49 protein-coding genes, 1 pseudogene and 1 riboswitch (2 of these 51 only partly in view) are annotated in these 57,435 nt (G+C 63.8%); of the genes and pseudogenes, 33 read left to right on the forward strand and 17 right to left on the reverse strand.

From position 1 onward, the window contains the following. A protein-coding gene (locus ACVWYF_RS11065; RefSeq protein ID WP_457067823.1) for a PAS domain S-box protein crosses the window boundary here: on the forward strand, positions 1-548 show its 3' end. 2,884 nt of this gene lie to the left of the window's left edge; 548 of the gene's 3,432 nt are visible here — the last part of the coding sequence; its start codon lies beyond the left edge, outside the window; its stop codon occupies positions 546-548. A gap of 141 nt (positions 549-689) precedes the next feature. On the opposite strand, the gene ACVWYF_RS11070 is transcribed toward ACVWYF_RS11065, so the two are convergent. The 5 genes from ACVWYF_RS11070 to ACVWYF_RS11090 all read right to left on the reverse strand — a co-directional run bounded on the left by ACVWYF_RS11070 (position 690) and on the right by ACVWYF_RS11090 (position 5,273). Then, on the reverse strand, positions 690-2,843 hold the full coding sequence (locus ACVWYF_RS11070) for an FUSC family membrane protein (protein ID WP_457067826.1): 2,154 nt from the start codon (positions 2,841-2,843) through the stop codon (positions 690-692). A gap of 143 nt (positions 2,844-2,986) precedes the next feature. After that, on the reverse strand, positions 2,987-3,220 hold the full coding sequence (locus ACVWYF_RS11075) for a hypothetical protein (RefSeq protein WP_457067829.1): 234 nt from the start codon (positions 3,218-3,220) through the stop codon (positions 2,987-2,989). A gap of 86 nt (positions 3,221-3,306) precedes the next feature. After that, complete coding sequence (locus ACVWYF_RS11080; protein ID WP_457067832.1) at positions 3,307-3,738, reverse strand: hypothetical protein; 432 nt, start codon at positions 3,736-3,738, stop codon at positions 3,307-3,309. A 104-nt stretch (positions 3,739-3,842) separates the two neighbouring features. Further along, entirely contained in the window at positions 3,843-4,805 is a 963-nt protein-coding gene (locus tag ACVWYF_RS11085; RefSeq protein ID WP_457067835.1) for a bestrophin family protein, read from the reverse strand. Positions 4,806-4,862: 57 nt separating this feature from the next. After that, positions 4,863-5,273: a RidA family protein gene (locus ACVWYF_RS11090; protein WP_457067838.1), complete on the reverse strand. Its 411-nt coding sequence runs from the start codon at positions 5,271-5,273 to the stop codon at positions 4,863-4,865. 184 nt (positions 5,274-5,457) lie between these two features. Between ACVWYF_RS11090 and ACVWYF_RS11095 the strand changes: the two genes are divergently transcribed. From ACVWYF_RS11095 to ACVWYF_RS11105, 3 genes are all read left to right on the forward strand, one after another. Further along, on the forward strand, positions 5,458-6,273 hold the full coding sequence (locus ACVWYF_RS11095) for an energy transducer TonB (protein ID WP_457067840.1): 816 nt from the start codon (positions 5,458-5,460) through the stop codon (positions 6,271-6,273). A 252-nt stretch (positions 6,274-6,525) separates the two neighbouring features. Beyond that, positions 6,526-8,019 (forward strand): DNA integrity scanning protein DisA nucleotide-binding domain protein, encoded by a 1,494-nt coding sequence (locus ACVWYF_RS11100; protein ID WP_457067843.1) that lies wholly within the window; start codon positions 6,526-6,528, stop codon positions 8,017-8,019. An 84-nt stretch (positions 8,020-8,103) separates the two neighbouring features. Next, positions 8,104-8,415: a hypothetical protein gene (locus ACVWYF_RS11105; protein ID WP_457067846.1), complete on the forward strand. Its 312-nt coding sequence runs from the start codon at positions 8,104-8,106 to the stop codon at positions 8,413-8,415. 9 nt (positions 8,416-8,424) lie between these two features. On the opposite strand, the gene ACVWYF_RS11110 is transcribed toward ACVWYF_RS11105, so the two are convergent. The 5 genes from ACVWYF_RS11110 to ACVWYF_RS11130 all read right to left on the reverse strand — a co-directional run bounded on the left by ACVWYF_RS11110 (position 8,425) and on the right by ACVWYF_RS11130 (position 12,380). After that, positions 8,425-8,922 carry a PaaI family thioesterase gene (locus ACVWYF_RS11110; RefSeq protein WP_457067849.1) on the reverse strand — a complete coding sequence of 166 codons (498 nt, stop codon included), beginning with the start codon at positions 8,920-8,922 and terminating at the stop codon, positions 8,425-8,427. A 67-nt stretch (positions 8,923-8,989) separates the two neighbouring features. Continuing rightward, positions 8,990-9,511, reverse strand: coding sequence for a PPC domain-containing DNA-binding protein (locus tag ACVWYF_RS11115; protein WP_457067852.1), 522 nt, complete (start codon positions 9,509-9,511; stop codon positions 8,990-8,992). Between the two features lie 96 nt (positions 9,512-9,607). Continuing rightward, complete coding sequence (locus tag ACVWYF_RS11120) at positions 9,608-10,894, reverse strand: hypothetical protein (protein ID WP_457067854.1); 1,287 nt, start codon at positions 10,892-10,894, stop codon at positions 9,608-9,610. After that, positions 10,891-11,670, reverse strand: coding sequence for a hypothetical protein (locus ACVWYF_RS11125; RefSeq protein ID WP_457067856.1), 780 nt, complete (start codon positions 11,668-11,670; stop codon positions 10,891-10,893). The genes ACVWYF_RS11120 and ACVWYF_RS11125 overlap by 4 nt, the downstream gene beginning before the upstream one ends. A 131-nt stretch (positions 11,671-11,801) precedes the next feature. After that, positions 11,802-12,380, reverse strand: coding sequence for an RNA polymerase sigma factor (locus tag ACVWYF_RS11130; protein WP_457067859.1), 579 nt, complete (start codon positions 12,378-12,380; stop codon positions 11,802-11,804). A gap of 206 nt (positions 12,381-12,586) precedes the next feature. Then, positions 12,587-12,675, forward strand: a riboswitch (SAM riboswitch). Positions 12,676-12,946: 271 nt separating this feature from the next. Here ACVWYF_RS11130 and ACVWYF_RS11135 point away from each other — a divergent pair. The 10 genes from ACVWYF_RS11135 (at position 12,947) to ACVWYF_RS11180 (ending at position 23,513) form a co-directional block, all read left to right on the forward strand. Next, positions 12,947-13,705 carry a phosphoadenylyl-sulfate reductase gene (locus ACVWYF_RS11135; protein ID WP_457067861.1) on the forward strand — a complete coding sequence of 253 codons (759 nt, stop codon included), beginning with the start codon at positions 12,947-12,949 and terminating at the stop codon, positions 13,703-13,705. A gap of 132 nt (positions 13,706-13,837) precedes the next feature. Further along, positions 13,838-14,758, forward strand: coding sequence for a sulfate adenylyltransferase subunit CysD (cysD, locus tag ACVWYF_RS11140; RefSeq protein WP_457067864.1), 921 nt, complete (start codon positions 13,838-13,840; stop codon positions 14,756-14,758). A gap of 156 nt (positions 14,759-14,914) precedes the next feature. Beyond that, positions 14,915-16,207 (forward strand): sulfate adenylyltransferase subunit 1, encoded by a 1,293-nt coding sequence (locus ACVWYF_RS11145; protein WP_457067866.1) that lies wholly within the window; start codon positions 14,915-14,917, stop codon positions 16,205-16,207. 15 nt (positions 16,208-16,222) lie between these two features. Continuing rightward, the gene (gene cobA, locus ACVWYF_RS11150; RefSeq protein ID WP_457067868.1) at positions 16,223-17,035 is read left to right on the forward strand and encodes a uroporphyrinogen-III C-methyltransferase; all 813 of its coding nucleotides are present in this window, start codon (positions 16,223-16,225) and stop codon (positions 17,033-17,035) included. Positions 17,036-17,085: 50 nt separating this feature from the next. Beyond that, positions 17,086-18,906, forward strand: a complete 1,821-nt coding sequence (locus tag ACVWYF_RS11155; RefSeq protein ID WP_457067871.1) for an assimilatory sulfite reductase (NADPH) flavoprotein subunit — start codon at positions 17,086-17,088, stop codon at positions 18,904-18,906. A 28-nt stretch (positions 18,907-18,934) separates the two neighbouring features. Continuing rightward, positions 18,935-19,621, forward strand: a complete 687-nt coding sequence (locus ACVWYF_RS11160) for a DUF2490 domain-containing protein (RefSeq protein ID WP_457067873.1) — start codon at positions 18,935-18,937, stop codon at positions 19,619-19,621. A gap of 92 nt (positions 19,622-19,713) precedes the next feature. Continuing rightward, positions 19,714-21,417, forward strand: coding sequence for an NADPH-dependent assimilatory sulfite reductase hemoprotein subunit (locus tag ACVWYF_RS11165; RefSeq protein WP_457067876.1), 1,704 nt, complete (start codon positions 19,714-19,716; stop codon positions 21,415-21,417). Between the two features lie 20 nt (positions 21,418-21,437). Continuing rightward, entirely contained in the window at positions 21,438-22,967 is a 1,530-nt protein-coding gene (locus ACVWYF_RS11170; RefSeq protein WP_457067879.1) for a TSUP family transporter, read from the forward strand. 52 nt (positions 22,968-23,019) lie between these two features. Further along, the gene (locus ACVWYF_RS11175) at positions 23,020-23,223 is read left to right on the forward strand and encodes a hypothetical protein (protein ID WP_457067881.1); all 204 of its coding nucleotides are present in this window, start codon (positions 23,020-23,022) and stop codon (positions 23,221-23,223) included. Further along, positions 23,223-23,513 (forward strand): type II toxin-antitoxin system RelE/ParE family toxin, encoded by a 291-nt coding sequence (locus ACVWYF_RS11180; RefSeq protein WP_457067883.1) that lies wholly within the window; start codon positions 23,223-23,225, stop codon positions 23,511-23,513. The genes ACVWYF_RS11175 and ACVWYF_RS11180 overlap by 1 nt, the downstream gene beginning before the upstream one ends. Positions 23,514-23,583: 70 nt before the next feature. On the opposite strand, the pseudogene ACVWYF_RS11185 reads toward ACVWYF_RS11180, so the two are convergent. Beyond that, positions 23,584-23,739, reverse strand: a pseudogene (locus ACVWYF_RS11185) (aldehyde dehydrogenase family protein); the annotation flags it as partial. Between the two features lie 50 nt (positions 23,740-23,789). On the opposite strand from ACVWYF_RS11185, the gene ACVWYF_RS11190 reads away from it, so the two are divergent. The 13 genes from ACVWYF_RS11190 to amaB all read left to right on the forward strand — a co-directional run bounded on the left by ACVWYF_RS11190 (position 23,790) and on the right by amaB (position 42,561). Beyond that, entirely contained in the window at positions 23,790-24,065 is a 276-nt protein-coding gene (locus tag ACVWYF_RS11190; RefSeq protein ID WP_457067885.1) for a T9SS type A sorting domain-containing protein, read from the forward strand. A 72-nt stretch (positions 24,066-24,137) separates the two neighbouring features. Next, complete coding sequence (locus ACVWYF_RS11195; protein ID WP_457067887.1) at positions 24,138-24,347, forward strand: hypothetical protein; 210 nt, start codon at positions 24,138-24,140, stop codon at positions 24,345-24,347. A gap of 128 nt (positions 24,348-24,475) precedes the next feature. Continuing rightward, entirely contained in the window at positions 24,476-25,084 is a 609-nt protein-coding gene (locus ACVWYF_RS11200) for a hypothetical protein (protein ID WP_457067890.1), read from the forward strand. Between the two features lie 146 nt (positions 25,085-25,230). Next, complete coding sequence (locus ACVWYF_RS11205) at positions 25,231-26,964, forward strand: T9SS type A sorting domain-containing protein (RefSeq protein ID WP_457067892.1); 1,734 nt, start codon at positions 25,231-25,233, stop codon at positions 26,962-26,964. A gap of 54 nt (positions 26,965-27,018) precedes the next feature. After that, a complete protein-coding gene (locus ACVWYF_RS11210; RefSeq protein ID WP_457067895.1) occupies positions 27,019-33,189 on the forward strand; it encodes a T9SS type A sorting domain-containing protein in 6,171 nt (2,056 codons plus the stop codon). A 27-nt stretch (positions 33,190-33,216) separates the two neighbouring features. Further along, a complete protein-coding gene (deoC, locus tag ACVWYF_RS11215) occupies positions 33,217-33,885 on the forward strand; it encodes a deoxyribose-phosphate aldolase (RefSeq protein ID WP_457067897.1) in 669 nt (222 codons plus the stop codon). Between the two features lies 1 nt (position 33,886). Next, a complete protein-coding gene (locus tag ACVWYF_RS11220) occupies positions 33,887-34,420 on the forward strand; it encodes a hypothetical protein (RefSeq protein WP_457067900.1) in 534 nt (177 codons plus the stop codon). Positions 34,421-34,596: 176 nt separating this feature from the next. Continuing rightward, the gene (locus ACVWYF_RS11225; protein ID WP_457067902.1) at positions 34,597-35,796 is read left to right on the forward strand and encodes a M20 metallopeptidase family protein; all 1,200 of its coding nucleotides are present in this window, start codon (positions 34,597-34,599) and stop codon (positions 35,794-35,796) included. A 108-nt stretch (positions 35,797-35,904) separates the two neighbouring features. Then, on the forward strand, positions 35,905-36,729 hold the full coding sequence (locus ACVWYF_RS11230; RefSeq protein WP_457067904.1) for a hypothetical protein: 825 nt from the start codon (positions 35,905-35,907) through the stop codon (positions 36,727-36,729). Between the two features lie 271 nt (positions 36,730-37,000). Further along, a complete protein-coding gene (locus ACVWYF_RS11235; RefSeq protein ID WP_457067906.1) occupies positions 37,001-37,522 on the forward strand; it encodes an Hsp20/alpha crystallin family protein in 522 nt (173 codons plus the stop codon). Between the two features lie 242 nt (positions 37,523-37,764). Beyond that, positions 37,765-39,267, forward strand: coding sequence for a S1C family serine protease (locus ACVWYF_RS11240; RefSeq protein ID WP_457067909.1), 1,503 nt, complete (start codon positions 37,765-37,767; stop codon positions 39,265-39,267). A gap of 319 nt (positions 39,268-39,586) precedes the next feature. Further along, on the forward strand, positions 39,587-40,771 hold the full coding sequence (locus ACVWYF_RS11245; RefSeq protein WP_457067911.1) for an AAA family ATPase: 1,185 nt from the start codon (positions 39,587-39,589) through the stop codon (positions 40,769-40,771). Positions 40,772-40,956: 185 nt separating this feature from the next. Beyond that, the gene (amaB, locus tag ACVWYF_RS11250; RefSeq protein WP_457067913.1) at positions 40,957-42,561 is read left to right on the forward strand and encodes an L-piperidine-6-carboxylate dehydrogenase; all 1,605 of its coding nucleotides are present in this window, start codon (positions 40,957-40,959) and stop codon (positions 42,559-42,561) included. A 562-nt stretch (positions 42,562-43,123) separates the two neighbouring features. Here amaB and secA read toward each other — a convergent pair. The 4 genes from secA to ACVWYF_RS11270 all read right to left on the reverse strand — a co-directional run bounded on the left by secA (position 43,124) and on the right by ACVWYF_RS11270 (position 50,013). Beyond that, entirely contained in the window at positions 43,124-46,534 is a 3,411-nt protein-coding gene (secA, locus tag ACVWYF_RS11255; RefSeq protein ID WP_457067915.1) for a preprotein translocase subunit SecA, read from the reverse strand. Positions 46,535-46,764: 230 nt separating this feature from the next. Continuing rightward, complete coding sequence (gene glf, locus ACVWYF_RS11260) at positions 46,765-47,943, reverse strand: UDP-galactopyranose mutase (RefSeq protein WP_457067917.1); 1,179 nt, start codon at positions 47,941-47,943, stop codon at positions 46,765-46,767. An 88-nt stretch (positions 47,944-48,031) separates the two neighbouring features. Continuing rightward, a complete protein-coding gene (locus ACVWYF_RS11265; protein WP_457067919.1) occupies positions 48,032-49,333 on the reverse strand; it encodes a glycosyltransferase family 1 protein in 1,302 nt (433 codons plus the stop codon). Positions 49,334-49,509: 176 nt separating this feature from the next. Then, complete coding sequence (locus tag ACVWYF_RS11270; protein WP_457067921.1) at positions 49,510-50,013, reverse strand: GNAT family N-acetyltransferase; 504 nt, start codon at positions 50,011-50,013, stop codon at positions 49,510-49,512. A gap of 180 nt (positions 50,014-50,193) precedes the next feature. Here ACVWYF_RS11270 and ACVWYF_RS11275 point away from each other — a divergent pair, with 180 nt between their 5' ends. The 3 genes from ACVWYF_RS11275 (at position 50,194) to ACVWYF_RS11285 (ending at position 51,910) form a co-directional block, all read left to right on the forward strand. Then, entirely contained in the window at positions 50,194-50,646 is a 453-nt protein-coding gene (locus ACVWYF_RS11275) for a MarR family winged helix-turn-helix transcriptional regulator (protein ID WP_457067923.1), read from the forward strand. 44 nt (positions 50,647-50,690) lie between these two features. After that, the gene (locus ACVWYF_RS11280; RefSeq protein ID WP_457067925.1) at positions 50,691-51,125 is read left to right on the forward strand and encodes an organic hydroperoxide resistance protein; all 435 of its coding nucleotides are present in this window, start codon (positions 50,691-50,693) and stop codon (positions 51,123-51,125) included. 104 nt (positions 51,126-51,229) lie between these two features. Then, a complete protein-coding gene (locus ACVWYF_RS11285; protein ID WP_457067927.1) occupies positions 51,230-51,910 on the forward strand; it encodes a type 1 glutamine amidotransferase domain-containing protein in 681 nt (226 codons plus the stop codon). Positions 51,911-51,986: 76 nt separating this feature from the next. Here ACVWYF_RS11285 and dapF read toward each other — a convergent pair whose 3' ends face one another. Further along, the gene (gene dapF / locus ACVWYF_RS11290) at positions 51,987-52,784 is read right to left on the reverse strand and encodes a diaminopimelate epimerase (protein WP_457067929.1); all 798 of its coding nucleotides are present in this window, start codon (positions 52,782-52,784) and stop codon (positions 51,987-51,989) included. A gap of 115 nt (positions 52,785-52,899) precedes the next feature. Further along, the gene (locus ACVWYF_RS11295) at positions 52,900-54,735 is read right to left on the reverse strand and encodes a peptidoglycan D,D-transpeptidase FtsI family protein (RefSeq protein WP_457067932.1); all 1,836 of its coding nucleotides are present in this window, start codon (positions 54,733-54,735) and stop codon (positions 52,900-52,902) included. A 162-nt stretch (positions 54,736-54,897) separates the two neighbouring features. Here ACVWYF_RS11295 and ACVWYF_RS11300 point away from each other — a divergent pair, with 162 nt between their 5' ends. The 3 genes from ACVWYF_RS11300 to ACVWYF_RS11310 all read left to right on the forward strand — a co-directional run. Beyond that, positions 54,898-55,782, forward strand: a complete 885-nt coding sequence (locus ACVWYF_RS11300) for a class I SAM-dependent methyltransferase (RefSeq protein ID WP_457067934.1) — start codon at positions 54,898-54,900, stop codon at positions 55,780-55,782. Positions 55,783-55,871: 89 nt separating this feature from the next. After that, the gene (locus ACVWYF_RS11305) at positions 55,872-56,825 is read left to right on the forward strand and encodes a Ppx/GppA phosphatase family protein (protein WP_457067936.1); all 954 of its coding nucleotides are present in this window, start codon (positions 55,872-55,874) and stop codon (positions 56,823-56,825) included. 99 nt (positions 56,826-56,924) lie between these two features. Continuing rightward, positions 56,925-57,435, forward strand: the 5' end (the start) of a protein-coding gene (locus tag ACVWYF_RS11310) for an Ldh family oxidoreductase (RefSeq protein WP_457067939.1). It continues 554 nt past the right edge of the window; only the first 511 of its 1,065 coding nucleotides appear in the window; the start codon lies at positions 56,925-56,927; its stop codon lies beyond the right edge, outside the window.

Genomic DNA, 57,435 nt, shown 5'->3' on the forward strand with positions numbered 1-57,435 from the left:
TGAACGACTACATCTCGAAGCCCATCGACGACAAGCTGCTCTACAGCAAAATCATCAAGTACCTGAAAAGCTCGGGCTACAACAAGCTGGCCCTCCTCCCGGGCCAGACGGAAGCGGAAGCCGAGCCGCAGCCGCTGGCCACCTGCGTCAATTTCGACTACCTGCGCCGCATCACCAAGAGCGATGCCCGCATGGCCGAGATGATTTACTTGTACCTCCAGGAGATTCCGCCGCTGGTGCAAACCATGAAAAAGGCCATCGCGGAGAACGAGTGGTCCGCCCTGAAATCGGCCACGCACTCCATCATCCCCACCTTCGCCACGATGGGCATCAACCCCGAGTTCGAAGACAACGCCAAAGACCTGCAAGCGCTGGCCGGCATCCTCCTCGCCGATGAAATCGGGGCCGAAGCCACCGCTGACAACCTGGCCAAAATACACAGCCTGTTTGCCAAGATTGAAGCCGTGTGCGAGCTGGCCGCCGGGGAGCTGGAAGAGAAGCTCCAGCGGCTCTCGCAAACGCTGCACCCGGCCCGGATAAAGGGCTAGCCGGCATCGGCGTGCGCGGCGTGCGGACGCGGGCGGCCTACCTGGGCGGCAGCGTAAGCATTGAAGAGCTAGCGGTGGGCACACAGGTACGGGTGCGCCTGCCGGGTTGAATTGCTGTAGGGGCGAAGCATCGCTTCGCCCCTACCCCGCCAGCACCTCCGTCACCTTGCCAATATCGCCGCTCACCTTTTGCAGAAACGTCAGCTGCTCCAGCAGCAGCTTGTCGTCGGCGGCGGCTACGGATATGCCGGGCTCGGGCGCGGCCAGCTCCACGGCGGGCGGGGCGGCGGCGGGCGCGATGCGGGCCAGACTCTTGCTGAGGGCCGCCACGGCGCTGGTGAGGGCGCGGCGGCTATCGGGCGGGAAGGGCGGCACGGCGGGCGCGGCCTCGCGCAGGGTGCCGGTGAGGGCCGCGATGTTGGAGGAAAGAATGTGGTTCAGCACCACGAATTCGTGGGTTTCGGTGGGGCGGTGCTGCTTGCTTTTGGGCTCGGTGAGCATGCGCTGGAAAGCCGCCGCGAGATTGGCCCCGCTCACGTACACGTTTTTGCGCAGCAGGCGGTACTCGTTGGCCGTGAGGGGGCGGCCGGCGAGGCGGTCGGCCAGCTGGCGCAGGTAGGCCAGGTTGGCGCGCAGGGCGGCGGCCATGTAGTCGGTCAATTGCTCCGATTCCCAGCGCGGAAACAGGAAATAGCCGGCCGCGAAGGCAATGGCGCAGCCCATGAGCGTATCGGTAATGCGCTCCTGCGCCACCCCCAGGTAGCTCAGCCCCAGAAACCGGAACATGATGAGCAGGTACGCCGTCAGAAATACCACCGTGACCAGATACACGGTGCGCTGGAAGCTGTACGCAACCACCATAAACCCCACCAGAATGGCAAACCGGGCCTCAGGCCACGGCACCGCCCACAGCACCAGCCCGCCCAGCGCCCCACCCGCCAGCGTGCCGATGATGCGCTCGGTGTTGCGCTGCCGCGTGAGGCTGAACCCGGGCTTGAGCATGATGGTCACCGTCATCAGAATCCAGTAGTTGTGCTGGCCGTGCCACAGGGTTTCGGCCACGACGTAGGCCACCAAGCAGGCCACCGTCATGCGGACCGCGTGGCGGAACACGGCCGATTTTAGCGTAAGATTCTGGCCCAAAGCACGCAGCTCGATTTCCTGGCGGGCCACAAATTGGGTGTGCTCAGCGGCGCGGCTGGCGGCGGGCGCGGCAGCCGACAGGGCTTCATCAAAATAGCGCCGGATATTGCCCACCCGCCGGATGATATCGCGCAGGTTCACCAGTATTTTCTTCAACACCAAGGTATTGCCGCCGCCCGCTGCCGTGGCTTCCAGGGCGCTGATGCGGGCTTGCAGGCGGTCCCACTCGGCGGTGAGCACGGGGCCGGTGCCGGGGTGCGCGTGGTTGGTCTGGATGGCCACGCCGAGGTGGTCCAACTCCGTAGCAACGTGCCGGATGAGCCGGGCCACCTCGTCCAGAATGCCAGTGTGGCCGAAAGTTTCGCGCACGGCCGAGTAGTCGTAGTAGCCCACCGTGATGCGCTCGTACAAATCCACTGTTTCCACGAAGGTGAGCACCAGGCGGCGGCCGGTGCTGGTGGTTTCGTTCACAATCTGGCGGGTGCGGAAGATGAGGTCACGCACGGCCTCCTGCTTCTCGTTCACCACCACCTGCTGGGCCACCAGCTGGCGGTAGTCATCTTCCAGGGCGGTGGCGGGGTTGTAGAACTTGGCTTTGAGGTCCAGAAATCGCGCCAGGGCGTGAATGCACTCGCCCAGCGCCTGCTGGGCCGGGCGGTAGGGCCGCACCTGGTAGGCCAGCAGGGCCAGCCCCGCATACCAGAGGCCGCCCAGCAGCAGCAGGCCGGCATGAAACGGGGCATCGGCCAGCGCGGGCGGGTGGGCCAGCAGCAGCACCATGTTGAGCAGGGCGGCGGTGCCCACGGCCCCGGCCCGTGCGCCCCACACCAGCAGCATGGTCAGCCCGAAGCTCAGCACCCCGATTTCAAAAGCCAGCGTCCAGACGTTGAGGGCGGCCATGCTCGTGAGCAGGGCCGTGAGGCCCACCAGCACCAGGGCGGCCAGCATGCCGTTGCGGCGGTGCGCCAGGGGGCCAGGCGTGTCGGTCACGCTCACGCACACGGCCCCGGTCGAAATGCTCAGCCCCTCGGCAAAGTGCCCCCACTGCCCCAACAGCACCGCCGGCAGCAAAATGGACACCGTGACGCGCACCCCATCGGAGAAGTTCTGGCCGGAAAAAAAGTAGCGGAGGCGGCGCGTCTGGTAGTTCATGCAGCGAGGGCGGGTGATGCGACCAATAACGCGAAGAATGCCCAAATGGGTTAGCCAACTGTAGCGCGGACTCTGTAGTCCGCAGCTCCGAACGATGCCCGAACAGTCTTAACGGCGCGGAGTCGCGGACTACAGAGTCCGCGCTACAGCTGCTTCAGCGTCGGGCGTTGGTCCTCATCGTACGCCGTCGAATCGCCGTCGTCATACACGGCGCTCTCCAGGTCGTCGACGCAGGTTTCGAGCTCGGCCACTTCGTCTTCCTTCTCGGCCAGCTGCTGGCGCAGGCGGGCCAACTCGTGGGTTTGCTGCTGCTGCACGGCTTCGAGGCGGGCCAGGCGCTGCTGGTCGGCCTGGCAGGCGGGTAACGCGAGGGCCAATGCGAATAGCCACAAGCAGCCAATAAGGCGGGGGCAGATGGGCCTCTTGGTTTTCATACCCCCAAAACTACGCACGTCACGCACAGTCACTCCCGGCCAGTGGTCCGAATTATTGGCAACAAGGCGAAGCTGCTAATATCTGCCGGGTCGCCGTCAACATAGGCGAACACCTCCAAAAAATGCAGCAGGCCGCCCTTGATAAACAGCACGCTACCAGCCCCGTGCGAGAGTTCGGGCGCTTCGATATCATTGCCGTTACGAAAGCGAAACCCATCTTCCCGCACGATGACGAAAGGACTACCAACTGACACGACAAGCGTAGTAAAGAACCCGCACCCACTGTACTCCCGCTGCACCACCCGGCAGTCCCGTATCTGCTCGGTAAGGGCAGCATCCTGATAATAATCGACAATGCCCTGAAGCAGCGCTGCTTCTAATGGATTGGGTGTTTCGGCGGGGTCGTATTGAACGGAATTCTGGCGCAGGGCAACATTATTTTCAAACGGCCGCGCCCTCACCTAGTCCGATTCGCGCAAGCCGTACCAAATGTAAATGAAGCCGTGAGGCGCTACCGAATTTCTTCAGTTGCACCGCTGGCTTTGCGCCGCCGGTCGCCCGCATTTTAATACAGCACGTCGTTCACCGCCTCCACCTTGGGCGGCAGCGCGGTTTCTTCGAGCAGCTCGCGCAGGTCGATTTCGATGCTGCGGCAAATGGCGGACATTGGCACGTCGTAGATGTCGTTTTCGAAGGGGTTTTCGCTGGTGTGGCCCACCACTTCAATCACGTTGAACACCCACGACACGAGCACCGAAAACGGCACCATCAGCCAGACGTGGTACTGGCCCAGGGCCTGGCGGCTGTCGAATTCCTCCACCAAACCCAGTGGCAGAATGGCCGCGAACACCCACACAAATACGAAGCTGAAATAGGCAAATTGGCGCGGAAACGGCGTGTTCTTAATACGTTCGCAGCCGCCCTGCGCGTTCAGCAGGTCCTGAATGGTCTGCATCAGGGCCACTTGGCGGAACTCGGTGAGGAGGCCGCGCTTGTAGAGTTCGCGCAGCTCCACGCTTTGGCGGCGCAGCAGGTGGGTGGGCGGGTTGCTGAGGTTTTTGGCTTGCTCGGCCTCGGCCGGGGGCAGGAAGGGCGCTACTTCGGTGTCCCAGAGTTCGGCGGTCTGGCGGCGCAGATGCAGGCGCAGGGCGTTGCACCAGGCAATCTGGCGGTAGAGCAGCCGGCGGTGTAGCTCGGTGAGGAAGCGCGGGTCGGGGCCGACGCCATCGGGCACGGCCTGCACGAAATCGAAGGTGCGGATGGCCCACACCCGGCTCGTGTTCACGATGCTGCCCCACAGCTGCCGCCCCTCCCAGAACCGGTCGTAGGAGCCGTTGCTCTTGAAGCCGATGTAGAAGGCCACGGCCGTACCGAGCAGCGCCACGGGCTGCCACGGAATGTCGAGCACATGCACGTTGAGCGGCCCGTAGAGCAGGCAAATCAGCGTGTTGTAAACGAGAAAGATGAGCAGGCTGCGGCGCGTGAGCTGCCACACTACTCCGATGCGGAGGTTTTTGCGAACGTACATTAAGGGCAATAACCGCTAAAATTCCCAGCGTGTTACGCCCGAAGCATTAAATCCCCATTAATTCGGCAGCGCGGCCATGCACTTGAGCTCGATGGCGATAGGCGTGGGCAGGCAGTTTATTTCGAGGGTGGTGCGGCAGGGCTGGGCCGTAGCGAAGTACTCGGCGTAGAGGCGGTTGTAGGTGGGGAAGTCGTCCTTCATGTTGGTCAGAAACACGGTCACGTCCACCAAATCGTCCCACGCGGCCCCGGCTTCTTCCAGAATGTAGCGCACGTTCTGGAACACGGCGCGGCACTGGCTTTCAAAATCATAGCTCAGGATGTTGCCGTCGCCGTCCAGCTCCACGCCGGGAATGGCCTTCTGGCCGCGTTGGCGCGGCCCCACGCCGGACAGAAACAGCAGGTTGCCCACGCGGCGGGTGTAGGGGTAGGCGCCCACGGGCTCGGGGGCGCGGCTTTCGGTGCTCATGGCAATAACGGCGTCAGGGGGTACAGTATTTCGCTTCAAAGTACGTCATGGAGGAGGGAAGGCGAAACCAGACGGGGCGCGGGCTGCCGTTCTTTGCAAAGCGCGCCGGCACTATTTCGGCAGGCATAGCCTTTGCGCTTCACGCTGCTTTTTCATTTCTCCCTCCCCTTCCCCTGTTCTACGCATGAAATCTCCGATGCTCCTGCTGCTTGGCGGCCTTAGTTTCTTCAGTCTCACCACGCACGCGCAGAAGCGCAAGATGCCTCCCAAGCCCACGGCTAACACCGTGTACGACTCGGTGCAGCAGCCCGCCGTACCCCTGGGCGGCACCGAGCGCTACGCCCAGTTCCTGGCGTCGCACCAGAAATACCCCGCCGCCGCCATGCAAAAAGGCATTCAGGGCACCGTGAAGGTGAGCTTCGTGGTGGAGAAAACCGGCACCGTGAACGAGGTGAAGGTCGAAACGCCCGTGGCCCCCGAACTCGATGCCGAAGCCATCCGCCTCATCAAAAGTGGCCCGCAGTGGACCCCCGCCAAGCACCGCAACCAAGTGGTGCGCCAGCGTGTGGTGGTGCCGGTGTCGTTCGTAATGTCGCCGGGCAGCACCGTCACAGTGGGCGGGCCGGCCAAGGAGCGCGCCATCACCACCTCCGCCGCCGACATCGCCGCCTCGGCCAACCCCGACCGCCCCGCCATAGTGGCCCCCGACCGCCCCACCCAGCCCGTGGGCGGCAACCAGGCTTTTTTCGATTGGATTGAGAAAAACCAGCAGTACCCCGCCCTTGCCCGTCAGCGTAAGATTGAGGGCAAGGTCATGGTCGAATTCCTGGTGCAACAGGATGGCAGCTTGACCGATGCCCGCGTCATCAAGAAGATGGGCTCGGGGCTGGATGAGGAGGCGCTGCGCCTCATTAAGGCCGCCCCGAAATGGGAGCCGGCCATGTTTCAGGGCAAGCCGATGAAGCAAAAGATGGTGTTGCCGGTTCTGTTCCAGCTGTAAGTTCAGTTGAACGATAAACTCCCCTCCTTTTTTAAGGAGGGGATGTTCGAGCTAATGGCTCGGACGGGGGTGGTGCAGCCGTTGAACGACGTATGAGCGCCCCGGCCGCCCATCGTTCACACGTCGTTCAACGACTGCACCACCCCAGTGTCCGCTTCGCGGCCACGTCCCCTCCTTAAAAGAGGAGTGGAGTTTTTTCGCCTTGCCCCTCCCCCGCCCATGCTCTCCGCCTGCTCCTTATCTGCATCCAAGTTGCCTGCTGTCATCGCCCCGCCCGCTCAAATATGGCCCTACCAGGTGCGCTACCGCGAGGGTGCCCAGGCCCTGGCCCAGGACTTGTTCGATGCCCTCGATGACGACCTCAAACCCTTCGTACTGCTGCTGGCCCTGCCCGCCGATGACAGCCTGCCCGCCCGCTGCCTCGAACCCATCGACACCGGCTTGCCGCCCGAAGCGTTTTCCGACGTGGTGGCGCGGGGCCGCGTGCGCCAGCTCACCACGCCCTGGCCCTTCCCCGACCGCGACGACGTGACGGCCGCCGCCATCCGGCGCAAGCACCAGGGCATCGGCATCCGGGACGCGGTGCAGGAAACCCTCAATGCCCTTGACGGGCAGGGCCACTACCAGCACTTTGCCGGCTGGCCGGTGGAAATAAACGGCTATTTCGTGACCACGGTACTGCGCCTGCTACGCAAGCCGTTGCGGGCCTATCCGTCGTTGCAGCCCGCCCGCTACTACACCGATGGCAAGCCGCTGGCCCCGTCGCTGCTGCTGGCGGCCATGTACCGCTTCAACGAGGAAGGCGTGAAAGCCCTGAGCGAGCCCGAGCCGGGGGCCAGCATCTTCGTGCGGCCCCGCGAGAGCGAGGAGCTGCTGCGCGCCGCCGGCAAAACCTTCCTCGACACGCCCGCCCAAGCCCTGGGTCTCGACCCGGCCACCACCAAGCTGTTTGCCACCTGCAACACCATCAGCAGCCTGCGCTACGAGGGAGCCGAGGGCGTGGGCAAGCTGCTGCTGGCCCGGCGCGGCCACCCCAACATCGAGGAAGTATTCGCCCTCACCTGCCCCACCGAGCTCACCGACTACCGCGCCGTACGCAAGCTACTGGAGATGGCCACGCCCGACGTGCATCTGCTAGCCGACGGCGAAAACGTGTACGCCCTGGGCAAGCAAGTGGGCCATTACGATGCCGTGCGCGAGGATTTATTCGTCATCAGCTTCGTGACGCACTATGCCTGGGAGTTGCAGCACGCCGGCCAGGTTCTCATGCGTTCGCACTATGGCCTGCCCGGCCTGCCGCGCACGCGCCTCAGCCGCACGGCCTTCCGCAAGTCGCTCAAGCGCACCTTCGCCCTCACCGACTCAATCAAAGTGGAACGCCTCTGGGACGTGGTGCTCGAAGCAAGCCGCCAGAAGCACGGCACGCTCCTCGTCATTACTACCGAGGCCCTGGCCGAAGCCGACCGCCTCAAGCTGCAATGCACCCTCATCGAGCCCGTGCCGCTCACGCCGCTCATCACGCGCCTCGTCACCAGCATCGACGGGGCCGTGCTGCTCGACCCCGAGGGCTACTGCTACTCCATCGGGGTCATTCTGGACGGCCGTGCCTCCGGCCGGGGCGACGGCGCCCGCGGGGCCCGCTACAACTCGGCCCTGCGCTACATCGAAAGCTCCGATTATCCCTGCATCGCCATCGTGGTGAGCGAGGACGGCATGGTGGACGTGATTTCGTCGGTGCGGGAGTAAAGCGCCGTTGGTCATTTAAACTGACCGACCCGCGAACTTCTTTTGCAGTTCCTGGCTTAAATTCGAGTCATTAATTCCTTTCGCATGACTGCCGACGACCGCCTCAACCAACTCGAACCCATAATTGCCGAAGCAATCACGATTCTGGACCGCCACACCAATCAGCTTAAACAGTTGACGGTTGCCACGGGTCAAATAATAACTGCCGTTACGCAGCAGGGAGAATCCATCAGTTTTCTACTGCGTGAGCAACTGAAAATGAAAGGCGACATCGTGGAAATGAAAGGCGACATCGTGGAAATGAAGGGTAGCATTGATGGCATAAAAGGGCAGCAGGATGGCATGAACGGCAAACTGGACCAGATACTCCAACTGCTCCAGAAGTCTGGCCAATAGCCGCCGACCTTACTTCTTCGCCCGAAACGACCAGGTCAGCTTGAATACCGCTACCACATCGCCGGCCTCGTCCACGCCGGTGCTGGTGCAGACCACGGTGCGGCCTTCGCCGGTGGCGCGGCTCTCGGCCACGGCTTGGGCGATGAGCGGGCCATCGGGGCAGGTGAAGGCGATGAGGCCCACGGCTTTCTTCGTGAAGTCACCCTGAATGCTCGTCACCAGCATCGAAACCGGCCCGCCTGCCTGCACCTGCATCATGCCCTGAATGCCGCTGGCGAATTCCCCGGCCATAGCCAGGCAGGCGAAATACAGGCTCCGAAACGGGTTCTGGGTAAGGAATTTGTAGCGAATGGTGACCGTGGCCGCCTCCGGCGTGAGCTGCGTGAGGCGCAGGCCCGCCAGCCACGCCATGGGCAGCTTGCGCATCATGAAGAGCCGCAACTTCAGCGGGTTCAGGACCTGGCGGCGGAAGGCGGCAGCTTGCGGGGTATCGGTGGCAGTGGTCATAAGGCGAAGGTACGTTTGAGCGCGCGGCCGGCGAAAAGCCGGCAGCCGGCCCACTCAGCCGGCTCTTCTATTGCTTGCGCGCTTTACTCTTTTCATCGGCCGCGCTCGGTGCGGGGCCGGGAGCCGGACGCACCACCAGTTCCTGATAGCCAAAGGTGTCGTCCTTCTCGCGCCGGAACTCCAGCTGCGGCAGCTCGCCCAGCACGATTTCAGCCGTGGTGTACACCCGGCAGCCATCCAGCAAGTGCCCGCCGATGGTGCGGCCCGTACTGTCCGAAACGGCCAGATGCAGGTGCGAGTCGTTGGTGGAAAGCGTCCCGACCAGCGATACAATCTCGAAATGCCCTTTGTAAACCGTGGGTCCTTCCTGATTGGCCAGCCGTAGCGTGGCCACTGTGAGGCTGCCCACGCAGGTAATCATGGTGCCGGCCAGGAGGTGGTTTTGCTGCGCGAAGGCCGTGAGCTGCTGGCGCAGGTCGTCGCCGGGGCGCAGGCGCAGAGCGTAGGTTTTCAGGGCGGAGTGTTGGGCGGCGGGCACGGGGGCCGGGGTTTGGGCCAGCGCGGAAGTGGCCAGCAGGGAGAGGAGCATGAATCGAAGCACGCGACCAAGATACTGTATCGTGAACTCTGCGAGTCCGCGCGTTGGAACGGCTTACACGCGGACTCGCAGAGTCCACGATACATACTACTTGCTGAACCGCACCGTACCGTAGCGCACTTTGATGTTCACGTTGCCGGCTCCCCGCGCCGGGGCGGCGGCCCCGAAAGTACCCAGCACGTCGCTGGTTTGCGGGCCGTTTTCCTGCGAGAGCACCCGCACCAGGTTTTTATCGACCAGTAGCTGGCCTTGCTCGGTACTTACGTCGAAGCGGAAGGCCGGGGCCTCGGCAAAGCCCAGCCGGATGGTACTAAAACCGCCGTCGAGGTTCACCTGGCGGAAATTGGCCCCCATGTCGCGCACCACAAAATCGGGGCAGTAGCGCAGGGCCATGTCGAGGGCTTCGTCCAGTTTGTCGATGGTGAAGCGCGAGTAGCCTGATGAGCCGCGCAGGTTGCGCACCGTGCCCAGGGCCACGTCGCCGTACTTGCTATGCACGGTCAGGTCCTGCACGGTACCAATGTCCACGTCGGAATAGTTGTTGCGTAGGTCCACCGTCGTGCCCGTGTCGAGGCGCAGCTGGGCGTAGCTGGCGTCGATGCTGGCGCGGCCGGCGAAGGCAATGCGGCAGTCGCCGTTGCCGATGCGGATGAGGTTGCGCGGGCCTTCGAGGCGGGCGGTGCGCAGGGTGCCGTATTCCACGGCCAGCTCGGTGGGGCCGCTCACATCGCCAGCCAGGGTCACTTCGCCAAAGCTGTTGTAGATTTTCAGGGCCGTGGTGCGGGGCAGCCACACGGTGTAGTTCACCTCGTAGCGGCAGCCGCCGGCCCGGCCGCGCAATGCGGGGCCAAACTGCGTGCTCACGGCCACGCCCCCGGTTTTGGCGTCGTAGTCGAGCCACTGCACGCCCAATGCGTCAAGAATCTGGCGGGCACCAGCGTCACTTTCCGAGCGTGCCACCAATTCGGCATCCACCTTGATTTCCTTCTTATTCCAAGTATTGATTTGCACCCGGCCGTAGCGCGTATCGAGCGAAAACGGGCGCCCATTTTTCGCCACCGCGTAGCTGCGCAGCAGGTGGCGGCGCTGCTCCACTTGCAGGCTGGCGCTGCCCTGGCCGTCGGTTTGGTCCACCAACGGGTTCTGCTGGGGTTGGGGCTGGGGCTGCTGCTCAGGTTCCGGCTCCAGGCCAAACAGGGCGGCTTCGGCCCGGCGGGCTTCGGGGGTGATAATGTTGATGGCCACGCCGTGGCCCACGATAACCCAGCGGTTCGGGCGGTCCTGCGCCTGCGCACTACGCGGGCTCAACAGGCCCAGCAGCCCGCCGCACAGCGCCAACACCCGGCTTACCCGGAAAACCAGGGGCTGGTTCATTCGGCCTGGCGCCGGCTATCGGCCAGCACGTAAGAACTGTTGTTGGGGGCCGCCTGGGCCGTGTTGCCCAGGTTCAGCTGGCGGTCCAGAATGTCGAGGCGGATTTGCAGGTTGCGGTTCATGGCCGTGAGCACGGCGTCGGGCTGCGGGTGGTGCAGCAGCTGCTGTTTCAGTTCGCGGTAGCTGGAATCGAGCGACACCAACTCGTGCTGCCAGTCGGCGTTCATGGCGGCCATGCCGGGGCCGCTGAGCTGGCTCAGTTCGGTTTGGCGGCGGGCCAGTTGGTTGGTGTAGTAGGCTTCCATGCCGCGCACGGCGCGCACCAGCTGGCTGTCGGCCCCGGTGGTGTGCTCAGCGGCGGTGAGGGACAGCGGGTTGCCACCCTGGTACAAGGCCGCGTCGGTGTCGGTGGCGGGGCTGCTGAGCGTGGCGGCGGGCGCAACCGCCACGGCCGTTTCGGGCGCGGCGCGGTTGGCTTTCCAGGCTTCGCTGGCCCCGGCGGCGAACACGAGCAGGGCCAAAGCTGCCGCTACGCCGTAGCGCTGAAACCAGCTGGCGCGAGTTGCGGGCTGGGCCACCGGCGCAACTGCAGCCACCGGCGCAGCAAAAGGCATTTCCGAAACTTCGGCCAGGCGCATGGCCGGCGTTTGGGGCGCGGCGGCATTGAGCTGTTCCTCCAACGCGGCCCAAAGGTCGGGGCGCGGCTCGTGGGTGTCGAAATCGGCACGGTGCCGCTCGACGAAGGTTTCAAGGGAATTATTTTTCTTGGTATCCATGAATGAGTAGCAGACGCACGGTTCGTCCAGGTTCAGGGCGGGCCACGGGGCTATACGAAAACCGCGGCCGGGCGAAAAAGGATGAAGGGTAGTTGAGGGGTTAAATGACTAGTGATAACAGATAAAAAAACTTAGCTAAGGCCACGCTGGGCGGCTAATTCGCGCAGCCGAACCCGCGCCCGGCTGTACTGCGATTTGGAAGTAGATTCGGAAATACCCAGGATGCCGGCGATTTCGAGGTGGTCGTAGCCTTCCAATAAGTACAGGCTGAGCACCACGCGGTAGCCGTCGGGCAGCTCCTGAATGCAGCGGCGCAGCACGTCGGCACGGTAGTGCATGTCGGCTTCGTCTTCGGGCGAGTGGGCGGCGGCTTCGGCGGGCTCGTCGTGGTGCTGCTCGCCCAGCGGCACCAGCGCCAGCCGCCGCTGTCGCAGGCAGTTGATACTTTTGTTCACCACAATCCGCTTCAGCCAAGCCCCGAACGACGAGTCGCCCTTGTAGCCGCTCAGCTCCCGAAAAGCGCTCAGGAATGATTCCTGGAGCACATCTTCAGCCTCGGCATAGTCGCCGGTGATGCGCAGAGCTGCGTTGAACATGGCCTTGGAGTAGCGCCGGTAAATCTCGGCCTGGGCCTGGCGGTCGTTGAGGCGGCAGCGCTCCACCAACGGGGCGTTGATGTCGACGTAGGCGGAGTGGGCTAGGGCTTCCATGCAGAAAACGAGGTATTAGAAGTGCTTAAGCAACCCATAGACCAAGCGCAGGGTTCAGGGGTTGCACGGCAAATTACGCGGCGAAAGCACGGCCGCCAAACCTTTGGCGAAGTGAGCAGTTTCAATCTGCGCGAAACAAAATTTTGGCATTTCGCATTTTCGTCCTTTACATTTGTCCCAGCAACCCTCGTTTGGGGCGCTACCCATTTTTATACAGAGGCGCGGAGAGACAGGCTCGACGAAACGCCGGCAACCCCCACCCGTTGGAACGGTGCCAAGTCCTGAAATATAAAAAACTGCCGTGAGCACATTCCGCAACCACCGCCCGCAACCCGTCCCCTTCGCCGCCCCGCGCCGAATGTGCTGTTGCATGGGCTGTCCCCTGGCCGTTATGCTGGGGGCGATTGCTGGTTGTTGAGCTAGGGCTTTTCTTCCGGCGGCTGCTGCGGCGGCCACCCCGCTATCCCTTTTGTGGTGATTGATGCACTGCGCGACGCGTAGCGGGTTTTTACAGCCTTCGCGGCTCATTTTGGTTTTTTCTACGGAGAAAAACTCCCCGTTCCATCATGGCATTACCCCTTGAGAGCCAGGTCGCTGACCTGCGTCGCTACCTGCCCGAGTGCTCGGTGCCGGAAACCCTGGCCCTGCTGGCCGACCACTTCGCCGGCCGCGTCTCGTTTTCCACCTCCTTCGGCCTGGAAGACCAGATTATCACCCACTTCATCTTCGAAAACGACCTACCCATCCGGGTTTTCACCCTCGATACGGGCCGCAATTTCCAGGAGACTTACTCGACCTGGAACAAGACCCTGCTGCGCTACGGCAAGACCATCGAAGTCTTCGCGCCGCAAACTGCCGCGCTCGAAGAATTGGTCGCTCAAAAAGGCCCCAACAGCTTTTACGAGAGCATTGCGAACCGGAAGGAGTGCTGCAATATCCGTAAGGTGGAGCCGCTGAGCCGCGCTCTGGCCGGCCAGCAGGTATGGGTGACGGGCATCCGCGCCGAGCAGTCGGCGAACCGCCAGACCATGCACCCCGCCGAGTGGGACGCCGGCCACGGGCTCATCAAAGTACACCCGCTCTTCGACTGGACCTGGACCGAGTGCGAAGCCTTCGCGCAGGCCCACGGCATCCCGGTTAACCCGCTGCACAACAAAGGCTTCGTGAGCATTGGCTGCGCGCCCTGCACCCGGGCCATTGCGCCGGGCGAGGACTTCCGCGCCGGCCGCTGGTGGTGGGAAGATGCCGTCGCCAAGGAGTGCGGCCTGCACGCCACCGCCGCCCACCAGGGCCTCGACCCGGTGGTGGAGCGAATGCCGGGCTAGGCCCGAATTCCTGCGCTAGCGGCCGGGCCGCTGGCGCTACTTTCTTCCCCAAAGGCACCCCTCGCGGGCCTTATCCCACCCTCCTTCTTCCGGTTTTTCAATTTCGCCCGATTTTTCGGGCCTCGGCTTCCTATGTCATTATCAAACCCTGTTTATCTCGATTACCTCGACCGTTTAGAGGCCGAAGCCATTCACATTCTGCGCGAAGTGGCCGGTCAGTTCGAGCGGCCCGCGCTGCTGTTCTCGGGCGGCAAAGACTCGATTGCCCTCACGCGACTGGCCGAAAAGGCCTTTCGGCCGGGCCGGTTTCCGTTTCCGCTGGTGCATATCGATACCGGCCACAACTTCGAGGAAATCATCAATTACCGCGACGAGCTGGCCGCTACTTTGGGCGAAAAGCTGATTGTGCGCCGGGTGGAGGACACCATCCGGGAGCGCGGCCTGCACGAGCCGGGCGGCAAGTACCCCAGCCGCAACCCCCTGCAAACCTACACCTTGCTCGATGTGATTGAGGAATTTGAGTTCGATGCCTGCATTGGCGGGGCGCGGCGCGACGAGGAAAAGGCCCGGGCCAAGGAGCGCATCTTCTCGGTTCGCGACGACTTTGGCCAGTGGGACCCCAAGCGCCAGCGCCCGGAGCTGTGGAACATTTACAACGGCCGCATCCAGAAGGGCGAAAACGTGCGTGTGTTCCCCATCTCGAACTGGACCGAACTGGACGTGTGGAACTACATCCAGCGCGAAAACATCAAGCTGCCAGAGATTTACTTCGCCCACGAACGCCAGTGCGTGGTGCTGCCCAGCGGCCAGTTCCTGGGCTTCAGCGAGCACCTGAACCTGGACGAAACCGACGAAATCGTGAACCGCCGCGTGCGCTTCCGCACCGTGGGCGACTCGACCTGCACGGCCGCCGTGGAAAGCGATGCTGCCTCCGTCGACGACATTATTCAGGACCTGCTGCTGGCCAAAGTGAGCGAGCGCGGCGCGACCCGGCTCGATGACAACCTCTCCGAAACGGGGATGGAGGACCGCAAGCGGAACGGGTATTTCTAGGCAAATAATCCCGGCTGGCCGTCATGCTGAGCGTAGTCTAAGCATCTCTACCGCAACACTAAATCAATCGAAATAAAGGAATAACTGCTGCACGCGAGATGCTTCGGCTACGCTCAGCATGACGTTCTGAAAACAATCATTACCCCATTACAAAAAATGGACCTTCTCCGATTTATTACTTGCGGCAGCGTCGACGATGGTAAAAGTACGCTCATCGGCCGCTTGCTGTACGACAGCGACTCCGTATCCCTCGACGTGCTGGCCACCTTGGAAAAGCGCCGTGCCAGCACCGGCGGCGACGTCGATTTGGCGCTGCTCACCGATGGCCTCAAGGCCGAGCGCGAGCAGGGCATCACCATTGATGTGGCGCATAAATACTTCACCACGCCGCGCCGCAAGTTCATCATTACCGACGCGCCGGGCCACGTCCAATACACCCGCAACATGGTAACCGGCGCGAGCAATGCCGACCTGGCCATTGTGCTTGTGGATGCGCGCCAGGGCGTGATTGAGCAGACTCGGCGGCATACGCTACTGGCCTCGCTGCTGGGCATTCAGCACTTCGTGCTGGCCGTGAACAAGATGGATTTGGTGGGCCACGAGGAAGTGATTTTCCAGAAAATTGTGGCCGATTACCAGGTTATTGCCGCGCAGCTGAAACTACCCAGCGTGGTTGCCATTCCGCTGAGCGCGCTCAATGGCGACAACGTGGTGCGCCGCTCCGATTTCCTGCCTTGGTACCACGGCCCCAGCCTGCTGGAACATCTGGAAAGCGTGCCCGCTGCCATTGATGTTAACCCAAATGAGCCACGCTTCCAGGTGCAGTATGTGATTCGGCCCCAAACCGAAGAGCTGCCCGACTACCGGGGCTACGCTGGCCGGATTCAGAGCGGCACCTACCGGCCCGGCGACCGGGTCCGCATCTGGCCCTCGGGGCTGGAAACGGTGATTGAGGCCATTGAGGTGAACCAGCGGGAAGTGGCCACGGCCAGTGCCCCGCAGGGAGTAGTGCTGCGCCTGCGCGACGATGTGGACGTGAGCCGGGGCGCGACCATTGTGCCCACCAGCGCCCACCCGGCCGTGGTGCGCGAACTGGAAGCCACCCTCTGCTGGATGGATGAGCGGCCCCTGCGCGCCGGCCGCAAGCTGCTGGTGCAGCACCACGCGGCCACGGTGAAGGCGGTCGTGACCACCATCCTGCAAAAGACCAACATCGAAACCTTCGAGAGCCAGGGCACCGACGAGGCCCGGCTCAACGACATCGTGCGGGTGCGCCTGAAAACTGCCCTCTCGCTGGTGGTAGACGAGTACCGCCAGAACCGCGTGACCGGAGCCTTCATCCTAGTGGATGAGCAAACCGGGGCCACGCTCGCCGCCGGCCTCATCGCCGCCACCGACCCGGAATATTTCACCGAGGAAGTGCCCGCCGAAGCGGTGTTTTCCATCTAGTATTTGACCTGTAATATGGCTGATTCCCCTCTTTTCATCCCCCGCCTGACCGTGGTGGGCGCGGGCCCCGGCGACCCGGACCTGCTGACGCTGAAAGGTGCGAAAGCCCTGGCCGCGGCCGATGTCGTGCTGTACGACGCGCTGGCCAATGATGCCCTGTTGGCGCACGTCCGGCCCGGCGTGCCGCTAATTTTTGTGGGCAAACGCAGTGGTTTCAAAGCCTACACGCAGGAAGGCATCAATGAACTGATTGTGCAGCAGGCCTACCGTTATGGCCATGTGGTGCGCCTGAAGGGCGGCGACCCGTTCGTGTTCGGCCGGGGGCGCGAGGAAATGCTGCATGCCGAAGCCCACGGGCTGGCCACGGACTACGTGCCGGGCATCAGCAGCGCGGTGGCAGCGGCGGGCAGCATGGGCATTCCGGCCACGCACCGGGGCCTGAGCGAAGGCTTCCGGGTGCTCACGGCCACCACGGCCGACGAGCGGCTCTCGACCGCCCTCCTCGAAGCGGCTCAGACGCCCGGCGTTACCACGATTATCCTGATGGGCATGAGCCGGCTGGCGGAAATCGCGGCGCTATTTGCCCGCTACGGCGGGGCCGGGGTACCGGCCGCCGTCATCCAGAATGGCACGCTGCCCAGCGCCCGCGTGGTGACCGGCACGGTGGCCGATATCGCCGGGCGCGCCAGCAGTGCGGGCCTGGGTGCGCCGGCCGTGATAGTGCTGGGCGAAGTGGTGCGGCTGATGAAGCAGCCCGCAACGGTGGCAGCAGCAGAGGTGGCAGTTGAGCTGCTACCGGAGCTGCTGGCTTACGCGAAAGTGGCTTAGCAATCAATTTGAGCCGATTACCTCCCTCCTACCTGCATTCCGACTCGATTATGCCAACGCTCCCCATCCTCTCGCCCGCGCTCGATGAAGCGCAGCTCCAGCAGCTCACCGCCAACCTGTCGGCCAACCAGCTGCTGTGGCTGAGTGGCTACTTCTACGGCCAGGCCACCGGTGGCACGCAAGCCGTGGCAGCTCCGGCGGTGGCTTCGCCAGCCGCTGCTCCCGACGCTCAGAAGCTGACGATTCTCTACGGCTCGCACACCGGCAATGGCAAGAAAATCGCGCAGCAGGCAGCCGAGTCGGCCCGGCAGCGCGGCCTTGCGCCCGAGGTGCGCGACATGAACGACTACCCCACGCGGCAGCTAGCGCAGGAGCAGAATCTGCTCATCGTCGTGAGTACGCACGGCGAGGGCGAGCCGCCCATCGCGGCCGAGGAGCTGCACCAGTTCCTCAGCGGCAGCCGGGCACCGAAGCTGCCGAAGCTGCGTTTCGCCGTGCTGGCGCTGGGCGATACGAGCTACCTGCACTTCTGCCAGACCGGCAAGGAGTTCGACCAGCGCCTGGCTGACCTGGGCGGCACCCGTCTGCTCGACCGCGTGGATGCGGACGTGGACTATCAAAGCGCCGCCAGCCAGTGGATTGAAGCGGCTTTGGAGAAAATAGCCGGCACTGCTGGCAGCAACCCCGAAACTCCAGTTGCAGCCGGAGCATCGGTAGCAGCCGTTTCACCCCAGCCAACCGAAGCAACCGCCACCACTTTCACCCGCGAAAACCCCTGGCCGGCGCGGGTGCTGGAAAGCATCCAGCTGAACGGGCGCGGCTCGCATAAGGAAACGTACCACCTGGAGCTGGATTTGGCCGGCTCGGGCCTGCGCTTTGCGCCGGGCGATGCGCTGGCCGTGCGCCCCCGCAACCACGACCCGCTGGTGGAGGAAGTGCTCCGCGCCGCCCGGCTTTCCGACTCGGCCCCGGTGCAATTGGGGGCCGAAAGCCTGCCGCTGGCCGCCGCTCTGGCCAACCGGCGCGAGCTCACGGTGCTCACCCGCGACGTGCTGGAACGCTACGCCGCCCTGGCCCCGCACGCCGAACTGCACGGCCTGCTGGCCGACACCGCGCGCCTCCAGCCCTACCTCTACGGCCGCGACGTGGCCGATTTGCTCACCGATTTCCCCACCGACCAGCTCACGGCCCAACTGCTGGCCGACACGCTGCGCCCGCTGCCCAGCCGCGCCTATTCCATCGCCAGCAGCCTGCTGGCCCACCCCGACGAAGTACACCTGACTGTGGGCGCGGTGCGCTACGAGGCCCACGGCCGCCGCAAGCAGGGCGTGTGCTCGTCCTTCCTGGCCGACCGCGTGGCGGTGGGCGACGAGGTGCGCGTGTTCGTGGAGCACAACGAGTATTTCAAGCTGCCCCAAAACCCGGCCACCGACATCATCATGGTGGGGGCGGGCACGGGCATCGCGCCATTCCGCGCCTTCGTGCATGAGCGGGTGGAGCTGGGCGCTACCGGCCGCAGCTGGCTGCTGTTCGGCAACCCGCACTTCACCACCGATTTCCTGTATCAGGCCGAGTGGCAGCAGCAGCTTAAAAAAGGGGGGCTTTCGAAGCTCGACGTGGCTTTCTCCCGCGACCAGGCCGAGAAAATCTACGTGCAGGACCGGCTGCTGGAGAACAGCTGCGACGTGTTCGGCTGGCTCGAAAACGGCGCGCAGCTCTACGTGTGCGGCGACAAAAACCGCCTGGGCGGGGCCGTGCTGGCGGCGCTGGTGCAGGTGGTGCAGCGGGAAGCCGGCCTCTCGGCCGAGGACGCGGCGGCCTACGTGAAAAACCTGCGCAAGCAGCGCCGCTACCTGGAGGACGTGTACTAGCCATTTGCCCCCAAGCCTACCACCGCCGATGAAATACCTGCTCCTCCCGTTGCTGCTGCTCCCCTGCCTTGCCCCGGCCCAGACGGTGCGCCAGCCGGGCTATTGGGGCCGGCTGTACCTGCGCACGCACTTCGGCCCGCGCCTGACGCTGCACAGCGAAGTCGACGAACGGCGCTTTGCCTGGCCCGGCGGGCAGTGGCAGCTCATCACTCACCAGCACCTGCACTACCGCTTTTCGCCGACCTGGGATGCCGCGCTGGGCAGCACGTTTTCGTGGCAGCCGCAAAAGGGCATCAGCGTGCCCGAACGGCGGGTTTTCGAGGAAATCACGGCGACCCTGCCCCTGCCCGGCCCCCTGCGCCTCATGCCCCGCCTGCGGGTAGAGCAGCGCTGGCTGGGCCAGCTGGCCGGCCCCGAGCTGGCCGAAACCTGGCAGTACCGCCTCCGCTACCGGGGCCGCCTGCAACTGGACTACCAACTGAACAATGCCTGGAAATTCCGCACCTCCAATGAGCTGATGCTCAACTCCAACAGCTTCGACCAGAACCGCCTCTACGCCGGGGCCGAGCGGCAGTTGGGGGCCGGTTTCGCGGCCGAGCTGGGCTACCTCTTCATCTGGCAGCAGCGCCCGGCCAACGCCGGCTACTACGCCCGCGACGTGCTGCGCCTCACGCTATTCAAGGATTTTAACCGGCCCACTGCCCGCCCGAACTAACGTTTTTCATCCCAGTTTCCCCCAACGCCGCGCCGCCTTGGCTCTCCCCTCCTTTTCGGAGAGGGGCCGGGGATGCCCCCCCCACCAGAACAATGTCCAAAGCCCCCAACCTCTCCGAAGTCGAGCACGTCAAAAACGCCAGTCGCCACCTGCGCGGCACCATCGTCGCGAGCCTGCGCAACCGCCTCACCGGCGCGCTGAACCCCGACGATACCCACCTCATCAAGTTCCACGGCTCGTACCAGCAGACCGACCGCGACCGCGATTCCGAGCGCAAGCGCCAGAAGCTGGAGCCGCTGTTTTCCTTCATGATTCGGGTGCGGGTGCCGGGCGGCGTGGCCTCATCCGCCCAGTGGCAGCGCATGGATGCCCTGGCCGATGCCTACGGCAATGGCACGCTCAAGCTCACCACCCGCCAGACCTTCCAGCTGCACGGCGTGCTGAAACGTGACCTGCGCCCCACCATCCAAGGCTTCAACGACTCCTTGCTGGACAGCATCGCCGGCTGCGGCGACGTGAACCGCAACGTGATGTGCAACGTGAACCCGCACGAGTCGCCGGTGCATGGCGAAGTACAGGCCCTGGCCGCCGAAATAAGCGCCCACCTCACGCCCCGCACCACGGCCTACCACGAAATCTGGCTCGATGGTGAGCTGCAAAACACCACCGAAGCCACTGACGACGCCGAGCCGATTTACGGCCAAACCTACCTGCCGCGCAAGTTCAAAATTGCCCTGGCGCTGCCGCCCTACAACGATTCCGACATTTTCTCGAATGACATCGGCCTCATCGCCATCGAGGAAAACGGGGTGCTGCTGGGCTTCAACGTGGCCGTGGGCGGCGGCCTGGGCATGACCTTCAATCAGCCCGAAACCTACCCGCGCCTGGCCGACCTCATCGGCTTCGTGCCCACCGAAAACGTGGTGGACGTGTGCGAGAAAATCGTGACCATCCAGCGCGACTGGGGCAACCGCGAAAACCGCAAGCTCTCCCGCCTCAAGTATACCATCGACCGCGTGGGCCTGTCCGCCTTCGTGGCCGAGCTGCACCAGCGCCTGGGCTACACGCTGGCCGAAACCCGCCCCTACCAGTTCCACAGCTCCAGCGACGCCTTCGGCTGGACCGGCAATGCCGACGGCCCTTCGCACTTGGTTTTGTTTGTGGAAGGCGGCCGCGTGCTCGACCGGCCCGGCTATGGCCTCAAGTCGGCGCTGCGCGAAATCAGCGCCTTCCACACCGGCGAATTCCGCCTCACCGGTAACCAGAACCTGATTCTGGCCAACATCGAGCCCGCCCACCGCGCCCGCGTGCAGGCCATCCTCGAAGCCCACGGTGCCGGGCCGAAGGCTGAGCAGCTCACCGCGCTGCGCCGCAACGCCCTGGCCTGCGTGGCCCTGCCCACCTGCTCGCAGGCCTTCGCCGAAGCCGAGCGGTATCTGCCGCAGCTTCTCGATAAGCTCGATGCAGTAATCCGCGCCCACGGCCTGGCCGAAGCGGGTATTCTCATTCGAATGACGGGCTGCCCTAACGGGTGCGCCCGGCCCTATCTGGGCGAAATTGCGCTGGTGGGCAAAGCCCCCGGCCGCTACAACCTCTACCTCGGGGCCAACCACGCCGGCGAGCGCCTCAACAAGCTTTACCGCGAAATGCTGGACGAGGATGGCATTCTGCGCGAGCTCGCGCCCCTGCTGGCCGCCTACGCCGCCGAGCGCCAGGCCGGCGAAGGCTTTGGTGACTTTGTGGTGCGGACCGGTGTTGTGAAAGCCACTCAGTACGGGTTGGACTTTCACGCCTAATTCTATTATCTTTCTGAGCTATGGATTCCAATTTCCCGAACCAGACCGGCCCGGCCGTGGCTAGCCTCCCGCCGGAAGCCAACCCACCACTCCCCGCTAACAACCTGTTTCCCATCTTCCTGAAGCTGGAAAACATGCGCGTGCTGCTGGTGGGCGGCGGCAACGTGGGCCTGGAAAAACTGGGAGCCATCCTGCGCAACAGCCCCGCCACGGCCGTGACGGTGGTAGCCCCGCACATCCGGCCCGAACTGCGCGAGCTGGCCGCCCGCCACTCCCGCGTGCAGCTGCACGAGCGCCCCTACCAGGACGCCGACCTCGACGGCAAGGACATCCTCTTTCTGGCCACCGACGACGTGGCGCTGCACCGCTACATCGGCGCGGCGGCGGCGGCCCGCCAGCTCCTCACCAACGTGGCCGACACGCCCGAGCTGTGTGACTTCTACCTGTCGTCGGTGCTGCAAAAGGGGGACTTGAAAATCGCCATTTCCACCAATGGCAAGTCGCCCACCATCGGCAAGCGCCTGCGCGAGGTGCTGGCCGAAGCGCTGCCCGCCGAGCTATCCAACGTGCTGAGCCAGATGACGGTTATTCGCAGCCGTTTGCAAGGCGATTTTGCCCACAAGGTGAAGTCGCTGAACGCCGTGACGGCCGAGCTGGCCCACGGCCCCGCCTACGAAACGCCCGCCACCATCTATTGGCGGCGCGTGGCCACGGGCGCGCTCATCACCTTCGCGGGGTTCATTGTCCTCAACATCCTCTCCTATTACGTCACCCCGGCGCAGGCGTGGCAGCTGGTGCGCTCGTCGGGCACGTTCTATACCTTCGTGGCCGTGGGCTTCCTGGCCCAGATGGTGGACGGCATGCTGGGCATGGGCTACGGCGTAGTGTCGGCCATCAGCCTGATGTCGCTGGGGCTGAGCCCGGTATCCGTGAGTGCCAGCATCCACACGGCCGAGGTATTTGCTAGCGGCGCGTCGGGCTACAACCACTACCGGTTTGGCAACGTGAATAAGCGCCTGTTTCGGGTGCTGCTGCTGCCGGGCATCGCGGGCTCCGTCAGCGGCGCGCTGCTGCTGGCGCATTTCGGCGAAACCTATGCCGGCTACCTGAAGCCCTTTCTGGCGGTGTACCTGCTCTTTCTGGGCCTGCGCATCATTGCCAAAGCCTTCCGCAAAGCTTCGCAAAAGCGCAAAAAAGTAAAGAATGCCGGCTGGCTGGCCGGGGCCGGGGGCTTTCTCGACTCGTTTGGCGGGGGCGGCTGGGGGCCGCTGGTCACCAGCACGCTCATTGCCAACGGGCGCACGCCACAATACGTCATCGGCACGGTGAGCCTGGTCGAATTCTTCGTGACGTTTGCCAGCGCGTTCACGTTTTTCACCATCCTGGGCATCTCGCACTGGCAGATTGTGCTGGGCCTCATCGTGGGGGGCGTGGCGGCCGCGCCCATTGCCGCCCGGCTGGCCGGCCGCCTGCCCACCCGCTGGATGTTCGTGGGCGTGGGCCTGATGGTCATTGTCTGGAGCCTGTGGGCGCTGCGCAAGCTGCTGTAGATACTCTGCTACTCTTTCCGTAAATTGCTATTCTATATACACCATCGTCGCCATGACCAAAGAACAAGTCATCACCTCGCTCCAGGATTTGCCCGACTCCTTCGAGTTGGAAGACCTCTTCGAACGCCTGTCGCTCATCAAGCGCATCGAAGAAGGACTGCGGCAGGCTGACAATGGCGAAACTGTTTCAGAATCCGAAGCACGAGCCTATCTGGGCCGATGGTCGGCCGGAATACCCGCCGACCGGGTGCGCTAATGCTGCTACATTTCACCACTCGTTTTCTGCACGAAGCCGATGAGCAGGCCGAGTACCTGGCCCAATATTCCGCTACCCGGGCTGCCCTACTCATCGATAGCCTCTTCCGCCAACTGGAGCTATTAAAGCCACACCCTCGGCTGGGCCGCATGGTACCCGAATTAGGTGTCGATAACATTTGGGAATTACTATTCCGCCAGTATCGACTTATCTACCGCATTACCTCCGCCGACCGGATTGATATTCTGGCCCTACAAACCGGGCAACGCCCTTTACAGTTGCCGCTATAGCCAACAAGAAGGCCCTGCCGAATACATCGGCGGGGCTTCTTTTCGTTTCCAGCGCAAGCTGAAGCATGCGCTACACATCGAACCTGATACCCTGTGCCAGTGGCAGTTCAGTGGAATAAATGATGGTGTTGGTCTGAAGGCGCATATATACCTTCCAAGCGTCGGAGCCGGATTCGCGGCCGCCGCCGGTTTCCTTCTCGCCGCCGAACGCGCCGCCGATTTCGGCCCGGCGGGCCCGGCCTTGGCCGCACCTGCCGGGAACAGGCCGGCCCACCCGTGGACAAAGGGCCGGGTGGAGCTCCCAAACCGCACCATCAAAGAAGCCCCAACTCCGCCCACGGCCGTGCCACCATCCAGTTGCCAGCCATCCCCGGGGCCACCGCCACGGCCACGCTCACCGTGCTCGATGCGCTGGGCCGCCCGGTGCCTACCCTCATCATGCCCACCAATTCGAAAGCCGCGCTGGACCTTACCGGCCTCGCGCCCGGCCTCTACGCCGTACGGGTGCAGGCCGGCGGCATCAGCGTCACGCGCCGCCTGGTGGTAGAATAACGGAAAGGAACCCCTTTGGCCTTGTCCGCCATCGGAAAAACGCGGTCCGCAAGCCCGGACCGCGTTTTTCCGATGGCGGACAAGCTGTTTTCAGCGCAAACGGGCGGGTTTGCCATCCCGAATCGCAGGGTTCCGATGGCGGGAAAGCGGCTGGCCGGGCAAATGCGCTGGTCGGCCATCCCGGACAAGCGCTTTCGGAGGGGAAACAGTTCGTTGCCGATGGCGAATAGCGGAGCCGGGATGGCCGACCAGCCGTTTTGGTGGGACGGCCGGCACTGGTAATGGGGGGGGTGATTTTCGGGGTAGTGGCGGCGCTGGTTGCCGTGAGTAAAATCGCCGGTTTCGCCGCAGTTGGGCGGGTATCTACTTTTGATGCTCAACCCCCTATCACCCTTTTACCCCCCATCCCCATGCGCAAACCCAAACTCATCGAAGACTACACCTACCTGCTCTACGAGGCCGTGTCGCCCCTTGCCCACGCCGTCGTGCGCCAGACCACGGCCAGCCCGTTCCTCGACAAAGGGGCCGACTTGGTGAAGCCCCTCACCGACGCCGTGGCCCTGCTCGATGCCGCCGTGGCCGCCACCGACTGCCCCACGCCCGCCCAAACGGCCCAGCGCGACCTGCTGCGCACCGCCACCATCACCGAGCTGGGCCGCCTGGCCAAACGCCTGAACCTGGAATACTCCGCCAACGAGCCTGCCCTGCGCACGGCCGGCCGCACCCTCGTGGGCACCGCCACCGACGTGGCCATGGACTTCGAGCTGTTGGACGGCACCCCGCCCGGCTGCCTGCTGCTCAAGTTCAGGCGGCCCACCGGCACCATCCAGAACCTGGTGCGCTACGCCACCGACGCCAAGCCGCCGGAAGACAACTGGCTGGTGGCCGTGGGCGGCGGCCGCGAGCGCCAGCTCGGGCCGTTCGAGTCGGGCACCCGGGTGTTCGTGAAGGCCGCCGGCCTGGTGGGCTCCACCACCGAGCCGCAGTATTCGGCCATTAAAAGCCGCATTGTGCAGTAGCCCACCCCGGCTGCCGCTTGCGAATGCCCCGGCCGGTTGGCCGAGGCATTTTGGCGTTTGGGCGTGTGGGCGAGCACAGTATCTTTACCCACTTAGCTGCCCCGGCCGGGGGGCACATCCGCTTTCCTTCCTTTTCCCTTTCCTTGATGAGCAACATCTTTACCATGATGAAGCGCGGCCGGACTACCCTGATGGCGATGGGTGTTTTATTGGCCGCCGCCCATGCGCGGGCGCAGGCCCCGGCCTGGCAGTCGGCCTTCAGCGTGGCCACGGCCGCCACCTCCCGCTCCGAAGTGAGTGCCACCGTGGCCGATGCCGCCGGCAACGTGTACGTGCTGGGCAACTACGGCGGTACCCTGCAGGTGGGCAGCACCACCCTCACCAGTGGCCTGGGCGACAATACCTTCGTGGCCAAGTGGAGTAGTACCAGCCGCACCTTCGTGTGGGCGCAGCAGCTGGGCGGCTCCGAAGACGACATCGGACAGGCCATTGCTCTGAATGGCAACAGTGTGTACATCAGCGGCTTTTTTCGTAGCCCCACCACACTGGTCGGCAGCACGGTGCTCACCAATGCCGGCTCGAACAACTCCTCCGACGCCTTTGTGGCCAAACTAACGGATGCGGGCACATCGGCGGCGTTTGTCTGGGCGCAGCGGCTGGGCGGCCCCGATTCGGAGGCCGTGAATGGGCTGGCGGTGGCCGGCAGCAGCGTGTACATGGCCGGCAGTTTTCAAAGCGCGACCCTGGCCGTGGGCAGCAGCAGCCTCACTAGCGCCGGTGTCGGCGATGCCTACGTGGCCCGGCTGACCGATGCCGGTGCTACGGCCAGCTTTACCGGTGCTATCCGGGCCGGCGGGCCAGGCTTCGACGAAGCCGTGGGCTTGGCCGTGAGCGGCAGCAGCCTGTACCTGGTGGGCAATTTTGAGCAGACGGCCACCTTTGGCACCACCAGCCTGAGTGTGGGCGCGGCCGGCTACCCCGATGCGTTTGTGACCCGCCTGACCGATACCGGCAGCAGCCTGCGCTTCGACTGGGCCGTGCGCGGCGGCAGCACCGAGAGCACTTTCGGGCGGGCCGTGGCCGTGCAGGGCAACAGCGTGTACGTGGTGGGCGAGTTCACCGGCTCTTCGGCCACGTTTGGGAGTACCACGCTGGTGAACGCGGGGGACAGCACCGGCAACGACGCCTTCGTGGCCAAGCTCACCGACGCGGGCACCAGCGCGGCCTTTGGGTGGGCTCAGCGGGCGGGCGGCGCGTTTTTTGATGACGCCACGGCCGTGGCCGTGCGGGGCAGCAGCGTGTACGTGGCCGGGCATTTTTCCAGCGCCACGGCGGGCTTCGGTGCCACCACCCTCGTCAACCCCAGCCCGGTATCAACCTACGAGGTGTACGTAGCCCGCCTGCGCGACGCCGGGGCCACCAGCACCTTCGAGTGGGCGCAGGCCGGCGGCAGCCCCGACAGTGACTATTGCCGGGCCGTGGCCCTGGGCGGCACCACCGTCTACGTGGCCGGCTCGGTGCGGATGCCGGCCAGATTTGGCAGCCAGGCCATTGCGCCCGTCACAGCCGGCTTCAACAGTAGCACGGCTTTCATCGCCACGCTGCTGGATGCCACCGGCCTGCCCACCGCCAAAGCCACGCCCCTGGCCGGCCTGAGCCTGCTGCCCAACCCCGCCCACGGCACGGCCACCGTGCAGCTGCCGGCCGGCTTCGGCACGGCCACCCTCACCGTGCTCGATGCCCTGGGTCGCGCCGTGCGCCGCCTAACCACCGCCGAAACCCGCGCCGAACTGGACCTCACCGGTCTCGCGGCCGGCCTCTATGCTGTGCGGGTGCAGGCCGCCGGCCGCGCCACCACCCGGCGGCTGGTGGTGGAGTAGAGCCGGCCAACGGGCGCTTCGCTCATGCAATTCCTTTCCTTTTTCCTGATATTCATGAATCTTTATACCCTGCTTACGGCCGCTACCGGCCGGTTGCTGCTGGCCCTGTTGCTCCTCGCCACCGGCGCGGCCCATGCCCAGGCCCCCGCCTGGCAAACGGCGCTGGTGCTCTCCGACGCCGCCAGCATTACAGCCACGGCGGCCGGCCCCACCGGCGACGTGTACGTGACGGGCGTTTTCTCCAACGTGCTCCACCTGGGCACCATCACGCTCAGCAGCGCGGGTGGCACCGATGCCTTCGTGGCCCGGTGGAGTGCCGCCAGCGGCCGCTTTGCATGGGCGGTGCGGGGCGGGAGCACGGGCAACGAGTCGGCGGCGGGCATCGCGGTGCAGGGCAGCGCAGTATACATCACGGGCTCGTTCACGGCGCTGGCCACCTTTGGGAGTACGGTCTTGTCCAGCATCGGCAACGACAACGTGTACGTAGCCAAGCTCACCGACGCGGGCACCAGTGCCAGCTTTGCGTGGGCGGTGGCCGGCGGCAGTGCCGCCGGCGATTACACCGCCGGCATTGCCGTAAGTGGCACCAGCGTGTACGTGGCGGGAGTTTTCGGCGACAATACGGCGGTTTTCGGTCCTGCCACCATCACCAAAGCCGTAACGGGCAGCAATGGCGGCGACGTATTCGTGGCCAAGCTCACCGATGCGGGCACCACTGGCAGCTTTGTGTGGGCGCAGGCCGGCGGGGGCAACCAGGACGACCGCATTAACGACGTGGCCGCCACCAGCAGCGGGGTGTACGTGGTGGGCACCTTCACCAGCCCGGAGGTGCGCTTCGGCAGCACCCAACTGGTGCAATCGGGCAACTCGACGGCCTTCGTGGCCAAGCTCACCGACGCGGGCACCAGCGGCAGCTTTGCCTGGGCCCGGCAGTCGGGCGGGGATAACGTGGAAGGCCAGGCCCTGGCCGTGAGCGGCTCCGACGTGTACGTGGCCGGCAACGTGAACGGGCCGGCCACGTTCGGCAGCGTACGTCTGGTGCCCACCGGCAGCTACTCCGTGTTTGTGGCCAAGCTCACCGATGCGGGCAGCACGGCCAGCTACGTGTGGGCCGAAGTGGCCGCCACCACCGATGCCAGCGTGAGTGCCCTGGCCGTGAGCGGCAGCAGCGTGTACCTGGCCGGCCGCATGGGCCCGGCCACCAGCTTCGGCAGCATTGCCCTGACCTCGGCGGGCGATGCCGACCTGTTCGTCACCAAGCTCACCGATGCTGGCCCCAACGCCAGCACGGAATGGGCCCAGCGGGCCGGCGGGGCTGGCCCCGACGTCGCCTACACCCTGGCCGTGTCGGGCACCACCGTGTACGTGGGCGGCATTGCGGGGCCACCCATCAACTTCGGCGGGGCCTATTTTGATGGGGCTTATGGCTCGCAAACTGCCTTTCTGGCCTCGCTGAACGACCTGCCGCAGTTGCCGGTACTGGCCGGCATCAGCCCCCGTAGCGGCACCATCGGCAACGCCGTTACCCTGAGTGGCACCCGCCTGGCGGGCATCACGGCCGTCACATTTGCCGGGGCCGCCCCCGTCACTACCGGCCTAATGGTGAACGGGGACGGCACCCAGGTTTCGGGAGTGGTGGTGCCCGGCGGGGCCACCAGCGGCCTCGTCACGGTGACCACGCCCGGCGGCACCAGCGCGGGCTTGCCGTTTGCGGTGGCCACCACGGCGGTGGCCCCAGGCACTTGGCAGGCCTCCACCGTGGCCGTGGGCGCGGCCGAGATAAACGCCACCGCCACCGATGCCAGCGGCAACGTGTTTGTGACCGGCACCTTCCAGAACACCGCCACCTTTGGGAGCACCACGCTCACCAGCGCGGGCAGCTTCGATGTGTTTGTGGCCAAGTGGAGCCCAGCCACCCAGGACTACGTGTGGGCGCAGCGCGCCGGCGGGACCGATAATGACCAGGCCCGGGGCCTGGCCGTGGGCAGCGGGGGCATCTACCTCACGGGGTGGTTTGCCAGCGGCACGGCGGCCTTCGGCAGCACCACGCTGGCCAATGCCAACCCCGCCGGGGGCCTTGCCAACGACGATATGTACGTGGCCAAACTGGCGGATGCCGGCGCTACAGGCGCGTTTGTGTGGGCCCTGCGGGCGGGCGGGGCCTTCGGCGACTATGCCTACGCGGTGGCCGTGAGCGGCAGCAGCGTCTACATCGGGGGCGACCTGGACAGCCGGACGGCGGCTTTCGGCGCGCTCACCCTCACCAACCCCGGCACGCCGGGCAACGTCAATGGCTTCGTGGCCCGGCTGGCCGATGCCGGCCCCAGCGCCAGCTTTCAGTGGGTGTACCCCGTGGGCGGGGTAACCACCGTGCGCGCCGTGGCCGGGGCCGGGGCCAGCGTGTACGTGGCCGGGGCATTCACTTTCCCCACCACCATCGGCACCACTGCGCTCACGCCCTCCGGCAGCAGCACCACCTTCGATATGTACGTGGCCAAGCTCGCTGATGCCGGCCCCAGCGCAGCCTTCCAATGGGCGGCGGCAGGCGGCGGCGTGGGGGCCGACGAAGCCACCACCCTGGCCGTGAACGGCACCAACGTGTACGTGGGCGGCATTTTCCAAAGCACCACGGCCTTCTTCGGCAATGCCAGCATTGGCAACCGCAGCCGGGAATATCACCCCTTCGTGGTCAAGCTTACCGACGCGGGCAACAGCAGCAGCTTTGTGTGGGCGCAGGAGGCTGGAGGCACCGGCGGCGAAGACCTTGCCAGCCTGGCCGTGAGCGGCAGCAGCTTGTACCTGGCCGGGGCATTCGGCTCGCAGCCGGCCGCCTTTGGCGAGGTCAGGGTATCGGCGGCGGGCTACAATGATGGGTACCTGGCCAAGCTGGCGGACCTGGGCAGCACCAGCAGCTTTCTGTGGGTGAAAACGCTGGGCGGCCCGTCCGGCGACCGCGCCAATGCCGTGGCACTGGCGGGCACCACGGTGTACGTGGCGGGCGTTGTCATGCCCCCGGCCACCATCGACGGGCTGACGATACCGGGGCCTTTCACGGGTTCCGGGCGGTGTTTTCTGACGTCGGTAGCCGATGCCCCGGCCCCCCTGCCCACCCTCACCAGCCTCAGCCCGGCCAGCGGCGGCCCCGGCACCGCCCTCACCCTCACGGGCACCAACCTGGCGGGGACCACGGCCGTGGCCTTTGCCGGTACCGGCCCCGTAGTGCTGAGCACCGGCTTCACCGTGAATACCGCTGGCACGCAGCTCACGGGCGTGCTGGTGCCGCCGGGCGCGGCCACGGGCCTGGTAACCGCCAGCACCCCCGGCGGCACCAGCAACGGCCTGGCCTTCACCCTGGCCGGCCCCCCCGCCAACGACGACCCGGCCGGGGCGCTTGCCCTCAGCCCCACCTTCGACTGTGCCATCACCAGCGGCACCTCGGCCGCGGCTACGGCCAGCACCACCGGCGGCCTGGGCACCCCCGCGCAGGCCCACGACGTCTTCTTCCGCTTCGTGGCTATTGCGCCGGCCGTGCGCGTGCGCCTGACCAGCACCGCCGCCGTCCTGGCGCTGGAGCTGTACCAGGGCACGGCCACCGCCCTCGCGCCGGTGGTGGCCCCGGCCGCGCCCACGCCGGGCGGCCTCGTGCTCAGCGCCGGTACCCTGTCGGTGGGCCAGGCCTACTACCTGCGCGTGAGCGCCGAGACGAGTGGCGCGGGCCAGCCGTTCGCGCTGTGCGTGGCCACCCTGCCCACGGTGGTTTCCCTCGCGCCCACCAGCGGCCCCGTGGGCACGGTGGTCACCATCACTGGCACCGGCCTGGGCAGCGCGGGCAGCGTGCGCTTTGCAGGGGGCAGCACGGTGAATGCGGCGGCTTTCCGGGCGGCCTCGGCCACCAGCCTGCAGCTGGCCGTGCCGCCGGGCGCTACCACCGGCCCGCTCACGGTCGTCACCCCCGCCAATACGCTCACCACGGCCCAGACCTTCACCGTGACGGCCCCGCAACTGGCCGTGGCGCAAGGCAGTACCAGCTACCCGAGCGGGGCCACGTACAGCTTCGGCAACCAGCCGCTGGGGGCCACCAGCGCGGCGGTGCGCTTCACGCTCAGCAACCCCGGCACCAGCCCGCTCACCATCACCAGCCTCGTCAGCTCGGGCGACTTTGCCCTGGCCGCCAGCTCGTCGTTGGTCATCGCGGCGGGCGGCACCGGCTACTTCGACCTCACGTTTGCGCCGGTGGTGCCGGGCAGCCGCACCGGCACCCTGTTCATTGGCTCCAATGCGGGTACCTACGTGCTCAACCTGGGCGGCGTGGGCATTCCGCCCGTGCCCGTGCTCACCAGCATTGCGCCGCTGAGCGGCATGGTGGGCGCTACGGTCACCTTCAATGGCTACGGACTGAACGGAACCACCAGCATCAGCTTCAACGGCGTGCCGCAAACCGTTATCACCAGCATTGCCAGCACTGCCCTGACCACCACCGTGCCCGCCGGCGCACCCGTGGGCAGCTGCCCGGTGACGGTGACCACGCCCGGCGGCACCAGCAACGCCGTAGCCTTTATCGTGACGGCTGCGCCCCCTGCCTGGCAGATGGCCTCGGGGGCCATTCAGGCCGTGAGCAATACCTCCACGGTGTTGGCCACGGCGGCCGACGCCGCCGGCAACGTGTACGTGGGCGGCGCTTTCCGGGGCACCGTGAGCTGGGGCGGTACCACCCTCACCAGCGCCGGTGGCACCGATGGCTACGTGGCCAAATGGAGCCGCGCCACCGGTACTTTCGTGTGGGCCCAGCGCGTGGGCGGCCTCGCCAATGAGGAAGTGCTGGCCGTGGCCGTGAGCGGCAGCAGCATTTACTTGGCGGGCTATTTCGGCGCGGGCACCGGCACGGGCGGCAGCCTGGTGCTGGGCGGTACCACGCTCACCACCACGGCCCCCACCGGGGGGCTGCTGGTGGCCAAGCTCACCGACGCCGGCCCCAGCGCCGGCATTGCCTGGGCGCAGCAGGCCAACGCGGCCAGCAGCAGCGCGGCCCTGGCTGTGGGCGTGAGTGGGGCCAGCGTGTACGTCACGGGCCGGTTCAGTGGCTCCGCGCTGGTGTTGGGGGGCGCTTCCCTGCCCGGCTCAGGCACCGGCGGCCCCGATGACATCTTCGTGACCAAGCTCACCGATGCCGGCCCTAGCGCCAGCTTCACCTGGGCGCAGAAGGCCGGCGGGGCCTTTGGGGATGTCGCCTCCTCGCTGGCCGTGAGCGGGGCCAGCGTGTACATTGCCGGCCGCTATGCCAGCACCACAGCCGCCTTCGGTGCCACCACCCTCACCACCAACGGCACCTACAACCTCTTCGTGGCCAAGCTGACCGATGCCGGCCCCACCGGCAGCTTCACCTGGGCCCGCCAGACCGATGGCGGCGACACCGACGACCACACCTGCGTGGCCGTGAGCGGGGCCAACGTGTACCTGGCCGGCACCTTCGTGACGGCCAGTATCGGCTTTGATGCGCTCACCCTCACCCGGCAAAGCACCGCCGATATGTTCGTGGCCAAGCTGACCGATGCGGGCACTACGGCCAGTTTCGGCTGGGCCCAGCGCGCCGGCGGCCAGAGCGCCGGCTACGGCCGGGCCCTGGCCGTTAATGGCACGGGCGTGTACGTGGCGGGCTTTGTGCGGGGGTACACGGCCAGCTTCGGCATCTACAACACCATCAATCTGGGCAACAATGCCGGCGCTGATGCCTTCGTGACCCGCCTCACCGACCTTGGCACCACCGGGCGCTTCGAGTGGGTGCAGATGGCCGGGGGCCAGGGCGAAGACTACGCCTACGCCCTGGCCCTGAATGGGGCCACCGTGTACGTGGGCGGCTTCGTGGCATCGGGGGCGCGGTTCAGCGGCATCACGCTGCCGGGGCCGGGCGGGAGCGATTCCTTCGCCTTCCTGGCTTCGCTGAATGACCTGATTCCGACCCCCACGGCCGCCGCCCGCCCGGCGGACCCGCTGCGCGTGTACCCCAACCCGGCGCACCGCACGGCCACGGTCGTGCTGCCCGCCGGAGCGGCGGGCAGCGAGGTGCGGCTGGTGTTGCTGGACGCGGTGGGCCGGCTCGTCCGAACCCACCTGGCCCCCGCCGGCCCCCGTGCCGAGCTGGATGTATCCGGCCTGCCCGCTGGGATATACATGCTGCGCATCACGGCGGGCGGCCGCACCGCAACCCAGCGCCTCGTGGTGGAGTAGGGGGGCAGAACCCCGTACCTTTGCCCCATGACCCTCGCCGCCCGAATCGACCACACCCTGCTGCGCCCCGATTGCACGGAAGCGCAAATCATTCAGCTCTGCGAAGAGGCCGCCGCCCACGGCTTCGCCACGGTGTGCGTGCCGCCCTGCTACGTGGCCCTGGCCGCCGGCCGGCTGGAAGGTACGGCGGTGGGCATCTGCACGGTCATTGGGTTTCCGCTGGGCTACGCCACCTCGGCCGTGAAGTTTAAGGAAGCCGAAGTGGCGCTCTATGACGGGGCCACGGAGCTGGACATGGTCATCAACCTCTCAGCCCTGAAATCGGGCAAGCCCGAGGCCATCCAGGCCGAAATCCTGGATTTGGCTGATTTGTGCCACGTCCACCAGGCCCTGCTCAAGGTCATCATCGAAACCGCCCTGCTCTCGGACGAGGAGATTGAGCTGGCCTGCCGCCTGTGCGTGGGCGGCGAGGCCGATTTCGTAAAAACCTCCACCGGCTTTGCCAGCCGGGGCGCCTTGGTGGCCGACGTGGCGCTCATGCGCCGCTCCCTGCCCGATACCGTGCGTATCAAAGCCGCCGGGGGCATCCGCACCCGCGAAGCCGCGCTGGCCCTGGTGGCCGCCGGAGCCGACCGCATCGGCGCATCCAATAGCCTGGCCCTGCTTGCTGAATCCGATGAACCGACTGCTGCCTAAGATGCTCGCTGCTTCCCTGTTCTTCGGGCTGGCTGCCTGCGCCAGCTCGGCCCCGCAGGCCCCCCGCGCCAGCGCCGCCGCCGATACCACGCTCAAAAAAGCCGCCACGCCCGCCCTGCCCGCCGAGGACGTGACCAGGTACCGGCCCGTGTTTGCCGCGCCCAAAGCCACGCCCATCGCGGCCACCGCGCCCGCCCGCCCGGCCGTGCTGCCCACCAACCACGTCAATGCCCCGGTGGAGCAGCGCCTGCGCGACCAGGCCTACACCAACCAGAACGTGAAGTATGCCCAGGGCTACCGCCTGCTGGTGTACCTGGGCATCGAGCGCGACCAGGTGATGGCCATCCGCCGCACCGTTGTCGGCCGCTACCCCGACGAGACGGACTACATCACCTTCAAATCGCCGGTTTACCGCCTCTACATCGGCGACTACCTCACCAAGCTCGACGCCGCCCGCGCCATGGCCCGCCTGCGCGGCCTCACCCCCAAGCTGGAGCTCGAAGCCACCCAGGTGGTGCTGAACAAGCAGCCGTAGGGGAAGGGCATAGTACACCGTGAAAACAGTCATGCCGAGCGTAGCCGAAGCATCTCTACCGCGCAACTAACCCAGCCGATTGATTTACTCACGCAGTAGAGATGCTTCGACTACGCTCAGCATGACAGTTCCGATTGCGTCTTCCTCTCTCAACCCCGTTTCCGCATACCCTCTCCATGTCCGACTCCCTCATCCCCCGCATTCAGCAACTCGCCGCCGCCCACGCCGCCGACACCGTGGCCCTGCGCCAGCACCTGCACGCGCACCCGGAGCTTTCGTTTGAAGAAGTGAACACCGCCGCCTTCGTCACGCGGGAGCTGGAGAAGCTGGGCCTCACGCCCCGGCCCATCGCCAATACCGGCGTGGTGGCCATCATCGAGGGCCAGCCCGGCGGCCCCACCATCGCCCTGCGGGCCGATATGGATGCGCTGCCCATCACGGAAGCCAGCGACGCACCCTACAAGTCGACCAACCCCGGCGTGATGCACGCCTGCGGCCACGATGTGCATACGGCCTCTCTGCTGGGCGCGGCCCGCATTCTGACGGAGCTGAAAGGCGATTTCAAAGGCACCGTGAAGCTCATGTTTCAGCCCGGCGAAGAGCGCCTGCCCGGCGGCGCGTCGCTGATGATAAAAGAGGGCGTGCTGGAAAGTCCGGCCGTAGGCCAGGTGTTGGGCCAGCACGTATTCCCGCACCTGCCGGCCGGCAAAATCGGCCTGCGCCCCGGCCGCTACATGGCCAGTACCGACGAGCTCTACCTCACCATCAAGGGCAAGGGCGGCCACGGGGCCATGCCCGAAATGAACCTCGACCCCGTGCTGGTGGCCGCCCACATCATCGTGGCTGCCCAGCAGATTGTGAGCCGCCGCGCCAACCCCAAAATCCCGTCGGTGCTGAGCTTCGGCAAGATCATCGCCAACGGTGCGACCAACGTTATTCCCAACGAAGTCTACATCGAAGGCACCTTTCGCACCCTCAACGAGGAGTGGCGTGCCGAGGCCCACCAGCACCTGCGCAAGCTCTGCGAAGGCCTGGCCGACAGCATGGGCGCGGTGTGCGAGCTGGAAATCCGGGTGGGCTACCCCTATCTGGAAAACGAGCCCGCCCTCACCGCCCGCGTCCGCGCCGCCGCTGAGGAATACCTCGGCCCCGAAAACGTGGAGGAACTCGACCAGTGGATGGCCGCCGAGGATTTTGCCTACTTCTCGCAGGCCGCGCCGGCCTGCTTCTACCGCCTTGGCACGCGCCACGCCGATGGCCGCTTCGCCGCCTCCGTCCACACCCCCACGTTCGATATCGACGAGCAGGCCCTCATCACCGGCCCCGGCCTCATGGCCTGGCTGGCTATTAAAGAGTTGAGTAGCGCGAACTTTTAGTTCGCGTTCCAGCGCCGTTAAAGCCGTCGTTACGATTTGGAAAATGTGCGGGGACGCGAACTAAAAGTTCGCGCTACTGTGCTACTGCGCCATTTGCATCTTTGCTTTATGAATCTGAAACACCTTTCCACCTGCTTTCTGCTGCTGGCCGCCTTGCTGGCCCGGCCCGCCGCCGCCCAAACGCGCCGCTCCACCTCCGGCCTGCAGCTCTGGCCCGAAGCGCAGGCCGAGCTGGCCCTGCCCGGCAACGACTACCTGCTCCTGTCCGTGCGCGGCCAGCAGAATACCGACAACAATCACCTGCTCGGGGCCGACCCCAAACGAGTGCTGGGCTTCGATGAGCAGCGCGTGAACATGGCCTACGAGCATTTCCTGAGCGAGCACTGGAGCGTGGGCGGTACCCTCGGCTACTTCACCGCCAGCACCAAGGACTACGTGTTGATACCCGAGGTGCTCCTGCGCCACCGCAGCCCCCTCGGCCCGCTCACCTTCGGCCAGCGCCTGAGCCTGGAGCGCACCTTCCCCAGCGCCACCGGGGCCAATGGTCAGACCAATGCCCGCCTGCGCGTCGACCTCGAAAAGCTGCTGCCCATCGGCACGGGCGGCTTCGCCCTGCGCCCCCGCCTGAGCTACGAAGCCGCTACTCACGTCCGCCTCCTCAAGTCCGACACCAACCCCGACGAGCGGTTCATCCAGTTCACCAGCCTGCGCGGCGAGGCGGGCTTCCGGGTGGCCGGCCTGTTCGATTTCACGCCCTGGTTTGCGTACCAGACCAATTACCTGGTCACGCTGCCGCAGTACAACGGGCAGAACGTTCAGACCTCCGGTGGCAAGCTCAACGCCGTGACCCCGGTATTGGGGCTCGATTTGCGCTTCACCATCACCCAGGGCCGGAGCGCCGCAACCCGCCAGCAGCTGCCCACGCAGCACTAAGCCGCAAGTTTTCATTCCTCCCGCATTGGAATGAAAATATTCTGTTTAATGACAAAATTTCAGGCTGGGCTTTGCCCGTAATAGTGCCTTTAAATACTCTGACGGATGTTATGGCAGTCAAAACAGGCCGCTGATAATTACGGAATCTCTGCAAATAGGACAAATTGTCGTGAAAGCTGAAGCGTAGTCGGGTTGGTATAGAATTTAAGGGGGTGAAGTGTGCCGCCAGCCGGCTGTGATTCTTTCACTTCCCCCAATATTCTATATATCAATGGCAACCCTGCTTTATAACAACCGCCCTTCCCTCCGTCCCAGCCGCGCCCTGAGCGCCATGCTGGCCGATATGCTCCGCGAGCCGCAAACGGCCGCCGCGCTGCCCACGCCCGCCTTTGTGCCCGCCGCCGACATCCTCGAAACCGCTGCCGGCTTTGAATTGCACCTGGCCCTGCCCGGCGTGAAAAAAGAAGCCGTCAACCTCGATTTCCTCGACGGCCAGCTCGTCGTATCCGGCACCCGTCCCAACCCGGCCGCCGTGGCCAAAGAAGCGGCTCCCGTTGCGGAAGCTGCTGCCAGCACCGCCGAAGCCACGCCCGCCGGGGTAGCCCCCGAGGCTCCGGCCGCGCCCAGGTTCCGCCGCATCGAAACCAGCTACGGCAACTTCTCCCGCACCTTCCGGCTGCCCGAAACGGTGAATGTCAAGGCCATTGCCGCCGAACTGACCGATGGCATCCTGCGCGTGACGCTGCCCTTCGACACCGAAAAAGTAACCACCCAGCACATCGAAATCCGCTAAGCGCGCGTGGGCTTATAAAAAAAGGCACCTCTTGGGGTGCCTTTTTTGCCGCCGCCAGCGTTGGGCTGGTGTAGTGCGAAGCGCCGCTTCGCACCTACCAAGCAACCTTGGCACGCGAAAGCGAATCCTTTCTGCGTTATGCCGAAAATAACTAAGCCGGACTCATTCGGTTTTCATTTGGCTGTTGCTAAATTAGGTCTTCAGTTCACTCATTTACCCTTTTTCAATTTTTTCCCTTACCCATGCAAGCAAAACAAATGATGCTCGGCCTGCTCGGTTCCGCCATACTCGGCGGCGGCGTGGCCGTGGGGGGATACAAGCTGCTTGAGCCGGCCCCCGTGGCACCCCAGGCCGTAGCCGCCGACCCCCAGGTGCGTTACACTTCCGAAATGAAGAGCACGCCCTACGCCGTACCCGAAGGCCTGAACTTCGTGGCTGCCGCCGCTGCCGTAACCCCGGCCGTGGTCCACGTCATGACTGAATACGCCGCGCCGTCCGTCGACCAGCGCCAGCAGCAGATGGACCCGTTCCTGCGCCAGTTTTTTGGCGACCAGCTGGAGCAGTTCCACGGCCAGCAGCCGCAGGGCGGCGGTCAGGGCTCGGGCTCCGGCGTAATTATCGCCGCCAACGGCTACATCGTGACCAACAACCACGTCATCGACAAGGCCTCTAAAATTGAGGTGGTGCTCGACGACAAGCGCAAGTTCGAAGCCGAGCTGGTGGGGGCCGACCCCAACACCGACCTGGCCGTGCTGAAAGTGAAGGCCGACAACCTGCCCTTCATCAAATACGGCAATTCTGACGACGTGAAAGTGGGCCAGTGGGTACTTGCCGTGGGCAACCCCTTCAACCTGAACTCGACCGTAACGGCCGGCATCATTTCGGCCAAGGGCCGAAACATCGACATTCTGCGCCGCAAGGACAACATGGGCATCGAGTCGTTCATCCAGACCGATGCCGTGGTGAACCCCGGCAACTCGGGTGGTGCTCTGGTGAACCTGAACGGGGACCTGATTGGCATTAACTCCGCCATTGCCTCGCACACGGGCAGCTACGAAGGCTACTCCTTCGCTATCCCTAGCTCGCTGGCCAGCAAAGTGGTGGACGACCTGCTGAAATACAAAGTGGTGCAGCGCGCCCTGCTGGGTGTGCAAATCCAGGAAGTGGATGCCAAGCTGGCTTCCGAGAAGAAGCTGAACACGCTGAACGGCGTGTATGTGCAGGGCCTGACGGCCGGCAGTGCCGCCGCCCAGGCCGGCCTGAAAAAAGACGACATCATCACCCAAATCAACGGCGTGGCCGTGAACACGTCGTCGCAGCTCCAGGAGCAGGTGGCCCGTTTCCGGCCTGGCGACAAGATTAAGGTGAGCTACCTGCGCAGTGGCACGGCCGGTCTGGCCGAAGCCGTGCTGCGCAACGCCACCGGCACCACGGGCATCGTGCGCGAGGATGCAATAGCGGCCGCCATCAAGTACGAGGGCGCGACCATTGCCGCCGTGCCGCCCCACGACCTGGCCAAGCTGGGCCTGGAGGGCGGAGCTAAAATATCGGGCATTAAGGGCAGCAACTTCCGCGAGACGGGCATGGCCGATGGCTTCATCATCACCCGCATCGACAAGAACCAGGTGACCAAGCCCGCCGACGTGAAAACCTACCTTGAGCAGGCCCGCGAAAATTCGGGCGCGCTGGTGGAGGGCGTGTACCCCGACGGCCGCAAAGCGTACTACCCCATCGGGCAGGAATAACCGGCCCTGATTGATGTAAGAAAGCCCCTACCAACACGGTAGGGGCTTTTTTTGTGGAGTAGGAGTTGATGACAATATTGTCCCATTATGGGACTAACTCAGGTTTGTGACAACAGGAGGTTTGAAGGTATTTTTTGCCGCGTGAAAAAGCCGGTAGAATATTGATGGTCAGGGAAAAAAATAAGCTGAAATGACGGTTTTTAGTCTTCGTATTTAATCCTCGCAAGGTGGTTTTAACGTAAGTACTATCCCAAGTTTGGAGCGGAATGACTGAGCATTCAGAAGTTCTTCGGTAGCATGCTCAGCTTTCTCTTGCTTAATGGAAAACGTAATCAACACCCTCTATATTCAGAATTTCAAGTCGATTCGGAGCGCCGTGCTGCACCCGCGGCGGGTCAACCTCATCATTGGCCAGCCCAACGTGGGCAAGTCGACAGTGCTGGAAGCCATGAGCCTGCTGGGAAGCTTTCCGTTCGAGCAGAAGAAGCGGTTTATGCGCAGCTTTATTCGGTATGAGAAGCCGGCGCAGCTGTTTCACGACGGCCTGATGGCGGCCCCCATCCGGATTGAAACCGACCGCGACGTGTGCCTGCTGGGCCGCATTGGCCAGGGTGAGAGCAAGCGCTTTCAGTACGGGGTGTTCAGCCAAACGGCTTACTTACTGCTGCGCGCCCAGCTGGGCCTGCCCATGCTGGAAGGCCGGGGCCGCACCCGCACCAACGACGATGCCCAGCTGCTGGCCCGGCTGCACAGCCACCTGGCCAGCGCCGCCGTGCTGCCCGAGCCCGGCTTTATCTACACCGAGTTCGACCGCGACGGGCGAACTGACCGGCCGGGTCCCGATGGGCGTTACCTGGCATCGCGGCCGGCCTGGCAGCCCCGGGCCGTGAAATCCTACCGCTTCAAGCACAGTACCCACCTCGACCGCCGCTACGCTGACACTGCCCTGCACCCGCCCCACGGCAACAACCTGGTGCAGGTGCTGGAGGCCAACGCCGACCTGCGCCACGAATTTGCCACCCTCTTTGCCGACCACAACCTGCGCCTGCGCGTGCGGCCCGATGCTAACCGCTTCGAGGTGATGAAGGAGCTGGACGGGCTGAGCTTTGCCTACCCGTACTCCAGCAGCGGCGACACCTTGCAGCGCTACGGCTTCCACCTGGCAGCCATGGAATCGAACCGGAACACCGTGATTTTGCTGGAAGAGCCCGAGGCTCATTCCTACCCGTTGTACGTGACGCAGCTGGCCGAGCGCATTGCCACCCAGCAAACCAACCAGTATTTTGTGACCACGCACAGCCCGGCTTTTTTTGATGCAGTGCTTGAAAACATGGTGCCCTACGAAAACCGGGTGCCCGAACTGGCCGTGTTCGTAGTGTATTACAAGGACTTTCATACCAAAATTCGCCAGCTTTCGGATGAGGAAGTGCGGGGAATGCGCCGCGACAGCCTCGACGTGTTCAACAACCTGCACCTGCTGGCCCAGGAGCCACGCAAGGTGTAGCAAGCCTGGTATTGGCCATTCCGACGCGGGAGGAATCTGAGAAAAGCCGTTCCGACCGCTTAGCTCAGATTCCTCCCGCGAATGGCCGTTTTGGGGGAGATGGCCAGGGCTGTGCGGGCCGGGCCCGGCCAACTCCCCGGCAACCCGTAGCTTTGCCGCAGCAACATCCCACCCCCACTCCCCCCATGAAGCAGGCCCTCGAAGAAGCTACCGCGTCCGACGTAACCGTTCCGCATCCCCACCACGACCCCCACGGCATTCAGGACGTGCTGCGCCAGCTGGGCGTGCAGGCCGACAACGCCGCCTACAGCACCGGCCGCTCCTGGGGCGGCGATGCCAACGCCGACCGCCGCGTCATCAACGCGCCCGCCGATGGCCGCCGCATTGCCAGCGTGGCCTTCGCTACGGCCGATGACTACGAAACCGTGGTACAAGCTGCGCAGGAAGCCTACAAAACCTGGCGCCTGGTGCCCGCGCCCAAGCGCGGCGAAATTGTGCGTCAGATTGGCAACAAGCTGCGCGAGTTCAAGGAGCCGCTGGGCAAGCTGGTGAGCGCCGAGATGGGCAAAATCCTCCAAGAAGGCCTGGGCGAAGTGCAGGAGATGATTGACATCTGCGACTTTGCGGTGGGGTTGAGCCGGCAGCTGCACGGCTTCACCATGCACTCGGAGCGCCCGGCACACCGCATGTACGACCAGTACCAGCCGCTCGGCATCGTGGGCATCATTTCGGCCTTCAACTTCCCGGTAGCCGTGTGGAGCTGGAACGCCATGCTGGCCGCCGTGTGCGGCGACGTGAGCATCTGGAAACCTTCGGAGAAAACGCCCCTCACGGCCGTAGCCGTGCAGCACATCATCAAAGACGTACTGGCTGAGAATGACATTGCCGAAGGCGTGTTCAGCGTAATTATTGGCGATGCAAAAATCGGGGCTGCGATGGCCGCTGATAAGCGCCTGCCACTGATTTCGGCCACCGGTAGCACCCGCATGGGGCGCAAGGTGGGCGAAGTGGTAGGCGCGCGCCTGGGCCGCGCCCTGCTGGAGCTGGGCGGCAACAACGCCATCATCGTCACCAAAAACGCCGACCTCAAAATTGCCATCCCGGCCATCGTGTTTGGAGCAGTGGGCACGGCCGGGCAGCGCTGCACCAGCACGCGCCGCGTCATTATCGAAGACAGCATGTTTGAGGAGGTAAAAAGCCGCCTGCTGGCTATCTACCCCAAGCTGCCCATCGGCCACCCGCTGCAAACGGGCACGCTGGTCGGCCCACTGATTGATGCCGACGCGGTGAAGATGTTCGAAAACGCGCTGGTAGCAGTACAGGCCGAAGGCGGCAAGCTGCTGAGTGGCGGCGAGGTGCTAGCCCGCCCCGAGTTGGATGGCGGCCACTACGTGACCCCAGCCTTGGTGGAAGTGGAAAACCATTACCACACGGTGCAGGAGGAAACCTTCGCGCCCATCCTCTACCTCATCAAGTACAGCGGCGACGTAGAAAAGGCCATTGCGCTGCAAAATAATGTACGCCAGGGTTTATCGTCGTCCATCTTCACGCTGAACATGCGCGAGGCCGAAGCCTTCCTGGCCGCGAGCGGCTCGGATTGCGGCATTGCCAACGTGAACATCGGCACGAGCGGGGCCGAAATCGGCGGCGCGTTCGGCGGCGAGAAGGAAACCGGCGGCGGCCGCGAATCGGGCTCCGACGCCTGGAAAGTGTACATGCGCCGCCAGACGAATACCATCAACTATTCCACTGAATTGCCACTGGCACAAGGTATCAAGTTCGACGTGTAGCGTACGCTTCAGCTTGCGCCTGATAACCTGATAAATAGAAAAGGCCCTGCCGATGGATTCGGCGGGGCCTCTTTGTGTCTGGGTAATCCGGCTACTGCGGGCTACATCACACGTCGCCGTGGCCCTTATAAACGAGCCCATTGGCGTCAGATACCACATAGCAGGTGCGATGTAATTCGTTAGAGCTAATGCCTAGGGATGGGTAATCAAAGCGATAATGAATAGCATAAGTAGTGAAGGGGCCTAAGCGTTCTATCACCTGATACTTGCGATTGACTGGTTGTGTAGTCCCGGGCCGTGGTGCCGGGAACAGGGCGTGGACCAAGGGCCTGGTGGAGCGCCCGAACCGCACCGCCAAAGAAGCCCCCGCCCAGCGCTTGCACAACCAGCCGACGCCGGAGCTAAGCGACCAGGCACCAGCCTTTCTGCGGGCCTGCAACCACACCAAACGGCTCAGGACCTTGCGCGGCCCCTCCCCACACGCACTTGGGCGGGCCCAATGGCAGAAAAACCCCGCTCACTTTGCCCAGGACCCGGCCCACTTCACAATGGGACCAGACAACTAGTCCACCAGCACGGCGCGGCCGCTTTCCACGTCCTGCTCTACGGATTTGTACTTCACGTCGCGCTTCACGGTGCCGTCCATGTACTGCACGTTCACTTTGTCGTTACGGTTGGCCACTTTCTGGCTGCGCACGGGCACCTGTTTCTCGGCGGCCTGGGGCGACTGGTAGTCGGGGCCCATGTCCTCGGGGCCGGCCCCGAGCGAGTCGAGGTTGCTTTCGTGCTCCACGGTGAAGTTAGTCTGCTGCTCCTCGTCTTCGAGATAGTAGTCCTGCTCCTCGTTGGTGCCCACCATGCTGGTGTTCACCGGCACATCGGCGTGGAAAAGGAAGGTCGTAGTTTCCTCGTTCACCTTGCCAATCATGCGCTTGAACAGCTCGAAGCTCTCGAACTTGTACACCAGCAACGGGTCCTTCTGCTCGTACACCGCGTTTTGCACCACCTGTTTCAGGTCGTCCATCTGGCGCAGGTGCTGGGTCCAAGCCGTGTCGATGACCGACAGCACCACCACTTTCTCCATCTGGCGGAGGATGTCGTGGCCGCCGGTGGCCTGGGCGCGGCGCAGGTTGGCAATGGCCTGCACCTGCTTCTTGCCATCGGTGAAGGGGACAGCGATATTCTCGTACGGCGCACCGTTGCTCAGCAGGTCGTTCACCAGCGGCAGCGAGTTGCTGGCTATGTGCTCGTTCTTGCTCTGGAAGTAGCCCAGGGCCTCGTCGTACAGCTTCTGGGTGAGGGGACCCACTTGCAGGCTGGTCAAATCGGAAGCCAAGAGGTAGGTATCGTAGCCGAATACTTTGATGACATTCAGCTTGAAGTCCTCGAAGTCGCCCGTGATTTTGTGGCCGGCGGCGATGTCCTCGCTCACGTCGTAAATCATGTTGAGAATATCGACTTCCATGCGGTCGCCGTGCAGGGCGTTGCGGCGGCGCTTGTACACCACTTCGCGCTGGGCGTTCATCACGTCGTCGTACTCCAGCAGGCGCTTGCGGGTACCGAAGTTATTTTCCTCCACCTTCTTCTGGGCCCGCTCGATGGAGTTCGTAATCATCGAGTGCTGAATCACTTCACCCTCTTCCATACCCATGCGGTCCATCAGCTTCGCAATCCGGTCCGAGCCGAACAGGCGCATCAGGTTGTCCTCAAGCGACACGAAGAACTGCGACGTGCCCGGGTCGCCCTGGCGGCCGGCGCGGCCCCGCAGCTGGCGGTCTACGCGGCGGCTTTCGTGGCGCTCCGTGCCAATGATGGCCAAGCCGCCCGACTCTTTCGAGGTATCGCGCAGCTTAATATCAGTGCCGCGGCCGGCCATGTTCGTGGCGATGGTCACGGTGCCGGGGTAGCCGGCAGCGGCCACAATCTCGGCCTCGCGCTGGTTCTGCTTGGCGTTCAACACCTGGTGCTGGATGCCGCGCAGTTTGAGCATGCGGGACATTAATTCGGAGATTTCTACTGAGGTGGTACCCACCAGCACGGGGCGGCCGGCCTCCACCAGCTTCTGGATTTCCAAGGCCACGGCGTTGTATTTCTCACGCACCGTCTTGTACACCTGGTCGTCGGAGTCCTTGCGCGAAATCACCCGGTTGGTGGGAATCACCACCACGTCGAGCTTGTAGATTTCCCAGAACTCGCCGGCTTCGGTTTCGGCCGTGCCGGTCATGCCGCACAGCTTGTGGTACATGCGGAAGTAGTTCTGTAGCGTCACCGTGGCGTAGGTCTGCGTCGCGTCTTCCACGCGCACGTTTTCCTTGGCCTCAATGGCTTGGTGCAGGCCGTCGGAATAGCGGCGGCCTTCCATCACGCGGCCGGTTTGCTCGTCCACGATTTTCACCTTGCCGTCGTCGGTCAGAATGTACTGGTCGTCCTTCTCAAACAGCGTGTAGGCCTTCAGGAGTTGGTTCACGGTGTGTACCCGCTCCGATTTCTCGTTGTAGTCGCTCATCAGCTTGTCTTTCTGATGCAGCTTTTCTTCGGCCGAAAGCGCGGCGTTTTTCTCGATGTCGGCAATGGCCATCCCGATGTCGGGCATGATGAACAGCTGCGGGTCTTCGCCCTGCGCCGTAATCAAATCCAAGCCCTTTTCGGTCAATTCAATCTGGTTGTTCTTCTCGTCAATCGTGAAGAACAGCGGCTCATCGGCCTTCGGCATCTGGCGCGAGTTGTCGGCCAAATAATGGTTTTCGGTGGCCAGCAGCACGGCGCGGTTGCCGGACTCCGAGAGGAACTTGATGAGCGGCTTGCTCTTGGGCAGGCCACGGTGGGCGCGGAACAGCATGAGGCCACCCTCGCCGTTCTTATCGCCTTCTTCCACGCCGGTTTTGCCGGCCGCAATCTGCTTGCGGGCTTCCACCAGGTAGGCTTGCACTACTTTCTTCTGCTCGTCCACCAGGCGCTGAATGCGCGGCTTGAGCTGGTAGAACTCATGCACATCGCCGCGCGGCACCGGGCCGGAGATGATGAGCGGCGTCCGCGCATCGTCAATCAGCACGGAGTCCACTTCGTCCACCATAGCGAAGTGGTGCTTGCGCTGCACCAGTTCCTCGGGGTCGCGGGCCATGTTGTCGCGCAAGTAGTCGAAGCCGAATTCGTTGTTGGTGCCGTAGGTGATGTCGGCTTGGTAAGCGGCGCGGCGCTCCGGCGTGTTGGGCTGGTGCTTGTCGATGCAATCCACGGTGATGCCATGGAACTCGAACAGCGGCGCGTTCCATTCGGAGTCACGCTTGGCTAGGTAGTCGTTGACAGTAACCAAGTGTACCCCGCGCTTCGAGAGCGCGTTGAGGAACGATGGCAGGGTCGAAACCAGCGTCTTGCCCTCACCGGTGGCCATTTCGGCAATTTTGCCCTGGTGCAGCACAATGCCGCCAATCAGCTGCACGTCGTAATGCACCATGTCCCAGACAATTTCGGCCCCGGCGGCCAGCCACTTGTTGCTCCACACGGCCTTGTCACCCTCGAAGGTCACGTTGCCATGCGAGGCGGCGTATTCGCGGTCGCGGGCATTGGCAGTAACCACCAGCTGGCCGTTTTCCTTGTAGCGGCGGGCCGTTTCCTTCACAATAGCAAAAGCGGTGGGCAGCACCTCCATCAGCACGGCTTCGAGGTCCTTATTGCGCTGCTTTTCCAGGGCGTCAATTTGCTCAAAGAGAACCTCTTTCTGCGATACATCCAACTGCAGCTGCGTGTCGATTTGCTGGTGCAAACCGCCAATCTGCGCATCGAGGCCGGCGAGGCGCTCGGCAATGCGGGCGCGCACGGCATCGGTCTGCTCGCGCAACTGGTCATCGGTCAAGCCAGCCAGTTTGGCATATTCGGCATTGATGAGGGCCACATAAGGCACAACATCCTTGAGGTCCTTTTCTGCTTTGGAGCCAAATATTTTGGCGATGGTTTTGCCGAGAAAATCTAACATTAGGTAGTCTTTTAGCGAATAAGCGCCGTGGCGCACCTCAAATTTACGCAGCCTTCCGCTAAAACCGTCCCAAAACGAAAAGCCCCGCCAAATTGGCGGGGCTTTTCTGTAGCGTAGACTCTGCGATTCCGCGTCTCGCCGCCACGCGGCGAATGGTCATTAGAGTCGTTGCGGAGCTGTTGTGTATTTCCGCATTCGCCGCTACACGGCAAAACGCGGAATCCACGCTGCTACTCCTGTTTCGGGGAGCGGCTAATTAGTTTTTCGACCAGCGCGGTGCTGCCCGAAATAACGGGGAGCGCGGGTTTGCTGGCGTTTTCCTTCTCCGTCAGCTTCTTGTACAGCGTCAGGGCCTGGGCCACTACCTGGTCCATGTTGTAGTACTTGTAGGTTGCCAAGCGACCTACGAAATGGACGCCCGGCGTTTCGTCGGCCAGCTTCTTGTACTTGTTGTACAACTCGGCGTTTTCGGGCATCGGGATTGGGTAGTAGGGGTCGCCCTCGGCCTGCGGGTACTCGTACACGATGGCCGTTTTGGGGTGCTCCTGGCCGGTGAGGGCCTTAAACTCGGTGATGCGCGTGTAGAGGTTGTCGTTGGGGTAATTCACCACGGGGGCAGCGAGGTGCTTCTCCTTATTCAGCGTTTCGTGCTTGAACTCCAGCGAGCGGTAGGGTAGCTTGCCGAATTTGAAGTCAAAATACTCGTCCACGGGGCCGGTGAAAATCATTTCCTTGAAGGGAATGAAATCCATGATTTCGTGGTAGTCCGTGTTCAACATCACCTTGATATTCGGGTGGTTGAGCATGTTCTCAAACATCCGGGTGTAGCCGTGCAGGGGCATGGCCTGGTAGGTATCGGTGAAGTACCGGTCGTCGCGGTTGGTGCGGGTGGGCACGCGGCTGGTTACGGACTTATCAAGCTGCGAGGGGTCGAGGCCCCACTGCTTGTTGGTGTAGTTCTTGAAAAATTTGTTGTACAGCTCACGGCCTACCTTACTCACCACCACGTCTTCCGAGGTTCTGATGACATCAACCGGCTCGGCCACGGAGGCAAAGAATTCTTCGACTTCAAAGCTGGTCAGGCTCAGCCCGTACAGCTTGTTGATGGTGTCGAGGTTGATGGGCATAGGCACATGCTGGCCGTCTACCGAAGCCAGAACGCGGTGCTCATAGGGTCGCCAGTCGGTGTAATTGCCGAGGTAGTCGAACACGTCTTTCGAATTGGTGTGAAAGATGTGCGGCCCATACTTATGCACCAGGATGCCGTGCTCATTATAATGGTCGTAGGCGTTGCCGGCAATGTGGCTGCGCTTGTCTACGATAAGAACTTTTTTATTGCTGCGGGTAGCGAGGCGCTCAGCTAATACGCTGCCGGCAAAACCGGCCCCAACGATGAGGTAATCAAACATAGTGCAGGTGATGGGAAGTGGTAAGAAGAAAATCTATCGGGCAGGAATTTATGTTATAAAAATCAGGCATTCAACATGATAATCTTACTCAGGCGGGCTTAATGGGCGGCAGCGTCACCTCCGAAACCTTGGTGGGCATGAGGGGCGCGCCGGCCACGGTGGTGGTGGAGGCATCGGGCTTTTTGGCCCACAGGCGGTCCTGCATCAGGTTCACCATCTGCTGCCAGGTCTGGTCCCAGGAGATGGTGGCCAGGTAATCGTCGGTGCGCTGCTGCCAGTCGGCGTCGTCGCGTTGCGTGAGGGCCTTCTCAATGGCCTGGCCAAAATCGGCGGCGTTGTTGGCAATCTGCACCAGGTTCAGGTCGCCATAGGGCCGCACCACGTCGCGGATGGGTGTACTCACCACGGGGTTGCCGGCGGCCAAATATTCCGGCGTTTTGGTGGGCGAAATGAACTTCGTGCTCTCGTTGTCGGCAAACAAAAGCGTTGCTACATCCCAACCCTTTAAATACGCCGGCAGTTCCTTGTAATCCTTCCCGCCGAGGTAATGCACGTTGGCGGTGCGGGGCAAGGTGGCAGGGTCAATCTTCACCACCGGGCCGATGATGACAAACTGCCATTCCGGGTGGCTTTGCGCGAGCTGGCGCAGCAGCTCAATATCCAGCCGCTCATCCACCACGCCAAAAAAGCCGATGCGCGGATGCGCGATGCCGGCCTGGTCGGCGGGCTCGGCCATGGGGCCACGGGCCTGGCCGAAGTGGGCTTTGTCGATGCTGCTCGGGAAAGGGTGCGCGTCGGGGTGCTGCTCACGCTTGGCTTCGTAGAGCGTATGGCCGCCGGTGAACACGAGGTCGGCCTGCTGGAACAGTTCCTGCTCACGCTTTTTGAGCTCGGGCGGGGCAAATTTGAAGGCCGCCAGCTCGTCCATGCAGTCGTACACGGTGAGTTCGGGGTGGAACTGGCGCGACTTGCCCAGGGCCATGGGCGTGTAGTACCAGAAGAGGTACTTCGTGACGCCCTGCTCGGCAAGATAGTGGCTCAGCACCTCAAATTGGGCTTGGTCTGCGGCGGCTTCGTCCTGGCGCAGGCGCTGGGGCAGATGCACCACCACCACTTTCACGCCGTTGTCACGGTCCTTGATTTCGACGTGCGGCTCGACGCGGTTGTCGTTGTGGTAAAAAGCATCTTCGACGTAGAATACCCGGCCCTGCCGGGCGAAGCGCGACATGAGATGCTGCGGCCGCTGCCACACAAAATCCCAGTGCAGGTGTGCAAAACACACGAGGTCGGGCAAGGTGTAAGGGTGTTGGATTTCGGCGGCTGGGTCGCTGGGCCGGGCAGCGGTGGCAGAGGCGCGCAATGGCGTTTCCACCGTCGAAGAAGGGGGCATGAAAATTGGCAGGAAAAAGGGGTTTCGCGCCGCGCCGGAGGGACTCTCAACCTGCCCGGCCGGGACGCTTGCTACCCTATACGGAGCCTGCCGGCCAAAGGATATAGTGCAGCTTACTTTGCTAAAGCCCACCAATCCTTCACTTTACCAACTAGATATACGGCTATGCTAATTTATCAGCTACCCAGCAAGCATTGCCACTCCACGGCGTCGTGCCAGCCGGTGGCAGTGCGCAGCCACGCCTGCCGCGTGCCCACCTGCCGGAACCCGGCCGCTTCAAAAAGCTTCAAACTAGGCAGGTTATCAATGCCTACGGTGGCGTAAACCTGGTGCAGACGCAAGACGTTTCGGGCGTGTTTTTTCAGGAGCTCTAGGGCCTGGCGGGCGTAGCCGTGCTGCCGCTCGCGGGCCAGAATGGTGATGCCCACGCCGGCCCGTTGGTGCAGCGGGTCGTAGTCGAACAGGTCGACGACGCCCACGGCCGGGCTGCCAATCTCAGTAGTAATCACCAGTCGCAATTGGCGCACTACGTAGAAATCCGCGCGGGCGTGGTCGAGGTATTCGCGCAGGGCGTGCCGCGAGACGGGTGCAAACGTATCGGAAACGCCCCAGATATCGGGGTCGTTTTCGAGGGCGTAGAGGAATTCGAGGTCGTCGGGTTCGAGGGCGCGCAGGTGCATGGTGGGGTAAAGGTATCGGGTGCTTGGAGCACATGCTTTAGCTTGTGCGTTGTCTGAACAACCGGAATTCGTTCCAGCACAAGCTAAGGCTTATGCCGCAAACCAGGCCACTGGAACAAAAATAAATTGCGCACAATCAAACCTTACACAATCATTATCCATTTACCTTTGCAAAACCCTATGGCAACCTCCCCTACCCTTCCCGTCAAGAACTCGCTGCTGAAGCTGGAAAACCAGCTGTGCTTCCCGTTCTATGCCGTGTCGCGGCTGCTCACGAAGGCTTACCAGCCCCTGCTGCAGGCCCTCGACCTCACCTACCCGCAGTACCTCGTGTTTCTGCTGTTGTGGGGACATGAGCAGCTGACGGTGAAGGAGCTGGGTGAAAAGCTGCTGCTCGATTCGGGCACGCTCACGCCCCTGCTCAAGCGCATGGAGCAGAAGCAGTGGCTCAGCCGCCGCCGCGACCCGCGCGACGAGCGGTCGGTCATCATCGCGCTGCTGCCGGCGGGCCGGGCGCTGGAAGCGCAGGCCGACCAGATTCCGACGCAGATGCTCAATAAGATGCAGATGTCGGATGCGGAAATAACGGCGCTGCGCACGCACCTCACGCACCTACTTACCCAGTTGGCCTAGCGGCCTACGCTTATTGCTTACCACTTTTTCTTACCAACATTCCGATGAAAATCGAAAAAATTTTCACTGCCCAGGCCCTGGCCAAAGGCGGCCGCGACGGCCAGATTACCTCCAACAACCAGGTGCTCGACCTGACCCTGAGCACGCCCAAGGAAATGGGCGGCCCCGGCAAAGCTGGTGCTACCAACCCCGAGCAGCTCTTCGCCGCCGGCTACGCAGCCTGCTTTGAGGGGGCGCTGGGCGTGGCCGCCCGCCAGGCCAAAGTAACCATGAACAACGTGACCGTGGAAGCCCTCATCGGCTTCGGCAAGGCGGAGGATGGCGGCTACGGCATCTCGGCCGATTTGCACGTCAACCTGCCCGGCATCGAGCAGCAGCAGGCCGAGGAGTTGGTGGAAGCCGCACATGGCATCTGCCCCTACTCGCGCGCCACCAAAGGCAACATCGAGGTGAACCTCACCACGACGACCAACGCCTAAGCGCGGCCGTTTCCCGTTTTAACTAGTTCTGACAAGGCCTCGGTCTACGCCGGGGTCTTGCCGTTTCCGGCAGGTTATGCCACTCATTTTTAATTGCTTATCCTATGAAAATTGCCATGGTTCTGACTTCGCACGACCAACTCGGCAACACCGGCCACAAAACCGGTTTCTGGCTGGAGGAATTCGCCGCGCCTTACTACACGTTCGTTGATGCCGGGGCCGATATTACTCTGGCCTCGCCCGCCGGCGGCCAGCCACCCCTCGACCCCAAAAGCGACGAGCCCGGTGCCCAAACCGACGCCACCAAGCGCTTCAAGGCCGATGCCGCCGCCCAGAAAGCCCTGGCCAGCACGGTGACGCTCGACACCATTAAGGCCGAGGATTTTGATGCCGTATTCTACCCCGGCGGCCACGGTCCCCTGTGGGATTTGGCCGAAGACAAGAATTCTATCGCCCTCATAGAAAGCACTTTCGCCGCCGGCAAGCCGCTGGCTTTGGTGTGCCACGCCCCCGGCGTGCTCCGCCACACCAAAGCCGCCAACGGCGAGCCTTTGGTAAAAGGCAAGTCGGTAGCCGGCTTCACCAACACCGAGGAAGAGGCCGTGCAACTGACCAATGTGGTGCCTTTCCTGGTGGAAGACATGCTGAAGGAAAACGGCGGCAACTACTCGAAAGGAGCCGATTGGCAGCCCTACGTGGTATCGGCCGGCAACCTGATTACGGGTCAGAACCCGGCCTCGTCGGAGCCGGCGGCGCAGGAGGTACTGAAGATGCTGGCGAAGTAAGCCAAGCATCAACCGAGCACAAAAAAGGCCTCCCGTTGTTGCGGGAGGCCTTTTTGATGTAAGAGAGTGTATTAATCTACACCTCGCCGCCAAACACCCGCGTGGCCGGGCCGCTCAGCCACACGTTGGCAAAGCCGCCATCGGGGCGGGATTCGAAGCTTACTTCCAGCTCGCCGCCCATGGTTTGCAGACGCACGGGCGAGGCCGCACCACGCCGCGAAGCGGCCAGGGCCACGGCCGTGACGCCGGTGCCGCAGCTCAGGGTTTCGTTTTCGACGCCGCGCTCGTAGGTGCGTACGGGCCAAGCGTGAGCGGGGTCGGCAGGGATTTCCACGAAGTTGACGTTGGTGCCGGCGGGGTCGTAGGCCTGGTCGTAGCGGATGTCGTGGCCGGTACCGTACACATCGAACTCAGCGAGACTGTGGCCTTCTTCGGGGTCGAGGAAGTGAATATGGTGGGGCGAGCCGGTGTGCAGGAATACGTCGTCCTCCCCTACCCCGGCTTCCTGCGGGGCATCCACATCAATCATGCGCAGGCGCACGGTGCCGTCGGGCTCCACGCGGGCGTCGTGGGGACCATCCACGGCCAGGAAACGGGTTTCGGTGCTGATGAGGCCGAGGTGTTTGGCAAAGGCCACGGTGCAGCGGCCACCGTTGCCGCACATGGAGCTGGGCCGGCCGTCGGCGTTGAAATACACCATTTCGAAGTCGAAATCGGGCTTGTTGCGCAGCAGAATGAGGCCGTCGGCCCCGATGCCGAAACGGCGGTCGCAGAGACGGGCAATGAGCGGCTGGTCGGTTTCGTCGAAGGCGCGGGTGCGGTCGTCAATCATGACGAAGTCGTTGCCGGTGCCTTGGTACTTGTGGAATTGCATGGTGCAAAAGTACGGTTTAGCAGTAGCTCACAGGTTGTACCGTGGACGCTGCGAGTTCGCACGTCTGAATGTCCGACGCGCGGACTCGCAGCGTCCACGGTACAACCCAGAACGCCTACCGGTGCTCGCGCTCGTACGCCTTGCCGAGGTACTTCATGCTCCGCTCCCAGTGCTTGCGTTTGGGCGCGATGCTGCCGCGCAGGTATTTCTCGATGACGAGGGCGGCGGCCGGGGCGGCAGCCGTGGCTCCGAAACCGGCATTTTCCAGGTACACGGCGATGGCAATTTGGGGGTTGTCGGCGGGGGCGAAGGCGACGAAGGTGGCGTGGTCGTCGCCCTCGTCGTTTTGCACGGTACCGGTTTTGCCGGCGATGGTGATGCCCACGTCGGCCAGACTGGAGGCTTCGGCGGTGCCGCCGCGCTGCATCACGGCGAGCATGCCAGGGATGAGGGCTTCGAGGTTCACGCTGTCGATGAGGGTGTGGTGCTTTTCGAGGAAGCGCGGCAGGGGGCCGTCATCGCCCACGCTGCGCACGAAATGCGGCGTGTAGTACCAGCCCCGGTTGGCAATGATGGCCATCATATTGGCCATTTGCAGGCCGGTGAGGTTGATTTCGCCCTGCCCCACACTAAGGGAATAAATGGAGCGAAACTTCCAGTAGCGGGTGCGCCGGGCCTTGTCGTAGTAGGCCGGGGTGGGCAGGAAGCCGGCCTGCTCGCGGGGCAAATCAACGCCGAGCAGCGTGTCGAGGCCGAACGATTTGGCGTAGTGCTGCCAGGCCGCGAGGTTGGCGTGGCGGGCGGCCGTGGTGTCGCCCACCAGGCTGTCGGGTACGTGCTCGATGAGCTTGCGCATTACCTGGTAGAAATACGGATTGCAGCTGTATTGCAGGGCCATGCGGAGGTTGCGGGCCTGCGGGTGGTAATGCACGCAGCTGATGAGCGACTGGTCGCACCGAAACCCGGTGGTGGGCTTAATGGCCCCGAGCTGCAGGGCCACGGCCGCGTTCACCAGCTTAAACACCGAGCCAGGCGGGCTTGCCTGGGTAGCCGAGCGGTTGAGCAGGGGCATGTCCTCGTTTTCGACCAGCTTGCGGCGGGTGCCGGCGCGGTCGGGTGCGGTGAGGGTGCCAGGCGCGAAGGTGGGGGCCGAAACCGCGCAGAGCACCTCGCCGGTGCGCGGGTCGAGGGCCACGAGGTAGCCTTTGCGGCCGGCCAGCAGACTTTCGGCGTAGGCCTGCAGCTTGGCATCAATGCCTAAGTGGATATCCTGGCCCTGTTGGAAGACGGTATCGGCGGCCCAGGTGCCGTGGGGCTGGCCCAGTGTATCGAGAATCGGGTGCGCGTAGCCACGGTGGCCATTGAGCAGGCCGTTGTAGTAGGTTTCGACGCCGCCGTTGCGCACCCGGTAGAACCGGCCGCGCCGGTAGCGCTGAATGAGGTTCAGGAAGGGTTGGGCATTGTTATAGGCGTAGCCCAGCACCGGCGCGCCCGCGCTGGTGGTGTAGGCGCGTAGGGTGCGCTGCTCCAGCTTCAGCATGGGCCATTCCTCCTGCTTATCCTGGATTTTTTTGGCCTCGGCGTTGGTCAGCAGCAGCTTTATGCTGCCTTTGGGGCGGGCTCCTTCGTAGGGCAGCGCGGCGGCAATGCGGCGCCACAGGGTGCTGTCGCGCCAGCCTAGCAGGCGGCTGAGCTTGAGGGAATCGAGGGGCGGGCGCGGCGGCAGCGCGAGCAGATAGACGGGCCGGGTGGCTATCAGCACCGAATCGTTGCGGTCGAGCACGCGGCCACGCGCCGGAGCTTCCGACACGGTGCGGCGCGGCGTGAGCAGCCCAAAGGTGGAATCCTGCACGGCGGGCGGCATTGCGACTTCCTGCCCCGGCGAGGAGCAGGCGTTCAGCAGTAGCATGAATGCCAGGAGGTAAGATTTCCAAGGAAGAGCTTTAAGCATCGGGTAAAGCTAAGGAATGGGCAGCCGGTTGGCGCAGCCTGTTCGATGAACCGAGGCTGTGGCCTTTCCAAGTGAGCGAATTACCGGCCGCCCCGCCCCCAATCGGCCCATCAAATCGGGCAGGGCCCTACCGGGTACGACCCCTACCTTTGCCGCCTGCTTATGTACGACTTCCTCACCACCTCCCCCTGGCCCGACTACGAGCTGATTGATTCCGGCAACTTTCAGAAGCTGGAGCGTTTCGGCCAATACATCCTGGCCCGCCCCGAGCCGCAGGCCATCTGGGACCCGCACCTGCCGCTTACGGAGTGGGAACGGGCCGATGCCGCCTTCGCCCGCGCCCCCGGCTCGACCGAAAAAGGCCAGTGGCGCCTCAAGCCCAGCATGCCCGAGCAGTGGGTCATCGACTACCAGCGGCCCGATGGGCTGAAGCTGAAATTCCGGCTGGGTCTGTCGTCGTTCAAGCACGTCGGGCTGTTTCCGGAGCAGGACCCCAACTGGCAGTTCATCTACAACCAGACGCGCAAGCGCCGCGCCAAACTGCCGCGCGTGCTCAACCTATTTGCCTACACCGGGGCCGCCACGCTGGCCGCCCGCGCCGCCGGAGCCGACGTCACGCACCTCGACTCGGTGAAGCAGGTGAACTTCTGGGCCAGAGATAACATGGAAGCCAGCCAGCTCGACGGCGTGCGCTGGCTGGTGGAAGATGCCATGAAATACGTGCGGCGCGAAGTGAAGCGCGGCAGCAAGTACCAAGGCCTCATCCTCGACCCGCCCGCTTACGGCCGCGGCCCCAACGGCGAGAAATGGCAGCTCGAAGATGAGTTGAACGAGATGCTCAAGCTCAGCCAGCAGCTGCTCGATCCGGAGGACCATTTCTTTGTAGTGAACCTGTATTCGCTGGGTTTCTCGGCTCTGATTCTGGATAACCTGACTACGGCCATTTTTCCCGGCGAGAAGGCCGTGCGCGAGTTGGGCGAGATTTATCTGCACGATGCCGGGCAGCGGAAACTGCCGCTGGGCACGTTCTGCCGGTTTGCCACGTAGCGCGGGCTTTTAGTCCGCGCCAACCCATCTGCCGTATTGCACTCCTGCTTCGCTAAACTCGCGGACTGAAAGACCACGCTACTTCCTTTATGCACACGCCGCACGCCCATCGCCGCCTCGCGCTCATTGATTTGGGCACCAACACCTTCCACCTGCTCGTTGTGGAAATCTCAAAAACGCCCGGCGAAAAGCCGCTGGTGCTGCTGCGCACCAAAGCCGGCGTGCGCCTGGGCGAGGGCGGTATCAGCCAGGGCATCATCGCGCCCGATGCCTATACCCGTGCCCTGCACACCCTCGCCGGTTTCAAAGAGGAAATGGAGCTTCACGAAGTGACCGAAGTGCGCGCCACGGCCACCAGCGCTATGCGCGTGACGAAAAACGGGCCAGATTTGGTACGCGAAATCTTCGAGAAAACCGGCATTCAGGTCAACGTCATTCCCGGCGAGCGCGAGGCGGAATTAATTTGCGCAGGCGTGCGCCAGGCCGTGGATTTGGGCGAAGCAGCCCAGCTGATTATGGACATCGGCGGCGGCTCGGTCGAGTTCATTATCGCCAATCAGACCACCATTTTCTGGAAGCAAAGCTTTGAAATCGGAGCCCAGCGCCTGCTCGACCAGTTTTTCCCCGACCCCAGCGGCGTATTTCCCGCCGAGGCCGTGGAGGCCGAGCAGCGCTATCTCAGCACCGTGCTGGAGCCGCTCATCGAAGCCGTGCGGCGCTACCGGCCCGCCAGCCTCGTGGGGGCTTCGGGCAGCTTCGACAGCCTGGCCGACATGCAAATCGGCCAGTTGCGCTCCGAAAGTGAGCTGCCGTCCTGCACCGAGCTGGCACCGGAGTCCTTCCAAAGCAGCTACCGCCACCTGCTCAGCGGCAACCACGAGCAGCGCAAGGCCCTGCCCGGCATTCTGCCTATGCGGGCCGATATGTTGGTGGTAGCCGCCGTGCTTATTGATTTCGTGCTGGGCATCAGTGAAATCACGCGCATCCGCACTTCAGCTTACGCGCTGAAAGAAGGGCTTTTGGCCGAAATGCTGGCGGTGTAGTCTGGTCGTACTGTGGACTCAGCGAGTTCGCGAATTTGACTCGCTCCTCCACTCCTTATCACGCGCGGGCTCGCAGAGTCCACGGTACATCCTCCCCTCATGCCCACCTTCTCCTACAGCCAGCTTTTCACTTTCACCGAAAGCGTTTTCCTCGCCATCGGCTGCCCCGCCGCTGATGCCATCCTGGCCACCGAGACCCTGCTCTCGGCCGATTTGCGCGGCGTGGACTCGCACGGCGTGGCCCGCCTGGTGGGCTACGTGCGGCTGTGGGAAGCCGGCCGCATCAACGCCAGCCCACAAGTGGGCGTGACGTATGAAACGCCCAGCACCGCCGTGGTAGACGGCGACGGCGGCCTGGGACTGGTAGTTGGCCCCAAGGCCATGCGCGTGGCCATCGAAAAGGCGCAGCAAGTGGGTACCGGCTGGGTTTCGGTGAAAAATTCCAACCACTTCGGCATTGCCGGCTACCACGCCATGCTGCCCCTGGCACACGACATGATTGGCATTGCCATGACCAATGCCTCGCCGCTGGTCGCGCCCACTTTTTCGCTGGACAGACTCCTCGGCACCAACCCCATTGCCGTGGCCGTGCCCGCCGGCGAACAGCCCG

This window comes from Hymenobacter sp. UYAg731 (assembly GCF_054061335.1).

Excerpts from the sequence above, each read along its gene's own strand:
- ACVWYF_RS11245 (WP_457067911.1), top strand. The coding sequence starts at position 39,587 with ATGGAAAACGTAATCAACACCCTCTATATTCAGAATTTCAAGTCGATT.
- ACVWYF_RS11265 (WP_457067919.1), bottom strand. The coding sequence starts at position 49,333 with ATGCCCCCTTCTTCGACGGTGGAAACGCCATTGCGCGCCTCTGCCACC.
- ACVWYF_RS11200 (WP_457067890.1), top strand. The coding sequence starts at position 24,476 with ATGCGCAAACCCAAACTCATCGAAGACTACACCTACCTGCTCTACGAG.
- ACVWYF_RS11105 (WP_457067846.1), top strand. The coding sequence starts at position 8,104 with ATGACTGCCGACGACCGCCTCAACCAACTCGAACCCATAATTGCCGAA.
- ACVWYF_RS11195 (WP_457067887.1), top strand. The coding sequence starts at position 24,138 with ATGGCGGACAAGCTGTTTTCAGCGCAAACGGGCGGGTTTGCCATCCCG.
- ACVWYF_RS11275 (WP_457067923.1), top strand. The coding sequence starts at position 50,194 with ATGGCAACCTCCCCTACCCTTCCCGTCAAGAACTCGCTGCTGAAGCTG.
- ACVWYF_RS11165 (WP_457067876.1), top strand. The coding sequence starts at position 19,714 with ATGTCCAAAGCCCCCAACCTCTCCGAAGTCGAGCACGTCAAAAACGCC.
- dapF (WP_457067929.1), bottom strand. The coding sequence starts at position 52,784 with ATGCAATTCCACAAGTACCAAGGCACCGGCAACGACTTCGTCATGATT.
- cysD (WP_457067864.1), top strand. The coding sequence starts at position 13,838 with ATGTCATTATCAAACCCTGTTTATCTCGATTACCTCGACCGTTTAGAG.
- ACVWYF_RS11125 (WP_457067856.1), bottom strand. The coding sequence starts at position 11,670 with ATGGATACCAAGAAAAATAATTCCCTTGAAACCTTCGTCGAGCGGCAC.
- ACVWYF_RS11270 (WP_457067921.1), bottom strand. The coding sequence starts at position 50,013 with ATGCACCTGCGCGCCCTCGAACCCGACGACCTCGAATTCCTCTACGCC.
- amaB (WP_457067913.1), top strand. The coding sequence starts at position 40,957 with ATGAAGCAGGCCCTCGAAGAAGCTACCGCGTCCGACGTAACCGTTCCG.
- ACVWYF_RS11230 (WP_457067904.1), top strand. The coding sequence starts at position 35,905 with ATGAATCTGAAACACCTTTCCACCTGCTTTCTGCTGCTGGCCGCCTTG.
- ACVWYF_RS11225 (WP_457067902.1), top strand. The coding sequence starts at position 34,597 with ATGTCCGACTCCCTCATCCCCCGCATTCAGCAACTCGCCGCCGCCCAC.
- ACVWYF_RS11070 (WP_457067826.1), bottom strand. The coding sequence starts at position 2,843 with ATGAACTACCAGACGCGCCGCCTCCGCTACTTTTTTTCCGGCCAGAAC.
- ACVWYF_RS11235 (WP_457067906.1), top strand. The coding sequence starts at position 37,001 with ATGGCAACCCTGCTTTATAACAACCGCCCTTCCCTCCGTCCCAGCCGC.
- ACVWYF_RS11240 (WP_457067909.1), top strand. The coding sequence starts at position 37,765 with ATGCAAGCAAAACAAATGATGCTCGGCCTGCTCGGTTCCGCCATACTC.
- ACVWYF_RS11155 (WP_457067871.1), top strand. The coding sequence starts at position 17,086 with ATGCCAACGCTCCCCATCCTCTCGCCCGCGCTCGATGAAGCGCAGCTC.
- ACVWYF_RS11145 (WP_457067866.1), top strand. The coding sequence starts at position 14,915 with ATGGACCTTCTCCGATTTATTACTTGCGGCAGCGTCGACGATGGTAAA.
- ACVWYF_RS11205 (WP_457067892.1), top strand. The coding sequence starts at position 25,231 with ATGAGCAACATCTTTACCATGATGAAGCGCGGCCGGACTACCCTGATG.
- ACVWYF_RS11095 (WP_457067840.1), top strand. The coding sequence starts at position 5,458 with ATGAAATCTCCGATGCTCCTGCTGCTTGGCGGCCTTAGTTTCTTCAGT.
- ACVWYF_RS11305 (WP_457067936.1), top strand. The coding sequence starts at position 55,872 with ATGCACACGCCGCACGCCCATCGCCGCCTCGCGCTCATTGATTTGGGC.
- ACVWYF_RS11285 (WP_457067927.1), top strand. The coding sequence starts at position 51,230 with ATGAAAATTGCCATGGTTCTGACTTCGCACGACCAACTCGGCAACACC.
- ACVWYF_RS11300 (WP_457067934.1), top strand. The coding sequence starts at position 54,898 with ATGTACGACTTCCTCACCACCTCCCCCTGGCCCGACTACGAGCTGATT.
- ACVWYF_RS11210 (WP_457067895.1), top strand. The coding sequence starts at position 27,019 with ATGAATCTTTATACCCTGCTTACGGCCGCTACCGGCCGGTTGCTGCTG.
- deoC (WP_457067897.1), top strand. The coding sequence starts at position 33,217 with ATGACCCTCGCCGCCCGAATCGACCACACCCTGCTGCGCCCCGATTGC.
- ACVWYF_RS11115 (WP_457067852.1), bottom strand. The coding sequence starts at position 9,511 with ATGCTCCTCTCCCTGCTGGCCACTTCCGCGCTGGCCCAAACCCCGGCC.
- ACVWYF_RS11160 (WP_457067873.1), top strand. The coding sequence starts at position 18,935 with ATGAAATACCTGCTCCTCCCGTTGCTGCTGCTCCCCTGCCTTGCCCCG.
- ACVWYF_RS11295 (WP_457067932.1), bottom strand. The coding sequence starts at position 54,735 with ATGCTTAAAGCTCTTCCTTGGAAATCTTACCTCCTGGCATTCATGCTA.
- ACVWYF_RS11110 (WP_457067849.1), bottom strand. The coding sequence starts at position 8,922 with ATGACCACTGCCACCGATACCCCGCAAGCTGCCGCCTTCCGCCGCCAG.
- ACVWYF_RS11120 (WP_457067854.1), bottom strand. The coding sequence starts at position 10,894 with ATGAACCAGCCCCTGGTTTTCCGGGTAAGCCGGGTGTTGGCGCTGTGC.
- ACVWYF_RS11170 (WP_457067879.1), top strand. The coding sequence starts at position 21,438 with ATGGATTCCAATTTCCCGAACCAGACCGGCCCGGCCGTGGCTAGCCTC.
- ACVWYF_RS11130 (WP_457067859.1), bottom strand. The coding sequence starts at position 12,380 with ATGGAAGCCCTAGCCCACTCCGCCTACGTCGACATCAACGCCCCGTTG.
- ACVWYF_RS11180 (WP_457067883.1), top strand. The coding sequence starts at position 23,223 with ATGCTGCTACATTTCACCACTCGTTTTCTGCACGAAGCCGATGAGCAG.
- glf (WP_457067917.1), bottom strand. The coding sequence starts at position 47,943 with ATGTTTGATTACCTCATCGTTGGGGCCGGTTTTGCCGGCAGCGTATTA.
- secA (WP_457067915.1), bottom strand. The coding sequence starts at position 46,534 with ATGTTAGATTTTCTCGGCAAAACCATCGCCAAAATATTTGGCTCCAAA.
- ACVWYF_RS11090 (WP_457067838.1), bottom strand. The coding sequence starts at position 5,273 with ATGAGCACCGAAAGCCGCGCCCCCGAGCCCGTGGGCGCCTACCCCTAC.
- ACVWYF_RS11085 (WP_457067835.1), bottom strand. The coding sequence starts at position 4,805 with ATGTACGTTCGCAAAAACCTCCGCATCGGAGTAGTGTGGCAGCTCACG.
- ACVWYF_RS11220 (WP_457067900.1), top strand. The coding sequence starts at position 33,887 with ATGCTCGCTGCTTCCCTGTTCTTCGGGCTGGCTGCCTGCGCCAGCTCG.
- ACVWYF_RS11280 (WP_457067925.1), top strand. The coding sequence starts at position 50,691 with ATGAAAATCGAAAAAATTTTCACTGCCCAGGCCCTGGCCAAAGGCGGC.
- cobA (WP_457067868.1), top strand. The coding sequence starts at position 16,223 with ATGGCTGATTCCCCTCTTTTCATCCCCCGCCTGACCGTGGTGGGCGCG.
- ACVWYF_RS11175 (WP_457067881.1), top strand. The coding sequence starts at position 23,020 with ATGACCAAAGAACAAGTCATCACCTCGCTCCAGGATTTGCCCGACTCC.
- ACVWYF_RS11135 (WP_457067861.1), top strand. The coding sequence starts at position 12,947 with ATGGCATTACCCCTTGAGAGCCAGGTCGCTGACCTGCGTCGCTACCTG.